The following is a 55,811-nucleotide window of genomic DNA, read 5'->3' on the forward strand; positions in this document are numbered from 1 at the left end:
CAAGGACCCGGAGGCGCCGATCTTCGAGCTGGTCGACTACGGCGTGGTCGGTGACCTGTTCGCCGTGGTGCCGCAGCTGACCGAGGAGGTCACCGGCCGCAAGGGCTGACCCCGGCACACCACCGGCCGGCAGCACACACCCACCGGAGCCCCGTGACGCCCCCTGACGGCACCACGGGGCTCCGGCGCTTCCTGGCTCTCCCCGCGGGTCGTTGACGGTGCGACGGAGGGGGCGTTAGCTTCACTTCAACGATTTGTTGAAGACCGGGAGGGTGCCCGATGGCGCAGAACGAGACGGTCCGCACATCGCTCGGCGACGCGGTCCGGCAGGACGTCGGCGCCTCGCTCGCCGCCGTGGACACCGAACTCGCCCGCCGCTACCCCGGGGACCCGGGCACCCGGCAGCCCGTGCACACCGTCTACGTCCCCGCCGACGCCTTCGCCGCCGACACCGTGCGCAGCTGGGGCGACCGCGCCCTCGCCGCCCTGGACGAGCACGCCCCCGACGCGGTGCGGCTCGCCGGCGTGCTGGGCCTGCCGCCCGCCCTCGCCGGGCCCGTCCACGACCGCGTACGGGCCAAGCTGCGGCGCGAACCGGTCGAGGACCTGCGGATCGACTTCGAGGACGGCTACGGGACCCGGCCCGACGCCGAGGAGGACGCGGCGGCCGCCCGCGCCGCCCGGCTCGTGGCCGCAGCCGTCGCGGACGGGACCGCGCCCCCGTACGTCGGCATCCGCATGAAGTGCATGGAGGCCGCCGTGCGCGACCGCGGCATCCGCACCCTGGACATCTTCCTCACCGGCCTGATGGATTCCGGCGGGCTGCCGGGCGGCCTGGTGCTGACCCTGCCCAAGGTCACCTTCCCCCAGCAGGTCACGGCGATGGTGCGGCTCGCCGAGGAGTTCGAGACGGCACGCGGACTCCCGGCCGGACGTCTCGGGTTCGAGATCCAGATCGAGACCACGCAGTCCATCCTCGGGCCCGACGGCACGGCCACGGTCGCCCGGCTGATCGACGCCGCCGAAGGCCGCGTCACGGGGCTGCACTACGGGACCTTCGACTACAGCGCCGCGTGCGGGGTCAGCGCGGCGTACCAGTCCATGGACCACCCGGTCGCGGACCACGCCAAGGCCGTCATGCAGGTGGCGGCCGCCGGCACGGGCGTACGGCTCTCCGACGGCTCCACCAATGTGCTGCCCGTCGGTCCGGGCCCCCAGGTCCACGAGGCCTGGCGGCTCCACTACGGCCTGGTCCGCCGTTCGCTGGCCCGCGCGTACTACCAGGGGTGGGACATGCACCCCGCGCATCTGCCGACACGGTACGCCGCGGTCTACGCCTTCTACCGCGAAGGCCTGGACGCGGCGGCGGCCCGGCTCGCGGCGTACGTCGCCAAGGCCGGCGGCGACGTCATGGACGAACCCGCCACCGCCCGCGCGCTGAGCGGCTACCTGCTGCGCGGACTCGACTGCGGCGCCGTGGACTTCGCGGAGGTCGCCACCGCCACCGGGCTGACCCGCGCCGACCTCGACGCCCTCGCGGGCCGCGGCGGCCCCGCCGTCTGAGGACCTCCACGCGAAGACGGCCGGGCCGGCCCCAGCGGGGGCCGGCCCGGCCGTCCTGCAGAGGGACGATCAGACGAGGTCGAACCGGTCGAGGTCCATGACCTTCGCCCACGCCGCGACGAAGTCCTCGGTGAACTTCGCCTTCGCGTCGTCGCTCGCGTAGACCTCCGCGAGCGCGCGCAGCTCGGAGTTGGAGCCGAAGACGAGGTCGGCACGGGTGCCGGTCCACTTGACCTCGCCCGTGGCGTTGTCACGGCCCTCGAAGGTGGACTGGTCCTCGGAGGTCGCCTTCCACGACGTGCCCAGGTCGAGCAGGTTGACGAAGAAGTCGTTGGTCAGCGACCCGGGGGTCGCGGTGAAGACGCCGTGCGACGACTGCCCGTGGTTCGCGCCCAGGACGCGCAGACCGCCGACGAGGACCGTCAGCTCGGGGGCGCTGAGGGTCAGCAGGTTCGCCCGGTCGAGCAGCAGGTACTCGGCCGGCAGGCGGTTGCCCTTGCCGAGGTAGTTGCGGAACCCGTCGGCGGCCGGCTCGAGCGCCGCGAAGGACTCCACGTCCGTCTGGTCCTGCGCGGCGTCCACACGACCCGGCGTGAAGGGCACCTCGACGCGGTGACCGCCGTCCGCGGCGGCCTTCTCGACCGCGGCGGAACCGGCCAGCACGATCAGGTCGGCCAGCGAGATCCGCTTGTCGCCGGACTGCGCCGCGTTGAAGGACTCCTGGACGCCCTCCAGGGTGCGCAGCACCACGGCGAGCTCGTCGGGCTCGTTGACCTCCCAGCCGCGCTGCGGCTCCAGGCGCAGACGGGCGCCGTTGGCGCCACCGCGCTTGTCGCTGCCGCGGAAGGACGAGGCCGACGCCCACGCGGTGGACACCAGCTGCGACACGGTGAGGCCCGAGGCGAGGACCTGCTCCTTGAGGCTGGCGACGTCGGCGGCGTCGACGAGCCCGTGCGTCCGCGCGGGCAGCGGGTCCTGCCACAGCAGGGTCTCGGACGGGACCTCGGGACCGAGGTAGCGCACGACCGGGCCCATGTCGCGGTGGGTCAGCTTGAACCACGCGCGGGCGAAGGCGTCCGCGAACTCGTCCGGGTTCTCCAGGAAGCGACGCGAGATCTGCTCGTAGACCGGGTCGAACCGGAGCGAGAGGTCCGTGGTCAGCATCGTCGGGGCGTGGCTTTTGGAGGAGTCGTGCGCGTCGGGGATGGTGCCCGCGCCGGCACCGTCCTTGGCCACCCACTGGTTGGCGCCGGCGGGGCTGGTCGTCAGCTCCCACTCGTAGCGGAAGAGGTTCTCGAAGAAGCCCATGCCCCACTGGGTCGGGGTGCTGGTCCAGGTGACCTCGAGACCGCTGGTGATCGCGTCGGCGCCCTTGCCGGTGCCGTAGCTGTTCCGCCAGCCGAGGCCCTGCTCCTCCATCGAGGCGGCCTCGGGGTCGGGACCGACGTTGTCCGCGGGGCCCGCGCCGTGGGTCTTGCCGAAGGTGTGCCCGCCGGCGATGAGGGCGACGGTCTCCTCGTCGTTCATCGCCATCCGGCGGAAGGTCTCACGGATGTCGCGGGCCGCGGCGATCGGGTCCGGGTTGCCGTTGGGGCCCTCCGGGTTGACGTAGATCAGGCCCATCTGGACGGCGCCGAGCGGGCTCTCCAGCTGGCGGTCGCCGGTGTAGCGCTGGTCGCCGAGCCAGGTGGACTCGGGGCCCCAGTAGACGTCCTCCTCCGGCTCCCAGACGTCCTCGCGGCCGCCGGCGAAGCCGAAGGTCGCGAAGCCCATCGACTCCAGCGCGACGTTGCCGGTGAGGATCATGAGGTCGGCCCACGAGATGCTCTGGCCGTACTTCTTCTTCACCGGCCACAGCAGGCGGCGGGCCTTGTCGAGGTTGCCGTTGTCCGGCCAGCTGTTGAGCGGGGCGAAGCGCTGCTGGCCGGCGCCGGCGCCGCCGCGGCCGTCGCTGATGCGGTAGGTGCCCGCGCTGTGCCAGGCCATGCGGATCATGAACGGGCCGTAGTGGCCGAAGTCCGCCGGCCACCAGTCCTGAGAGGTCGTCAGGACCGCGAGGACGTCCTGCTTCACGGCAGCGAGGTCGAGGGCCTTGAACGCCTCGGCGTAGTCGAAGTCCTCACCGAGCGGGTTGGCCACCGCGGGGTTCTTGGCGAGGATCTTCAGGTTCAGCCGTTCCGGCCACCACTGCCGGTTTCCTCCGCCCTGGGTCGGGTGCGGGGCGCGCCCGTGCGCGACGGGGCAGCCGTTCACACCCTCCGTCTTGGCGTCTGTGACGATTGCTTCGTGGTTCTCAGACATGGGAATCCTTCCGGACCTGGCGGATCACGGTGCTCAGGACTGCGGGCCGTCGGACGCGTTCGGGCGGGGGCCGTCGCGGTGAGCGCACGGGGGCCTCACCGGCGGCATGACAGGGAGAGCGGGTCCCGGACCGGCTGCGGCAGTGCGACGCGGGCGCCCGTAACTCCCAGGCGGCACCGCGCGGCTGCTCGGCGGTGGTCCCGTCACGTCTCTCTCTTCTGCCGTACTGGAGTCTTCCTGTCCCTTGGCTGGCGCCGGAACCGATCCTACGATGGACGCAGTCCAAGTCAAGAAGAGCGTCAATTCCCTAGGCGATCAGAACCCGGACGCGTCCACGGGGTGAATTCCGGACGTCCACCGAGCGGAACGGGTGAGCACACATGAGCGACCTGCTGGAGCGACTGCGCGGGCGCGGCTGGCGCATGACGTCCCAGCGGCGTGTCGTCGCGGAGGTCCTCGACGGCGACCACGTGCACCTCACGGCCGACGAGGTGCACGCCCGCGCGGCGCGGCTGCTGCCCGAGATCTCCCGGGCGACCGTCTACAACACCCTGGGCGAGCTGGTCTCCCTCGGTGAGGTCATAGAGGTCTCCACCGACGGCCGGGCCAAACGCTACGACCCCAACGCGCACCGTCCGCACCAGCACCTGGTGTGCTCCCGGTGCGGCACCGTCCGCGACGTCCACCCCACCGGCGACCCGCTGGCCGACCTCCCGGCCGACGAGCGCTTCGGTTTCACGGTCTCCGCGGCCGAGGTCACCTACCGCGGCCTGTGCCCGTCCTGCGCCTGAGCGTGCCACCTGCGGGAGCGGCGGCTACCGGTCCGTGGCAGGGGCGAGCCCGAGGCCGCGCAGCCACAGCATCTGCTCGTACGGCTGGGAGCCGCGTCCGCCGCCGTGGTCGCCGAACCGCCACACCGTGATGTCCTTGGGTCCCGCGTAGCGGTTGTAGGCGGCGAACACCGTCGACGGCGGGCAGACGGGGTCCATCAGGCCCACGCTGAACAACGCCGGCGCGGTGGCGCGCGGGGCGAAGTGGACACCGTCGAAGTAGTCGAGGGTGCCGAAGAGCCGTTCGGGGTCGATGCGCCGGTGGACGCCGAGGTACTGGGCGAGCTCCGGGTACGGCCCCTCGGTGGCGGTCTCCGCGCTCCGCCGGAAGTGGCAGAGGAACGGCACGTCGACCAGGGCCGCCGCGACCGCGTCCGGGGCCAGTCCGGCCACGGCCAGGGCGAGCCCGCCGCCCTGGCTGCCGCCGGAGACGACGACCCGGCCCGCGTCGACGGCCGGGTGCGCGCGCAGGGCGTCCACGGCGCGTACGCAGTCCGTCATCAGACGGCGGTAGTAGTAGTGCTCCGGGTCCTCCACGCCGCGGGTCATGAACCCGCCGACGTACTGCGGGCCCGGGGCGGGGTCGGGGTCCGGCGTGTCGTGGCCCTGGCCGCGGGAGTCGACGACCAGATGGGCGTAGCCCGCGGCGCTCCACAGCAGGTTCTCGTGGTGCAGCCCGCGCCCGCCGCCGTAGCCGATGTACGTGACGACCCCGGGCAGCGGCCCGGCCGCCCCGCGGGGCAGCAGCAGCCAGGCCGCGACCGGCTGGCCTCCCCAGCCCGGGAAGCGCACGTCGAACACCTCGACCGTGGCCAGCGGCGAGTCGACCGCGCGGTACTCGGCCGGGGCGGTGCCCGCCTCGCGGGCGGCGGTCAGGGTCTTGGCCCAGAAGGCGCCGAAGTCCCCTGGCTCGGCGATCTCCGGGGCGTAGCGGCGCAGTTCGTCCAGCGGCAGGTCGGTGAGCGGCATGGCCGGTATCGAATCGTTTCACGGGGTGGGGTGTCAACGGCCGGCCGGTGCGTGCCGGTTGTCCGTCCGTCGTGGGATGGTGTCGTGGTGGAGGAGATCGGCTGGGAACCGGCGCCCCGCTCGCCGGTGACGCGAGCGCTGCTCAGGGTGGGTGCCGTCACCGTGCTCGCCGCGTTCGCGGCAGGGCCGGGAAGTGCCGTGCCCGTGACGGCGGTTCCCCTGAGCCGCGCCGCGGTGGAGGCGGAACTCGACGCGGCGGCGGACCAGTCCGGCGTACGCAGGTCGCAGAACACCGTGATGGGCTTGACCGTGACCACCGACAAGGAGTCCGACCGGCCCAGCGAGCAGTGCATGCTCGCCTGGGCGGCCGCCGAGGGGGCGGGCCAGCGGGAGTACGCCGCCGTGACGGCGGTCCTGCGCGAGCACGGGTGGACGGAACTGCGCCGGGAGAACAGCCCCGGCGGCGGTACGTACGTCAACCTCGGAAAAGGTGGCTGGACGGTGACGGTCGCGTACGACGGCGGCCCGGGGTCCTTCACCTCGCTGACCTTCACCGCCACGGCACATGCCTGCTGACGGTCGGGGCACGGCGCGCCCGCGCCACGCGCTCGGCCAACTTGCCCCGGCGACGGACGCCGACCCGCTCGTGCCGGTACTCGCCGGAATCGTCGTGGACGTCGTCCACTTCCTCGACACCTGCGCCGACGACGAGGTCGCCGCCGATGTCGCCGTGAGGACGGCGGAGCACGCCGGGTGGGTGCTCCACGACCTGCCACCCCCTCAGCGCGCCCGGTTCCTGCGGGTGCTCGACGACCTGGCGGCGGCCGAGCCGGACCCGGCGCGGCGCCGCGCCCTGGAGTCCTTCGGCTTCACCTGCGGGCTGGTCGAGGAGGAGCCGTCCTGACCGCCCGCCGCGCCGTCACGGCACGGGCGGGAGCTCGCCCGAACCGCGCGGGATCAGGCGGCAGGCGAGCTCGACCCGCTTGGGGGGGCCCGCCGAGCCGTCGAGCCGCTGGAAGAGCAGGCCCGCCGCGGTCCGGCCGAGCTGTCCGGGCTCCTGGGCGACGACGGTGACCGCCGGGCGCAGCAGGTCGGCGAGCTCGAAGTCGTCGAAGCCCACGAGGGCGACCACGCTGGGCCGGTCGGCGAGGACCCGGACCGCGGTCACGGTGATCCGGTTGTTGCCGGCGAACAGGGCGGTGACCGGCTCCGGGCCGCTCAGCATGGACTCCACGGCGGCGCGGACGCGGTCGGGGGCGGTGGGCCCGCAGGAGACCCAGCCCTCGTGCACGGGGAGCCCGGCGGCGGCCATCGCCTCGCGGTAGCCCCGCAGACGCTCGGCCGCGGTGTGGATGCGGGGGAGGTCGCCGATGAAGCCGATGCGCCGGTGCCCGTGGGCGATGAGGTGGGCGACGCCCTCGCGGGTGCCTCCTGCGTTGTCGCTGAGGACCACGTCCGCGTCGATGCCGCCCGCGGGGCGGTCCACGAAGACGGTGGCGACGCCGGCCGCGATCTCCGGTTCGAGGTAGCGGTGGTCCTCGCTGGCGGGCACGATGACCAGCCCGTCGACACGCCGGGCGCAGAAGGCGAGCACCAGTTCCTGCTCGCGGTCCGCGTCCTCGGCACTCGATCCGGTGAACAGCAGCGTCGAGTGCGCCCGTGCCAGGTCCTCGACGGCCCGGCTGAGCGGGGAGTAGAAGGGGTCGGCGAGGTCCTCGAGGACCAGCCCGATGCTGGCCGTACGGCCCTTGCGGAGCAGCCGCGCGCTGTCGTTGCGGCGGAATCCGAGGGCGTCGATGGCCGCCTGGACACGCGAGATCGTGTCCTCGGTGACGCCTGGTTCCTCGTTGACGACACGCGATACCGTCTTCAGGCCGACACCGGCCCTGGCCGCGACATCCTTCATGGTGGGACGGGCGGTACGCGGAATATCGGTCACGGCGTGATCCTATGGGCTGGACAACGTTGTCAACAAAGGGCGACACTACGCCCATGCCGTTCGAGAGCTCTGCCGAGTCCATCGTCCCGCCGTCGGGTGCCGCCGGTGCGGGCCCGCTGATCGCCGCCGTGGACATCGGCGGCACCAAGATCGCGGGCGCCCTGGTGGACGCCCGCGGCGAGTTGCTCGTACGCGTGCAGCGCCCGACGCCCGCGGACCGGGACGCGGCGACGGTGATGGGATCGCTCGCGGAGGTCCTGGCCGGGCTGCGGGAGTCCGCGGGCTGGCCGCGGGTCGTCGCGGTGGGCATCGGCAGCGCCGGGCCGATCGACGCCTCCCGCGGCACGGTGAGCCCGGTCAACATCGCCGGCTGGCGGGACTACCCCGTGGTCGCCCAGGTGGGCGAACGCGTCGGCGGGCTGCCCGTCGTCCTCACCGGCGACGGCATCGCGATCACCGCGGCGGAGCACTGGCAGGGCGCCGCCCGCGGGCACGACAACGCGCTGTGCATGGTGGTGTCGACCGGCGTCGGCGGCGGTCTCGTCCTCGGCGGCAAGCTCCACCCCGGCCCGACGGGCAACGCCGGGCACATCGGCCACATCAGCGTCGACCTCGACGGGGACGTGTGCCCCTGCGGCAGCCGAGGCTGTGTCGAGCGCCTGGCCAGCGGGCCCAACATCGTGCGGCGCGCCCTGGAGTCCGGCTGGCGTCCCGCCCACGGCGAGGAGTCCGACGCCGCCGCCGTCGCCCGGGCCGCCCGTGAGGGCGACGCCCTCGCCCTCGCCTCGTACGACCGTGCGGCGCAGGCGCTGGCCGCGGGCATCGCCGCGACGGCCACCCTGGTGGAGATCGACGTCGCGGTGATCGGCGGCGGTGTCGCGGGCGCCGGCCCGCTGCTCTTCGAGCCCCTCCGCGCGCACATGCGCCGGTACGCCACGTTGTCGTTCGCCTCGGGGGTGAAGGTCGTTCCCGCCGTGCTCGGCACGGACGCGGGCCTGGTCGGCGCGGCCGCCGCCGCGGCGCAGGCGCTGCGGCTGGAGGCCTTCGCGACCGGCGCCTAGTCCGGGTCGTCGCAGTCCCGCCCCTGGCCCACGGCCGGGGGCGAGGTCCGGTGTGCCTCGCGGAGGAGGAGATTCACCCGTTCGCGCGGGGGCGCACAGTCGTGCCCGCGCGTCGTCGCGCGCTGCCCTCGTGGACGTCGCGACGCGCACGTCACGGCCCGGTGGGCGCGGTCGGTCGCGCCTGCTTCTCGGGCTTGTCGATCTCGGGCCCGAGCGTGAAGCCCAGGCGGAGCAGGCGCGCCATGGCGGCGTCGCTGCGGGCGTTCGCCCACCGGGTCGGCGGCGGTGTCTTCGTCCGGAACAGCGCGACGATCCGGTCGTCGCGGTGGACGAGGCAGGCGTGGTGTGCGTGCCGACGCCGTCCAGGAACACGTGGATCTCCACGATCGGCCGGGGCGTGCGGCCGAGCTCGTGGTGGTCGCGGGAGGTGACGACGAGGCCGTCGCGGGCCGGGACCACCATGCTGCTGCGGCGGCAGTTCATCGCCCGACTGACCCCGGGGTCCAAGGAGGGCTGACCACCGGGTTCGCGGGTGCCGAAGCCGCCGGTATGCGCCGATGGCCGGGTCTGCGCGTTTGCCGACGCCGATGATCCGGGCAATTCGTAGGGGGCTACCGGGCTACGGAAGAGGGGGCACCGTGATCGTCTGGCTCAACGGCACGTTCGGCGCGGGGAAGACCACTGCGGCACGCGAACTGCTCGAACTGCTGCCGGGCAGCGTGCTCTACGATCCGGAACTCATCGGCAGCGGACTGCGGCTGATGCTCCCGGAGAAGCGGCTGGGCGAGGTCTCCGACTACCAGGAGCTGCCCGCGTGGCGGAGGCTGGTCGTGGACACCGCCGCCGCGCTGCTCGCCGAGGTGGGCGGGGGACCGCTGGTGGTGCCGATGACCCTGCTGAGGCAGGAGTACCGGGACGAGATCTTCGGCGGGCTCGCGGCCCGCCGGATCACTGTGCGGCATGTGCTGCTGCACGCTGAGGAAACGGTTCTGCGGGAGCGGATCGACCAGCGCGCCGACATCCCGGGCGACGCCGAGGCCAGCGCGGGGGTCCGCGCCTGGTGTCTGGACCACCTGCCCGCCTACCAGGAGGCACTGCCCTGGCTCACGGCGGACGCCCACCTCGTCGACACCGCGGGGCTCACCTCCCGCGCGACGGCCGAGCGGATCGCCGAGGCGATACGGGAGGGCGCGGGCTCCTGCGACATCGTGCAGACCCCGGAGCCCACCGCCGAGACCCTCGCGGCGGGCGTGCTGCTCTTCGACGAGGACGACCGGGTGCTGCTGGTCGACCCGACCTACAAGCCCGGCTGGGAGTTCCCCGGCGGGGTCGTCGAGCCCGGTGAGCCGCCCGCCCGGGCCGGCATGCGGGAGGTCGCCGAGGAACTCGGACTGCGGCTCCCGGCGGTGCCCCGGCTGCTGGTCGTCGACTGGGAACCGCCGCTGCCGCCCGGATACGGCGGTCTGCGGCTGCTCTTCGACGGCGGGCGGCTCCCCGCCGCCGACGCCGAGCGCCTCCTGCTGCCCGGCGCCGAGCTGCGGGGCTGGCGCTTCGCCACGGAGGACGAGGCCGCCTCCATGCTGCCGCCGGTCCGGCACACCCGGCTGCGCTGGGCGCTGCGGGCGCGGGAGCGGGCCACCGTGCTCAACCTGGAGGCGGGCGTGCCGGTGGGCGGCTGAGAGGCGGCGGGCGCGTCCCGGCCGCCCACCGGGGCTCAGACGGCCTTGGCGGCGTACTTCTGGAGGAAGAGCGCCTCGGTGAGCGAGAGCTTCTCCAGTTCCTCGGGGGAGACGCTCTCGTTCACCGCGTGGATCTGCGCCTCCGGCTCGCTCAGGCCGATCAGCAGGATCTCCGACTCGGGGTAGAGCGTCGCCAGGGTGTTGCAGAGCGGGATCGAGCCGCCCATGCCGGCGATCTCCATCTGCGTGCCGTACGCGGTGCGCATCGCCTCCGCCATGGAGGCGTACGCCGGGCTGGAGGTGTCCGCGCGGAACGGCTGGCCGCTGCCGACCTGGGTGACCTCCACGCGGGCCCCCCAGGGGGCGGCCGCCTCCAGGTGGGCGATCAGCAGCTTGGCCGCCTGCTGGGCGTCCACGCCCGGCGGGACCCGGAGGCTGACCTTGGCACCCGCGGTGGCCTGCACGGACGGCGTGGCGCCGACCACGGGAGGGGCGTCGATGCCGATGACGGTGACGGACGGACGTGCCCAGAGGCGGTCGGCGACCGTGCCGGTGCCCATCAGCTCGACGCCGTCGAGCACCTTGGCGTCGGCGCGGAAGTCGCCCTCGTCGTACTGCAGCCCGTCCCAGGCGGCGTCGGCGGTGAGGCCCGCCACGGTGGAGGCACCGGAGTCGTCGTGGAGCGTGTGCAGGATGCGGACCAGGGCGGCCAGCGCGTCCGGTGCGGCACCGCCGAACTGGCCGGAGTGCAGGTTGCCCTCCAGGGTGGTCACCTTGACGTCGACCAGCGCCATGCCGCGCAGGGTCGCCGTGACGGTCGGCAGGCCGACGCGGAAGTTGCCGGAGTCGCCGATGACGATCGCGTCCGCGGCGAGCAGTTCGGGGTGCTCCTCCGCATAGCGCTCCAGACCGCCGGTGCCCTGCTCCTCCGAGCCCTCGGCGATGATCTTCACGCCGACCGGGACCCCGCCGTTCTCGCGCAGCGCGCGCAGGGCGGTGAGGTGCATGATCAGGCCGCCCTTGCAGTCGGCCGCGCCGCGCCCGAACCAGCGGCCGTCGCGCTCGGTGAGCTCGAACGGCGGCGACAGCCAGCCGGCCTCGTCCAGCGGCGGCTGCACGTCGTAGTGCGCGTACAGCAGCACCGTGGGCGCTCCCTCCGGCCCGGGCAGGTAGCCGTAGACCGACTGCGTGCCGTCCGGGGTGTCCAGCAGGGCGACGTCCTCGAAGCCCTCCGCACGCAGCGCGTCGGCGATCCAGGAGGCGGCCCGCTCGCACTCGCTCTTGGGGAACTGCCGCGGATCCGCCACCGAGCGGTACGACACCAGCTCGGCCAGCTCGGTCCTGGCTCGCGGCATCAGTGCGGCGACGGTTGCGGCGAGTGGTGCGGCGGACATGGGCGCTCCTGATGGGTGGGACAGGGTCGAACGCGATGTTCGTGGACCGGTGGTCGTGATCGATGGTGCCACAGGCGGCCTCGCTCACCCCGCGGATTAGTATGCGGCTGAGCAGGGGCGACGGCAGTCGGCAGGTCGAACGGGAGCGGTAGCACACGTGAGCAGCGAGTACCAGGCGCAGGACGGCGGTTCGGCGGAGGACGTCGACGGTACGCCGGTGTGGGACGTCGTCGTGGTGGGTGCCGGACCGGCCGGGGCCTCGGCGGCCTACGCCGCGGCAAGTGCGGGACGCCGTGTGCTCCTGCTGGAGAAGGCCGAACTCCCGCGTTACAAGACCTGCGGCGGCGGCATCATCGGGCCCTCCCGCGACGCGCTGCCGCCGGGCTTCGAGCTCCCGTTGCGCGACCGGGTGCACGCGGTGACCTTCAGCCTCAACGGCCGGCTCAGCCGGACCCGCCGGTCGCGGCAGATGCTCTTCGGGCTGATCAACCGGCCCGAGTTCGACGCCCAGCTGGTGGACGCGGCCGTCGACGCGGGCGCGCAGCTGCGGACCGGGGCCCAGGTCTCCCGGGTCGAACAGCACGGCACCTCCGTCCCGGACCGGCGGACCGTCGCGGTGGTGCTCAACGACGGCGAGACGATCCTCGCCCGCGCGGTGGTCGGCGCCGACGGCTCGGCGAGCCGGATAGGCGCCCACGTCGGCGTCAAGATGGCCCAGGTCGACCTGGGGCTCGAGGCCGAGATCCCGGTGCCCGCGGAGGTCGCCGAGGACTGGGCCGGCCGGGTGCTCATCGACTGGGGCCCGCTGCCCGGCAGTTACGGGTGGGTCTTCCCCAAGGGCGAGACCCTGACCGTCGGCGTCATCTCGGCGCGCGGCGAGGGCGCGGCCACCAAGCGCTACCTGGAGGACTTCATCGGCCGGCTGGGGCTGGCCGGTTTCGAGCCGAGCATCTCCTCCGGCCACCTCACCCGCTGCCGCGCCGACGACTCCCCGCTCTCCCGGGGCCGCGTGCTGGTCTGCGGTGACGCGGCGGGCCTGCTGGAGCCGTGGACCCGCGAGGGCATCTCCTTCGCGCTGCGCTCCGGCCGCCTGGCGGGGGAGTGGGCGGTGCGGATCGCCGAGGCGAGCGACGCGGTGGACGCGCGTCGCCAGGCCCTGAACTACGCGTTCGCCGTCAAGGCCGGCCTCGGGGTCGAGATGGGCGTCGGCCGCCGGATGCTGGGCGTCTTCGAGAAGCGTCCGGGTCTGCTGCACGCGGCTCTCACAACCCTCCCCCCGGCGTGGAACGCCTTCGCTAAGATCACCCGCGGTTCCAGCTCGCTCGCCGAGCTGGTCCGTACGCATCCGCTGGCCCGTCGCGCGCTGGAGTCGTTCGACCGTCGTTGACCTCCTGATGGCACCCTCCTGGGCGTCATAAAGGCGGAGTTGAGGGGCAGAGACGTTATGGGAGGTGTCCTCGTCATGCCCTTGAGGAACGTAGACGGAAGACTGCCGTGGTGGGTGCGTACACTCACCGGGCTCGTCGTGCTCGGCGGACTTCTGTTCCTGGTCGCGCGCGCGGACCTGATACCGGGTCTGCCCAATCCCTTCGCCGAGGAGACCAAGGACCGCAGTGGTCCCGTGGTGCTCAAGGCGATCCAGGACATGAGCCGCTTCGAAGGAGCAAGTGGCCAGTTCCAGGTCGTGGTCGACCTGGAGAAGGACGCCAAGTTCCTTCCCGACGCCGTGCGCGGCAGGCGCACGCTCTACGTGGGGTCCGGCAGTGTCGACGCCTACGTGGACCTCGGTGACGTGGGCCCGAAGGGCGTGACCGTCTCCGAGGACCGGACCTCCGCCGTGATCACCCTGCCCCACGCCCAACTCGAGCGGACCTCGCTCGACCCCGACCATTCCTACGTGGTGGCCCAGGAGCGCGGTTTCTTCGACCGGCTCGGCGACTTCTTCTCCTCCCACCCGGGGGACGAACAGCAGGTCCAGCAACTCGCCGCGAAGAAGATCCAGCAGGCGGCCAAGTCCACCGAACTGGCGAAGCGGGCGGAGACCAACACCCGGGCCATGCTGGAACAGCTGCTGACCTCGCTGGGGTTCGAGAAGGTGGAGGTCCGCTTCAGCTGACGGGCCGGAGCTCGGTGATGCGGAAGACCGGGTGCTTGTGGGCTATGGCGCGCAGTTCCTCGTCGGTGGAGTCCGCCCCCACGCCGCCGAAGAACACGCCCACCTCGGCCTTCCAGCGCTTGAGGTAGGCACGCAGCACCTCGGGCTTGACGTCGTCGCCGACCTCGGTCGCGCTGAACTCCTCGACCTTCTTGCCCAGCAGCAGCTGACCGCCGCCGGCGGCGCGCATGTTGTGCGTCCACTGGACGTGCCCGCGCGGCGCCACGAGGTAGCGCTCCCCGTTCACCACCAGCAGGTTGACCGGGGTGCGCCGCCACTCCCCGCTCTTGCGGCCGCGGACGGCCAGCACGCGGGAGCCCCACACGCTCAGACCGCGGCGGGTCAGCCAGGCCACCGCGCGGTTGAAGACGTTGACCGTGAACCAGCCGGGCTTGATGACGTGCTCGGACATGAGGACTCCTCCGTGACGCGCGGGCCGTGGACCGAGGTGGTCCGTGAGCGGTGCTCTCGCTTGAGAACAGTGTGCACGTCCGGCCGCTCCATGGCAAGAGCACTGCTCTCTTTCTTGGTCGTCGCTCCATTCGTGCGTACACTGATCGCATGAGCGTCATCCGAACGGCCAGGGAACGGGCCCGCGACGAAGTGACCGCGGCCATCAAGGAAGAGGCGCGCCGGCAGCTCGCCGACGAAGGCGCCTCGAGGCTCTCGCTCCGCGCCGTCGCGCGGGAGTTGGGCATGGTCTCCTCCGCGCTCTACCGCTACTTCCCGAGCCGGGACGAGTTGCTCACCGCCCTCATCATCGACGCCTACGACGCGGTGGGCGCCACCGCCGAGGAGGCCCTGGCCCGCGCAGGCGGCGACCCCGTGGAGCGCTGGAGCGAGGTCTGCCGGGCCGTACGCCGCTGGGCCCTCGGCCATCCGCACGAGTACGCCCTCATCTACGGCTCCCCCGTGCCCGGCTACTCCGCGCCGCTCGACACGATCGGACCCGCGTCCCGGGTCGGGCTGGCACTGATCGCCGTGGCCGAGCAGGCCCACACCGCGGGGGCGCTCGCCGCCGCCCCGGCCGACGCCCCGTTGTCGGAGGCCGCCCACGCCGACGCCTGGCGGCTCAGCAAGGACCTCGACCGCGACCTGCCGGCACGGGCGATCCCCTCCCTCGTGGCCGCCTGGGCGCAGTTGTTCGGCCTCGTCAGCTTCGAGGTGTTCGGCCAGTTCAACAACGTGGTCGAGGCGCGGGACGACTTCTTCGACCACGCCGTCGCGGGCCTCGCGCACCAGGCGGGGCTCCGCCGTGAGCGCGTACTCCACGGGGAGTAGACGCGATCACCCCGCCGACCGGACGCCGACCCGCCGCCCCCCGGTCTAGCGTGGCCGCATGACCGACGACGTGACACGGGGCGGCGGCCCGCCCTGGGGGCCCTGGTGGCGCCACACCGGGCCCGGCCACTCCCACGGCGGCGAGCGCCTGCGCCACCCGTGGGTCTCGTCGCTGGTCATCGCCGTCGTCCAGGTGGTCGGCACCACGGCCGCCGCGCACAACGCGCCCGACCGGGTCACCCTCGGCCACTTCGGGTACGCGCTCCTGCTCGCGGGGCCGGTCCTGCTCCTGTGGCGCAACCGCGCGCCCGTCGCGGCCGCCGCCGCCGTCTCGGCCGTCACGCTCGCGTACGTCGCCGCCGGTTACCCGTACGGTCCGGTCTTCCTGAGCATCGTCGCCGCGTACTTCACGGCCGTCGCCGCCGGTCGCCGCAGAGCCGTCCTGATCATCGCGGCCGCCCTGTACACGGCCTACCTGCTCATCACCGTGTGGCTGTACCGCTGGCTGCCGCCCGCTGGGGACGAGGCCGCCTCGTGGGCCCAGGTGTCGGGGGCCGCCGCCTGGCTGCTGGCGATCCTCGCCGTCGCCGAGCTGTGGCGGCTGCGCAGGGAACAGTTCGTCCGCGACCGGCGGGAGCGGGCCGAGGCCGAGCGGCGCCGCGCCGACGAGGAGCGACTGCGCATCGCCCGCGAGCTGCACGACGTGCTCGCGCACAGCATCTCGGTCATCAACGTGCAGGCGGGGGTGGCCCTCGCCCTCATGGACGAACGCCCCGAGCAGGCCCGGCAGGCACTGACCACCATCAAGGCGGCCAGCAAGGAGGCGCTCGGCGAGGTCCGCCAGGTGCTCGGCACCCTGCGCAGCCCCGGGGAGGCACCCCGCTCGCCCGCACCGGGCCTGGACCGGTTGCCCGAACTGCTCGAACAGGCCGCGGGCGCGGGCCTGGCCGTCGACATCACCCGCGACGGCCGCATCGGAGCCCTGCCACCCGGCGTCGACCTGGCGGCGTTCCGCATCGTCCAGGAGGCGCTGACGAACGTCATCCGCCACTCCGGCTCCCGTACCGCCCGCGTCCGCGTCACCCGCCGCCGGGACGCCGTCGAGCTGCGGGTCGACGACGACGGCCCCGCCACCGCGACCGCCGACCACGCCCCCGACTCCGGTGGCGGCAACGGCCTGCTCGGCATGCGCGAGCGGGCGGCGGCGCTCGGTGGCACGGTCGAGGCCGGACCCCGTGCCGACGGCGGCTTCCGGGTCCTGGCCCGTCTGCCGTGCGCCGCCGGCGCCGCGGCGGCACCCGTCCCCGACAAGGAGAACCCATGACCCGGGTCCTGCTCGCCGACGACCAGCTCCTGGTGCGCGCCGGCTTCGCCGCCCTGCTGGACGCCCAGCCCGACATCGAGGTCGTGGGGGAGGCCTCCGACGGCGCCCAGGCGCTGCGCCTGGTCCGCGAACTCACCCCGGACGCGGTGCTGATGGACATCCGCATGCCTGTCATGGACGGACTGGAGGCCACCCGCCTGATCACCGAGGACGCGGCGCTGACCGGGGTCAGGGTCGTCATCCTCACCACGTTCGAGCTCGACGAGTACGTCTTCGAGGCCATCCGGGCGGGCGCCTCGGGCTTCCTGGTCAAGGACACCGAGCCGGAGGAACTGGTGCGTGCCGTACGGGCGGTGGTGGACGGCGACGCGCTGCTGTCGCCCGGCGTGACCCGACGGCTCATCGCCGAGTTCGCCGCCCGGTCCAAGGAGCCCTCGGCCGCGGCGGAACTCGACCGGCTCACCGAGCGGGAGCGCGAGGTGATGGCCCTGGTCGGGATCGGTCTGTCCAACGAGGAGATCGCGCGCCGCCTGGTGGTGAGCCCGCTCACCGCCAAGACGCACGTCAGCCGCACGATGGTGAAGCTCGGCGCCCGGGACCGGGCCCAACTCGTCGTCCTCGCCTACGAATCCGGTCTGGTGCGGCCGGGCTGGCTCGGCTGAACCGCAGGGGCCCGCGCGGACCGTGGTCCGCACGGGCCCCCAGGCGGCGAGCAGGTCAGTCCCGCACCGGGACCTTGCGCTCCTCGCCCACCGGCGTGGCGGTGTCGGAGGAGGCGACCACGAAGCCGTACGACACCCTGCGGCGCAGCCCCGTGAGGGTGATCAGCAGTCCGGCCAGGGCGATAGCACTGACCACGACCAGCCCCGGGCGGTAGCTGTCGAGCACCGCCTGCGGGGAGGCGGGGTGGCCGTCATCGGACCCGGCGGTGATCGCGGCGGTCACCACCGCGAGGAAGATGGCGCCGCCCACCTGGAAGGAGGTGTTCAGCAGGCCGGAGACCATGCCCTGCTCCTCGTCGCGCACGCCGTTGGTGGCCTGGATGTTGAGCGACGGGAAGACCAGCGCGCACGCGGCGCCCAGCAGCAGCATGGACGGCAGGATCACCGCGGCGAAACCGGGGGTGAGGTCGACGCGCAGGAAGAGCACGTAGCCCACGAACAGCAAGGTGAACCCGGTGGCGATCACCCGCGGTGTGCCGAAGCGGTCCACCAGCGGACCGATGCGCGTGGAGGCGAGCGCCACCAGCGCCCCCGCGGGCAGGAAGGCGAGCGCGGTCTGCAGCGCCGACCAGCCCAGCAGCGACTGCATGTACTGGGTGACGAGGAACTGGAAGCCCACGTAGGAGCCGAAGAAGGCGGCGCCGCCCAGGTTGGCGCGGATCTGGTGGGGCGAGCGCAGGACGCCCAGCCGGATGAGCGGGTGGCTGCTGCGGTGCTCGATCACCGCGAAGGACGCCAGCAGGACGGCGACGGCGGCGAAGGAGAGCAGGGTGCGGGCCGAACTCCAGCCCGCTTCGGGGGCCTGGACGACGGTGAAGACCAGCAGCAGCATCGCCCCGGTGCCGGTCAGGGCGCCGGGCAGGTCGTAACCGCGGCCGGTGTGCCGCTCGCGGGGGCTCGACGGGATCAGCCGCATGCCGGCCACGAGGGCCAGGACGGCCACGGGCGCGGGCAGCAGCATCGTCCAGCGCCAGCCCACCTCGGTCAGCAGGCCGGACAGGACCAGACCCATGGAGAAGCCGGTCGCGCCGCAGGTGGTGTAGATGCTGAGGGCGCGGTTGCGGACCGGTCCCTCGGCGAAGGTCGTGGTGATGATGGACAGTCCCGCCGGGGCGGTGAACGCCGCGCTCAGACCCTTGATGAAGCGGCTGGCGATGAGCAGTTCACCGGAGTCGACGAGTCCGCCGAGCAGGGACGCGAGGGCGAACACGGCCAGCGCGACGAGGAAGACCCGGCGCCGGCCGAGCAGGTCGGCGGCACGGCCGCCGAGGAGCAGCAGGCCGCCGTAGCCGAGGATGTAGCCGCTGACGACCCACTGGAGCGACGAGGTGGACAGGTCGAGGTCGTCCGCGATGGACGGGAGGGCCACGCCGACCATCGAGACGTCCAGGGCGTCGAGGAAGAGCGCGGCGCAGAGCACCAGCAGGGTGCCCCACTGCCGGGCGCTCCAGCGCCCGTCGGAACCGGGGACGGCGGTGTGCGGAGAGGTCATGCCGAGGAACATTACATGCATGTGCATCAGATGCAAGCGCATTTAATGTGCGTACATCTAGTGTTGATTTTCTGGTATCCTGCGGCCATGACCGGCGTGAAGAGTGAGCATGTGCTCGTGGAGCGGTGGCGGGAGGTCCTCTCCCTGCACGCGCGCACCGCGTGCGAACTCGACCGTGAGCTGAACCCGCACGGACTCGGGGCGAGCGACTTCGAGGTGCTCGACCTGCTCGCCGAGGGCAACCCCGACGACGGCGGATGCACCTACCGCGTCCAGGAGCTCGCGGACCGCGTGCACCTGAGCCAGAGCGCGCTCTCCCGGCTGGTCGGCCGGCTGGAGAAGGACGGCCTCGTCAGCCGGGGGATCTGCAGCGAGGACCGGCGCGGGGTGCGGGTCGCACTGACCGAGGCGGGCCGGGTGCGCCACGAGGAGGTCAAGCCCGTGCAGCGCGCCGTCCTGGAGCGGATGCTCGGCCAGGCCTGAGGGCGCCCGGCGCCGCAGGCGTCCTTCCGCTCAGCGGGAGTCGCGCTTCCGGCGGACGTACAGCTGCTTGCGGACCCTGGCCACGACCGTCCCGTCGTCCGCGACGACGTCGTTCTCGAACCACACCAGGGCCTTGTCGCCGCCCGCGGTGAGCTCCCTGATCTCCTCGAGCCGGTGCTCGGTCAGCTTGAAGTCGGCGAACACGTCCCCCTTGCCGGGTGAGACGAACTCGATCTCCGCCGCGCGGTCCCACACCAGGTAGTCGCGCCCGAGGCGGTTCATGACCAGCAGCATCCAGAAGGGGTCGCTCATCGAGAAGAGCGATCCGCCGAAGTGGGTGCCCACGTAGTTGCGGTTGAAGCGGTGGAGCCGCAGGCGGACCCGGGCCGAACTCCAGTCGTCGGCGATGTGCAGGACGCGGATGCCGGAGAACAGGTAGGGCGGCCACCAGGTGATCGCGCGGCGCAGGGCGGCGGGCGTGAGGGAACGTCGTGCCATGCGAAGACGCCAGCACGTGAAGTTACCGGCCGGTAACCAGGGTGCCGCCCCTGCGGCGCGCCCGGTGCGTCAGTCGATCGCCGCCGTGCGCCGCCACAGTTCGATCACGGAGCCATCCCCCGTCACCTGCAGCTTCTCGTACGCACCCCGGTTCCAGAGGGTGAGGTAGAGCTCCTCGGCGGTGCCGCTCACCGTGCAGTCCGCCTCGCCCGGCGCGGGCCGTTCGACGGCCAGGGGATCGGCCGACATGCGCGCGAGCCAATCGTCCCGCGCGGCGTCGGTGCCGGTCGTGCGCACCCGGAGCGTCCTGGGCGTCCCGCTGCGGACCCGGCTCCTGGGCCGGGCGTGGAAACCGGCGAGCAACTCGTCGATGCCGTCGGCCGCGAACCCAGGATCCACCGGGGACGGGGTCCGGCCCAGGGCCAGTTCCGCGTCGACCCGGTGGACCGCCGTCTCGTGCGCCTGGCGCCGCGCCCAGAAGGCCCGCGGGGAGGGGGCCTTGAGGAAGTACCAGCACTCCAGGTCGGCGGGTGCGGCATCGAGGGCCGCGACCAGCAGCCCGTGGCCCTCGCGGAACCAGGGGAGGAGCGAGGCGTCGTCCCTGGGTGCCTCGGCCTCGATGGGCTCCGGCTGCCGCCGTCCCTCCGCGACGTAACGCGTCGCCCAGCGGTGCACGACCCCTTGATGGCGGACCAGTTCGCGCACGCGCCAGCCAGGGCAGGACGGCACCTCGGCGTCGAGCCCGGCCGCTTCCGCCGCGTCGGCGAGCAGTCCGCCGTCGCGTCGCAGCACCTCGATGAACTCGGCTGTCTCCATGACGCGATTGTGGCAGCCGGCACCGACAGCCGGGTCCGTGAAAGCTCAGTGCGCGGGTCGACGCCGGCGCCGGGCCCGCGCCCACCAGGCCGGACAGCACCGCGTCGAGGACGGCCGACGCCACGGCCGTTGCCACGGCCGCCGACCAGCCACCCCGGCCGTGGGCGGCGTCGGCCGTCCAGTCCCCGCACGCCGGGGGAACCCGGATGCGACGCGTCAGACTCCGGCCGCCGCGGACGCGTGCCGGGTCGTGTGCGCGACCACGGCGGCCACCGCCGCCAGCGCGGCGACCGTGGTCAGCGCGACCGGCAGCCCGAAGGCGTCGGCGAGGAAGCCGATCGTGGGCGGCCCGAGCAGGAAGCCCGCGTACCCCAGGGTGGAGGCGGTGGCCACACCGCCGGGGCCGCCGAGGGCACCGGCCCGGCCGATGGCCACGGGGAAGACGTTGGCGAGCCCGAGCCCGGTGAGCGCGAAACCGGCCAGGACGAGCCAGACCTCGGGGCCGAACGCCCCCAGCAGCATCCCGGCGCAGGCCGTGAGTCCGCCCAGCACCACCGCCCGGGTCGGGCCGAGCCGCAGCAGGAGGGCGGTGCCGGAGAGGCGTCCGACGGTCATCGCGAGGGCGACGGCGGCGTATCCGGTGGCCGCGAGGGCCGGACCGGTGTGCAGGTCCTCCTGAAGGTGGAGCGGACCCCATTCGGCGAGCGCTCCCTCGCCGTATGCGGTGCACAGCGCGATTAGGCCGAAGACGGCGACCATCCGCCGGGCGCCCGCCTGGCGCGCCGTGTCGTGCGCACCGTCCATGGTGACGGCCGGCGGATCCGCGGGCTCCGCGGTACGGGGGACGGCGTGTCCGAGCAGGAGCCGCCCGAGCAGCACCGTGGCAAGGAGTCCGAACAGCGCGACGCCGACCAGGTGCTGGGCCGGCGTCAGCCGCGCGGCCAGTGGCCCGCCGACACCCGCCCCGACCAGTCCGCCAAGGCTGTACGCCGCGTGGAAACCGGGCATGATGGGGCGCCGCAGCGCGGCCACCAGGTCGACGGCGACGCTGTTCATCGCGACGTTCATGCCGCCGAAGCCCACGCCGAGCAGGAGCAGTACGAGACCGAGGGCGAGGGGGGAGTGGGTGAACGGGGGCAACGCGACGCCCAGTGACAGGACGGCACCGGTGCCGACGGTCACCTGCCGGGCCCCGAAGCGCCGGCACAGCCGCCCGCTGGGGATCATGGTGGCGACCGCCCCCGCCGACACGCCGAGCAGCGCGAGGCCGAGCGCCCCGGCCGAGGCGCCGACCTGCTCCTTGACGGCGGGGATGCGAACGACCCAGCCGGCGAAGACGAATCCGTCCAGGGCGAAGAACGCGGTCAGGGCGACACGCAGGCGCCGCAACGGGGGCGGCGGACTTGCGCGATCTTGCCGGGCGAGTACGCTCCGTATTTTGTTTAGGCTCGGCACAAAGTGAGAATAGGACTGTGACCCAGACTCGGACAAGGTTGGAGCGGGGCCGTGGTGCGCTCGGTCCCGCGCTCGCGCTCGTGCACACCGGGCGTGCCCCCACCCGCGCCGTGCTCACCGCCGAACTCGGCGTGACGCGGGCGACCGCGGGGGCCGTCGCAGCCGAGCTGGAGGCACTGCGCCTGATCCGGGTCGACACCCGGCCGGGCGGACCCGCCGGAGCGCAGGGCCGGCCCTCGCACCGGCTCGCCGTCAACCCCGAGGGGCCCGTCGTCCTCGCCGCGCAGATCCACGCCGACGGATTCCGCGCCGCCCTGGTCGGACTCGGCGGCCACATCCTCGCGTCCGCTCCGGTCACCATGACCGTGCCCGCGGACCCCGCCCGGGTCCTCGGCGCCGTCGTCGAGGCCGGAGCGGAGCTGCTGCGCGCCTCCGGCCGGGCGTGCGCGGGCGCCGGTCTCGCCGTGCCCTCCGCCGTCGCCGAGCCGGAAGGCGCCGCGCTCAACCCCCTGCACCTCGCCTGGCCCGCGGGCGCGCCCGTCCTGGACATCTTCCGCGAGCAGATCGAGCGGTCGGGCATCATCTCCCCCAACGGGGCGCCGCCGCCGTGCTTCGTCGGCAACGACGTCAACGTCGCCGCTCTCGCCGAGCACCGGCACGGCGCCGGACAGGGAGCCGAGCACCTGCTGGTCGTCGCCACCGGCCACCGCGGCGTCGGTGGTGCGCTCGTCCTGCACGGCAAGCTCCACACCGGCAGTGCCGGACTCGCCCTGGAGGTCGGCCACCTCACGGTCAACCCCGAGGGCCGCCCCTGCCATTGCGGCAGCCGTGGCTGCCTCGACGTCGAAGTGGACCCCCTCGCCTTCCTGGAGTCCGCCGGCCGCATCCCCGGCCCCGAGGGCTCGCTGCCCGACCAGTGCCGTGCCCTGCTCCGCGAGGAGTACGACGACCCGGCGGTGCGGCGCGCCGCCGACAGCCTCATCGACCACCTCGGCCAGGGACTCGCGGGACTGGTCAACGTCCTCAACCCCGACCGGATCCTGCTCGGCGGCCTGCACCGCTGGCTGCTCGACGCCGACCCGGGACGGCTGCGTGCCGTCGTCGCCGAACGCAGCCTGTGGGGGCGCAGCGGCGGCATCCCGCTGCTCGCCTGCGCGCTGGACCACAACAGCCTCGTCGGGGCCGCGGAACTGGCCTGGCAGCCCGTGCTGGACGACCCGCTCACGGCGCTCGGCGCCTGAGGTCCGCCCCCCGGAGCCGCCGGCACACCGTCAGAACAGCGGCTCCGGAGGCTCGGTGGCCTGCGGCAGTGCCTTCGTGGGCGGGGCCGGCAGGTCCTCCGCCGACGCCGTGAGCGGCCATCCCGGCACCAGGTGCGTGTCGAGCAGCAGGACACCGCCGGCCGGCCCGGCCGTGCGGAGGTAGACGTCGCCGCCGGCCACCGCCACGACGGTGCCGCCCAGGGCGGTACCCGGGGCGAGCCCGGTCACCGCGGCGGTGGCCTGGGGCGCGTCGGGCTCCAGGCCGAACACCACCGCGTGGTCGACGGGTTGGAACCCGGTGGCGGTCAGCGTGTCCCGCCAGTCGGGGACCGCGGCCGCCGCCTCGTGGAGGGCCCGCAGCCCGGCCACCCGTGCGGGTGCAGGTGGCAGCGCGGCACGGGCGGCACGCTTCGCGGACGTCGCCACCCGGTCCGGGATGCCCAGCGCCGTCCCGAGGACCGACTCGGCGCGGCGCGCGGCCATCAGCGGCCCCCGGCCCAGGAACGTGAAGCAGATCGCGGCCTGTTCGAGCAGCCGCGCGCTGCCCCGCTCGGCCGCCGTGATGCCGACCTTGCCCAGACCCGGGCCGAACCAGGCCAGGTACACCGCGAAGGTCCGGGGGTCGTCCAGCCGCGTGTCCGCCGCCACGGACCGCGAGCGGTCCAGCGCCGCGCACTGCTCGCACTGGTCGCGGCGGGCCCGCGCGGGAAGTTCCGCGGCCCGCGGGCACGGAGTCCAGCGCCCCGAACGCCACACGCCCATGCACTGCCGCACCGCGCCCGGTTCCACGGCGAGCGCCAGCGGGTCGCCGAGGCGCACGGGACTGCGCCGGTCGCCGTGGCGGGGGTGCCACCAGGTCCACGCCGGGCCCCCGGACACCCATCGCAGACCTGTGCATCGCCACATGATCCGCATGTTAGGCGCAGGCACCGACAGCGGCCGTACTCCCCGGGTGGTACCCGCGGTGCCGCTGGCCGTACGACGACCAGCGGCCGCGCGCGGACCAGTCTCGTGGTGCAGGAAACCACGGCATCACCAAGGAGACGATTCGCGATGGACGCCAACGCACTGACCGCGCTCGCCGACCACTGGGACGGGGGCCCCGGCCCCTGGATCCTGTTCTTCCCGCTGATCTGGGCCGCCGTCATCGGAGGCGTCGCATTCGTGCTGCGCCGCGCCGCGTGGCGCAGGGGCCTCGGCCGCGGCCCCTGGCACGCCCGGGCCGCGATCGGCGAGCACTCGCCGATCGCCGTACTGGGCCGCCGCTTCGCCGCGGGCGAGATCGACGAGGACGAGTACTGGCGCCGGCTGTCCGTCCTGGACGAGCAGTTCGGCCGCTTCCCCAAGGGCGGGGAGCGATGACCGCCGCCCGCGTCGTCGACGCAGTCAAGACCTACGGGGCGGGCGACGCCCAGGTGCGCGCCCTGGACGGGGTCACGGTCGGGTTCCCCGGCGGGCGGTTCACCGCGATCATGGGTCCCTCCGGATCCGGGAAGTCCACCCTCATGCACTGTGCCGCCGGCCTGGACACCCTCACCTCCGGGACCGCCTGGATCGGCGACACGGAGCTGGGGGCGCTCGGCGACCGGCAGTTGACGCTGCTGCGCCGGGAGCGGGTCGGCTTCGTCTTCCAGTCCTTCAACCTGCTGCCGACCCTGACCGTGGCGGAGAACATCACCCTGCCCCAGGACCTGGCCGGTGCCGGGACGGACCGCGAGTGGGTGGACGCCCTGATCGACGTCGTGGGCCTGGGCGACCGGCTGCGGCACCGCCCGAGCGAGCTCTCCGGGGGCCAGCAGCAGCGCGTGGCGGTGGCCAGGGCGCTGGCCGGGCGGCCCGAGGTCGTCTTCGCCGACGAGCCCACCGGCAACCTCGACTCGCGGTCCGGCGAGGAGGTGCTGCGCCTGCTGGGACGGGCCGTCCACGAGATGGGCCGCACGGTCGTCATGGTCACCCACGACCCGGTCGCCGCCGCCCACGCCGACGAGGTCGTCTTCCTCGCCGACGGACGCCTGGTGGACACGATGCCCGACCCGAGCGCGGAGAAGGTCCTCGACCGCATGAAGGCCTTCGACACCGCCCGCGACGCGGGACGCGGCACCGCACCGCGGCAGCGGGTGACGTCATGAGCGCGCCGGCCGGGCCGGTCCGCGCGTCCCTGCGGCTGAGCCTGTCCTCCCTGAGGGCCCACAAGCGCCGGTTCGCCGGCACCTTCCTGGCGGTCTTCCTGGGTGTCGCCTTCCTGGCCGGCACCCTGGTGATGGGCGACACCCTGCGCGCCGGCTTCGACATGCTCTTCGGACACGCCAACAGCGGCACCGACGTGGTCGTCCGCAGCGCCGACGTCGTCACCGTCCCCGGGGAGGGACAAGGGACCCGCGAACCCGTCGACAGCGCGCTCGTCGCGCGGCTGCGGGCCGTGCCCGGGGTGGCGGCCGTCGCGCCCGACATCGAGGGCGCGGGCCAACTCGTCGGCCGTGACGGCAAGCCCGTCGGCGGTCAGGGCCCGCCGACCCTCGCCGGGAACTGGATCGACGACGCCGCGCTGAACCCGTACGCCCTCGCCGAGGGCCGCGCCCCCAGGGCCGCCGGCGAGGCCGTGGTGAACCGTGCCGCGGCCGAGCAGGGCGGGGTGGGCATCGGCGACACGACCGTGCTGCGCACCCCCGACCCGCTGCGGGTGACGATCGTCGGACTGGTGACCTTCGGCGGCGAGGACGGCATGGGCCAGTCCACCTTCACCGGCCTCACCCGCGCCGACGCCGAGCGCCAACTGATGCCCGGGCCCGGCCGGGCGTCCTCGATCAAGGTGCGCGCGGCCTCCGGCGTCGGCCAGGAAGAGCTGGCGAGGCGCGTCGCGGGCGTGCTGCCCCACGGTGTCGAGGCGATCACCGGTCGGCAGGCCACGGACGAGAACCTCGACCAGGTCTCGGGCCGGTTCCTGTCGCTGTTCACGACCCTGCTGACGGTCTTCGCCGGGATCGCCCTGCTCGTGGCGACCTTCAGCATCCACAACACCTTCGCGATCGTCGTCGCCCAGCGCACCCGGGAGAACGCCCTGCTGCGGGCGCTCGGCGCGTCCCGGCGCCAGGTGCTCGGCTCGACCCTCACGGAAGCTGTGGCCGTGGCGCTGGCCGCTTCGGCCGCCGGGCTCCTGGGCGGGATCGGCATCGCGGCCGGGCTCCAGGCGCTGTTCCCGGCCGTTGGATTCCCCTTCCCGGACGGGGGACTGGTCGTCGGCGCCACCGCCATGGCCGTACCGCTCGGCGTCGGCCTGCTCGTCTGCACCGGCTCGGCCGTGCTGCCCGCCGTCAGGGCCGGGCGTACGGCGCCGCTCGCCGCGCTGCGCGAGACGGCGGTGGACCACTCCGGTTCCTCGCGCGGACGGGCGGCGCTGGGGGCCGCGCTGGCGGTGGCCGGTGCCGCGACGACCGTGGCGGGCGCGGCGGGCACGCCCGAGGTGTGGCTCGCCTCCGCCGGAGCCGCCGTGGTCGTCGTCGCGTTCGTCGTCCTGGGGCCGGTCGCCGTCTCGTACGCGGTACGCGTCCTGGGAGCCCCGCTCGCCCGGCTGCGCGGTGCCACCGGGGCGCTGGCCCGGCGGAACGCGCTGCGGAGCCCGAAGCGGACGGCGGCCACCGCCACCGCGCTGATGATCGGCGTCGCGGTCGTGTCGCTCTTCACGGTCTTCGGTGCCTCCCTGAAGGCCACCATGGACCGGACCGTCGACCGCTCCTTCGCCGGTGACGTCGCCCTGACCGCCTCGGGGTTCGGTGCGGGTGCCAACGGTCTCAGCCCGGGGCTCGCCCCCGCCGTGGCGAAGCTGCCGGAGGTGGCGACGGCGGTCGGGCTCGGCAAGGGCGTCGCCGAAGTCGACGGCGGCGGGCGGCGGCTGACGGTCACCGACCCCGTCGCCCTGACGCGCGTGCTCGACCTCGGTGCCGTCGACGGCTCCCTGAGCGGCCTCGGCCGGGACGGCATCGCCGTCTCCCGCAAGGAAGCGGACAAGCACCACTGGAAGCCGGGCAGCACCATGATGCTGGCGTTCGCCGACGGCACCCGCCAGACCTTCACCGTGCGCGCCCTCTACCCGGAGGCCGGCCTCGGCGGCGACTACATCGTCACCCGCACTGCCTGGGCACCGCACAAGGTGCAGGACGCCGACGACCTCGTCGCCGTCGCCTTCAAGAAGGGCGTCGCCCTCGACGAGGGCCGCACGGCCGTCCAAGCAATCGCCCGGCAGTACGGCAACCCCGAGGTGCAGACCCGCGAGGAGTACGCGGAATCCGCCGCCTCGGGCGTGGACATCATGCTGACGCTCGTCTACGCACTGCTCGCGCTGGCCGTCCTCATCGCGCTGCTCGGCATCGCCAACACGCTCACCCTCGCGGTGCACGAGCGCACCCGCGAACTCGGGCTGCTGCGCGCGGTCGGGCAGACCAGGAGCCAGCTACGGGCCATGGTCCGCTGGGAGTCCGTCCTGGTCGCCGCCTTCGGCACGGCCGGCGGCCTGGCGCTCGGGGGGTTCCTCGGCTGGGCACTGGTCAAGGCGTCGGACGGCGCGGGCACGAGCGCCTTCGCGGTGCCGCCCGTCCAGCTCGCGGTCGTCGTGCTGGTCGGGCTGGCGGCCGGAGTCCTGGCCGGTTGGCGTCCGGCCCGGCGCGCGGCGCGTCTGGACGTACTGAGGGCCATCGCAGCGGAGTGACTCCGCCGACGACGGCCCGGGGGCCACGGCCGCCGTGCCCCTCCGGGGGTGCGGCGGCCGCGCGTCAGACCAGCACCGGTTCGGCCGCGGCCGGGACCAGCCGATCGAGTACCGGGGCCCAGGCCTCCGGCGTCTCGGGGAGCACCGGCAGCGTCCGCGGGGCGACCTTGCGGACGACTGCCGCCGACACCTGCTCGGTCATCGCCCTGGACGAGACCGTCGCCTCGGCCCGGAGCGTGAACCACACGACCTTGCCACCGTCGTTGACGGTCTCGGTGCCCCAGCTGTCGCTCATCGACACGACCATGGCGAGGCCGCGGCCGCAGGTGGCCAGGGGCTCGAACTCGCGGACCCGCGGCAGGCGCGGATCGTTGTCCGAGACGGCGACGGTGAGCCAGCCGGAGGCGAAACTCAGCTCGACGGAACAGCGCTTGTCCGGCCGGGCGTGCCGGTGGACGTTGCCGAGCAGTTCGGTGATGCCCAGCAGAGTGGGGTCGATCAGGGGGTCCAGCCGCCAGTACCGCAGTTGAGCGGCGACGATGCGGCGTACCTGCTGGATCCGGGACGGCAGTGCCTCAAGTTCCAGGGCACACTGCCGTTTACTGCCTTCTGAGCTGATCACGGCTGCGACTCCCTCCGCGGTGAGGGCGCGCCCCTGTGATCGGGGCATGCCCCGCCCGCATGGTATGGGAACACCTTTGCGGGATTGCTGTGAGTGACTGCTGCAGTGACTCCGTGACGCCACTCAAGGATCACCCCGATGGATGCTTACCGCAACTCCGTGAACGCGGAGAGTGCCGTTCCGTTCGGCTCAGCGGCGCGCGACCCGCTCCCGGGCCGTGCGCAGGGCGTCCAGGAAGCGGCCCGCGGACGCCGCGCCCTGCGTGCGCAGGGTCAGCAGGTAGCCGGTGCCGTTGAGCCGTGTCAGGGTGCGGCGCCGCACCGCGAACCGCGGGGTCAGGGCGTGGACGTCCTCCACCGGGGCGCTGTCGATCTCCCGCCCGCGGCTGGTGAGCAGCACCAGGCGGCCGTCACGGATCAGGACCTGCCCGCCCCGGGTGAGCGACCGCAGCCGCCGTCCGATCCGCACCCCTGTGGCGGTGAACTCCGCTTCGGCCACGGCGCATCCCCTCCTTCGTCCGCTCGAAGTCTGCCCGCTCCGGGGGGCGTGGCACCAGCGCCTGCCTATGATCGGGAGACAGGCGCGAACGGAAGGCGGCGCAGGTGGACAGCAGCGAGAAGGGTGACCGCGAAGACCGTGCGAGGCCGACGGAGGCGATGCCCACCGTCGACGTGGACCGGACCGACCCGGACTACCGGGGGTGGCTGAAAGAGGCCGTGCGCAAGGTCCAGGCGGACGCCAACCGCTCCGCCGACACACACCTGTTGCGCTTCCCGCTCCCCGACGCCTGGGGCATCGACCTCTACCTGAAGGACGAGTCGACCCACCCGACCGGCAGCCTCAAGCACCGCCTCGCCCGTTCGCTGTTCCTCTACGGCCTGTGCAACGGCTGGGTCCGGCCGGGCAAGCCCGTCATCGAGGCCTCCAGCGGCTCGACCGCGGTGTCCGAGGCGTACTTCGCCGCCTTGATCGGCGTACCGTTCATCGCCGTGATCCCGCGCACCACCAGCTGGGAGAAGCAGCGGCTGATCGAGTTCCACGGCGGGCGGTGCCACCTGGTGGACGACCCGCGGACGGTCTACGAGGTCTCCGCCCGCCTCGCGGAGGAGACCGGCGGCCACTACATGGACCAGTTCACCTACGCCGAGCGCGCCACCGACTGGCGCGGCAACAACAACATCGCCGAGTCGATCTACCAGCAGCTGCGCCTGGAACGGAACCCCTGCCCGGCGTGGATCGTGGCCACCGCCGGCACCGGCGGGACCTCGGCCACCATCGCCCGCTACATCCACTACATGCAGTACGAAACCCTGGTGTGCGTCGCGGACCCGGAGAACTCGGTGTTCTTCGACGGCTGGGTGAGCGGCGACGACTCCGTGTGCTGCGACCGCGGTTCACGGATCGAGGGCATCGGCCGCCCGAGGGTGGAGCCGAGTTTCGTGCCCGGTGCCGTCGACCGGATGATGAAGGTGCCGGACGCGGCGTCGGTGGCGGCGGTCCGCGCCCTGGAGGCGGCCATCGGGCGCAAGGCCGGGGGATCGACGGGCACCGGCCTGTGGAGCGCCTTCAAGATCGTCTCGGAGATGCTCGCGGCGGGCCACACGGGCAGTGTCGTCACCTTGCTGTGCGACCCCGGCGACCGGTACCTGGACAAGTACTATTCCGATGCCTGGGTCACCGAACAGGGCCTGGACGTCACGCCGTACGCCGTCACCATCGACACCTTCCTGACGGCGGGGACCTGGCCGGACTGACGCGGTCCGCCCGTTCCGTTCTGTTACGTCGTGGTCACCAGGAGTCCGCCGGAGTACCGCCTTCCCTTCCACGGGCGCTCCTAGCGTCCGGATATGACGATCTCTCACGTCGCGCCTCCGGCGGTCGCGCCGCCGACCCCCGCGCCCGGTGCGGCCGCACCGCCGGTGCGCCGGGCGCCGGTACCGCCCGTCCGGGCGCGGCGCCGGCGCATGCCGCCCCCGGCGCGCCTGGTCGTCCAGGCGACCGCCGCGCTGGTGGCCGTCCTCGCCCTGTGCCTCGCCGTGGTCGTCGGGGCCGTCACCGTACGGTCGGACGCCGAGCAGTTGCGCGACACCTCCGCGCACCGCGCCGCCGTCACGGCGGAACTCCGCTTCGCCCTGGCCGATCTGGACGCCCAGCGCGCCAACCAGCTGGTGCCCGGCCATGCGGTCGACGACCCCGAGGTGTCGGTCGGCAACCGCCTCCTCGCACTCATCACCGCCCAGCAACGCCGGGCCCAGGCCAGCGACCTCCTCCGGCAGCTCGGCGGCGACGAGGCCCATGCCGCGCAGGTGCGCGGCATCCTCGACCTGCTCGGGCGCTACGACGACGCCAGCGGTCGTGCCGCCTACGTCGACGAGCAGCACCACGAGCGGGCCGCGGGCCACCCGCCGGTGGTCGCCGTCGCCTTCTCCGCCGAGGCGGGCGACATCATGCACAGCCACCTGCTGCCCAAGGTCGCGACCCTGGCGAAGGCCTACGACGCGCAGGCCACGGCGGCGTCGCGCACCGCGCAGGACGCCGCCGTGGGCTCGGCCGTGGCCGTGGGGCTGCTGGGCCTGGTCGCCGTCGCCGTACTCCTGTGGTGGCAGCGGGACCTGACCCGCCGTTACCGCCGTGTCCTCAACCCGGCCCTGGCCGCCGCCACGGCCGCGGCGCTCGGGGTCACCCTCGCCGGCGTGTTCTCCTTCACCGGCGCCGCCGCCGACCTCGACGCCGGGACCCGGGACGGACTGCGCCCCTGGTCCCGGCTCGCACAGGCCCGCGCGGTCGCCGCGGAGGCCGCCGCCACGCAGAGCCGCTGGCTCGTCAACGGCGCCGAGCCGCAGCAGCGCGCCGAACTCGACGCGCTCAACCGGCGGCTGGACGGCCTGCTGGCCCCCGACGGCTGGGCCGCGGCGGACGAGCGTACCGCGTACGCCGACGTCAACGAGCGCTACGCGCACTTCCGCGCCGACGACCGCAAGCTCGTCGAACTGATGGCCGGCCGGCGGATCGACGAGGCAGCCGTGGTGCTCACGGACGTCGGGCGCGGTGAGGTGGGGTTCGACTTCTGGGACTTTTCGACCACCCTGGACGTCCTCGCGCAGGACCAGCAGGCCGACTTCACCGTGCGCACGGACGCCGCGCGCTCCGCGCTCGACGGCTGGCCCGCCGTTCCCGCGGGCGTCCTCGGCATCGCCGCGGCCCTCGTCGTGGTCGGTGTGCGGCCGCGGCTCGCGGAGTACCGGTGAGGCGGTGGTCCCGGGGCCGACGGGGCTTGTGGGGAAACTGCGTTCGGTTATGGAAAGGCCTGTCAGTCCGATCTTGTGAAAGAGCCTCCGGTGACCACCACCCCACCGCCCCCCGACGACGTCCCCTCCGTGCCCGACGACGTCTGGGAGCGGTTCGTCCAGGACAGCGAGGCGGAGATCCGCGCGTCGGCGCCCAAGGAACCCTCGGCGCGGGCCCGTATGGTCACCGAGCGACTGCGGCAGCAGGACGCGGAGGCGGCGCGCCGCACCAAGCGCAAAGGACGCGGCAACCCGCCGCCCGCGCAGCCCGAGGGCTGGCGCACCGGCCCGGCGGTCTACGCGGTCGAGGCGCGCGGCCACCGGCGCCGCCGGTGGCTCGGGCTGGTCGGCGTCCTCGTCGCCGTCGGGGTGCTGCTGTTCGCTTTGAACCCGGGCTGGGCGCTGGACGCGATGCGCGGCAGCGCGGCCCCGGACCCCTCGCCGCTCGCCGCGGAGACCGCGCGGCCGACGAGCGCCCCGTCGCAGGAGGCGTTCCCCGGCACGCCCACGCTCGAGGACCCGTTCGCCGGCTCCCCGGCGAAGCAGTACGCCGACGGCGCCGCGGGGATCGTCCCGCCGAAGGCGCGGTCGGCCGGCTGGATGACGTCGGCGCAGGTGAAGGCGGCCCTCAAGAACGTCAAGGCGTACCTGGTCGACACCAACCTGGACCCCGCGACGCTTCGGGGCGAACGGCCCGACGCCGCCCTGGGGATGATCGATCCGAGCCAGCGCGACCTGCGCACCCGGTTCGAGACGGCCTTCCGCAAGCCGACCTGGAAGAACGACCCGCTCCGGCTCGCGGTGCGCTTCAAGCCCTCCGAAGTCGCCCTGGCGGGAGACGTGGTCAAGACCCGCGGCCGGATGACCTTCGCGAAGGGCAAGGACCGCGCCGTCGTCGTCCACGCCGACTACACCTTCGTGTACCCCCTGGTGCAGGCGGGGTCCGGTTCCACCGAGGTCGCCCGGACGATCATCCGCCGCATCCTGGACGTCGAGTTCCCCGACCCGTCCCGCTACCGGGTGACCCCCGGCAAGTTCGCGATCACCCTGTACGTCGACGACGTTGCCAACACGGCCTGCTCCGTCCACGACGGCTGGCTCCACCCGCAGTTCGCCTCCGGCGCCTCGCCGGGTGACGACCCCGGTCGGTCGGGGCCCACCGTGGACCCCTACGACCGCAGCAGGGACCTCGAGGCCGAGCGGACGGGGTCAGAGGGCTGCGGCACCGTCTCCCGTACCTGAGGCCCCGGCCCCGCCGGGAGGCCCGTTCAGGAGGCCAGCCGGCGGTCCAGCGAGCGGACCGCGGAACGGAACGACAGGCCGAGGCCCGGGCGGGACAGGAGCAGGAAGGTGCGCAGGGGCGGGGGGCCGTCGGCGGCGAAGGTCCAGCGCACGTGGGTGCCGCCGCCCGGGGTGGGGGAGAGCGCCCATTCCTCCAGCAGGGCGCGCAGGCCTGGGGCGTTCGTGGCGTCAACACGGTAGGCGAAGCGCCGCGGAGGCTCGTCGGCGAGGACGGTCTCCTCGAAACGCACTCCTCCCCGGAGCCCGATCGCACGGCCCGTGGCGGTCGGCACGGCGGCCGTGACGGCGCCGAACCACGCCGTCCAGCCCTCGATGTCCTTGGCGAGGGCGGCGTGCACGGCGTCGGGCGGTGCCGTGACGTCGGCGGCGAAGACGAGACGCAGCGGCGCCGAGGCGAGGAAGCCCAGGTCCACCTGACGTGTGGGGCGCAGTCGGCGGGTCATGGGCCGTACGGTAGTTGATGCCTCGTCAGTTGTCTGCGGGACTCTCGCGCAGGGCGCCGCCCGGCTCGGCCTCCCCGGGCTCGCCGGCGACGATCAGGTCCGACAGGTGCTCGGCGATCTCCGCCCGGAGCACCTCGGGGATGCCCGCGTCGGTGACGAGGGTGTCCACGTCCTCCAGGGTGGCGAAGGAGCTCAGGCCCACGGTGCCCCACTTGGTGTGGTCGGCGATGACGACCACCCGGCGTGCGGAGCGGACGAAGCGCCGGTTGGTCTCCGCCTCGGCGAGGTTGGGTGTGGACAGGCCGGCCTCGACCGAGATGCCGTGGACGCCGAGGAAGAGCAGGTCGAAGTGGAGCGAGCCGATCGCCCGGTCCGCGACGGGGCCGACGAGGGAGTCCGAGGGGGTGCGCACACCGCCGGTGAGGACGACGGTCGCGGCGCCCTCGCGGCCGCCGCCCGCGCCGCGGGCCGCGGAGTGGAAGACGTCGGCGACGCGGACGGAGTTGGTGACCACGGTGAGGTCGGGCACGTCGAGGAGGTGCTGCGCCAGGGCGTACGTCGTCGTGCCGCCGGTGAGCGCGATGGCGCTGCCGGGGGTGACCAGGCGGGCGGCGGCGCGAGCGATGGCCTCCTTGGCCCCGAGCTCGAGACCCGCCTTCGCCTCGAAGCCCGGCTCGTGGCTGCTGGCGGGGGCGACCGGCACGGCGCCGCCGTGGACCTTCTCGACCACGCCCTGACGGGCGAGCGCGTCGAGGTCGCGGCGGACGGTCATGTCCGACACGTTCAGCTTCCGGGTCAGCTCGTTGACCCGGACCCCGCCGCGGCGCCGGACCTCGTCCAGGATCAGCGCACGCCGCTGTTCCGCGAGCAGGTTCTGGTTGTCGCTCACCCGAGGTCCCGTCCCATCCTCTGATGTGATCCCGATGCTGCCCGGACCGGCAGTCTCGCCATCCTTCCACGACCGCCCCCGCCGGACGGGGGACGAAGGGCGCGGGGTGACCGGTCCCACACGTACCGCGTGTGACACGTTCGGGTGGCATTCGTGAACACCTCTGTCCAGTACTGGTACGTGTGCCCGATTCTGAATACGCGCGATGCCGTACGCGCGTCACGGGGAAAGTACGGGGAGGCGATCGCGATGCGGTCGGATACGGTGAGGACGGAACTGGCGCTGGAGTTGCTGGTCCACGGCGTCGGCGGGACGACGCCGCAGACGATGCTCAACGACCCGCGCATCACGCGCGTCTGCGGTGACGACACCGCCGGGATCTACCGGCGTGCCGACGACGCCGACGCGGAGCGGCGTCCGCAGGAGTACGGCGAGGGCCCGGTGCCCGACGCCTACTCCTGGTGCAATCTGACGTCCGGGGACGGCAGTCGTGCGCTGTGGCTGCTCCTGCTGCCCTTCATGGTGGCCAACCTGGCGCACTGGATGCGGCCGCCGGTCTCCCGGCCGCGCCTGGACCGGGCGTACGACGTGCTGGTGCGGCTGCTGGCGCTGTCGCTGACGGTGCTGCTGGTGGCGGCGGCCTGCGAGGTCGCGATGGACCTGGTGGCCTGGCAGTGCGCGGGCAACGCGGCCTGTGCGGGCGGGAAGAGCTGGCTGTCGTTCCTCGCCGCCGGCGAGCCGGGGCGCCGGATCGCCGCCGGGGCCGCGCTGCCCGTCGGGCTGACCCTGCTGCTGTGGTGGCTCTCCCGGCGCACCTGGTACGCCTACGAGTCCCAGCGGCCCCTGCCGGGCCCGCATCCGGAAGGGCGGGAGGAGCCGGACGTCACGCCGCTGGCCCGGCGGGGCTTCTGGTACGGGCGGCGGCTGGTCGCCAGGCTCCGTGCGGCCCATACGGCGGCGGGGCTGCTCACGGTCGCGGTCGCCCTGGTCGTCCCGCCGCTCGAAAGGGACATGGACGTCGGCGGGATCCGGATACTCGCCGCGGTCGGCTGGCTGCTGACGGGCGCCCTGGCCGGCTTGACCGTCGCGGCGATCGCCGTGACCTGCGGCATGGGACGCAGCGAGCACGCGCCGGACGAGGCCCTGGATCCACGGCTCGCCCCGGCGATGCTGGGCGGGGCGGCCGCCGCGCTGCTGGCCACGGCCGGATACGCCTGCTGGCACCGGCCGGGATGGAACGCCGGCGGGCGGCTGCCCGCAGGGGAGGCCTTCGGCTGGCTCGCCCTGGCACAGGGGTTGTTGCTCGTGGCGCTGGCGTGCGTCGCGCATCTGATGCACCGCTCCGGCGGCGGGCGGGCGGAGCTGCGAGGTCTCGGCGGGCCGGCGGTGGCCCTGCTCGCGTGCTCGCTCGGCGGGGTGCTCACCGGAGGGATCGCCCAGCGGGTCGCGGACTGGCTGGACCGCGGGGCCACGCCGGGCGGCGGGGACGGAGCCGTCGCCGGGCCGCCCGTGCTGCTGTCCTGGCAGGCATCGGCGATCCCGCTGCTGCTGCTGGTGCTGGCCGTGGTGGTCGTCGCGCGCGGCAGGAGGCTGCTGCGCCGGACGCGGGCGCTGGTGCCGAAGGTGGAGTCCGACTATCCGGGGGAGGAGCACGAGCCGGCGCGCAGCCGCCAGATCGCCCTGGCCCGGGCCAGGGCCGAACTCACCGATCAGGCCGCCCTGTTCATAGGGGTCATCGGGACGGTGGCCTTCCTGCTGGGCGCGGGGGCGCTCGCCGGGGCCTGGCTGAGCGGAGCCGTCCCCGGGCGGGCCGGGGCCGACCCGCCCGGATGGGTGCGCACGGTCGCGGAGACCGCCCAGGCCCTGGGCTCCTGGCTGGTCGGCGCCGGGGTGGTGGCCCTGATCGCGCTCGGCCGCAGGGCCTACCGCGACGCCGGGGCACGCCGCACCGTCGGCATCCTCTGGGACGTCGGCACCTTCTGGCCGCGCGCCGCGCACCCCTTCGCCCCGCCCTGCTACGCCGAGCGCGCGGTGCCGGACCTGACCTGGCGCATGACGACCTGGACGCGGGCCAACCACGGCCGGATCATCCTCTCCGGGCACTCCCAGGGGAGCGTCCTGGCCGCGGCGGCGGTCTGGCAGCTGGATCCGGCGACCCGGGCGCGGATCGCGCTGCTCACCTACGGCTCGCCGCTCGGCCGGTTGTACGGGCGCTGGTTCCCCGCCTACTTCGGGCCCCCCGCGCTGACCTCGCTCCACGGCGAGCTGCATGCCTGGCGCAATCTGTGGCGGCGTACGGATCCGATCGGCGGCCCGGTGCACCTCGATGAGCCCGGGCCACCGGTCGACCGGGCGCCGCTGCCCGATCCTGCTGCGTACGGCCGGACGGAGGAACACCCGCTGCCCGCGCCCCTGCTGACCCACTTCGACTACCAGGCCGACCCGGCCTTCGCGGCCGAGCGCGGTGCGCTGCTCCGCTGGCTGTACCGCAACGTGGAGGGAGTGCTGCCCGGGCAGGGTCAGGGCAGCGGGGGGAGGTCCTCCGGGTAGAGCAACTGCAGCTCCTCGTGGCTGGGCTCGCTGATCCGGGCGAGCCGGCCCGCGTGGCGCTCGACCATGGCCTCGAAGGTCTGCCGCGCGGTGCGGCCGTTACCGAAGGCCGGGCCCTTGGGGATCGCGGTGAAGTACTTGTAGAGCGCCTCGCCGGTGTCCTCCGAGAGCTGGTACTCGTGCTCCTCGGCCTGGGCCCGCACGATCCGCAGCAGCTCGACCGGGGTGTAGTCGTCGAAGGTGATGGTCCGCGAGAAGCGGGAGGCGACACCGGGGTTGGCGGACAGGAAGTGCTCCATCTCCGCGGTGTAGCCCGCGACGATCACCACGACGGCCTCGCGGTGGTCCTCCATCAGCTTCACCAGGGTGTCGATCGACTCCCGGCCGAAGTCCCGGCCGGAGTCCTCGGGGGCCAGGGCGTACGCCTCGTCGATGAAGAGCACCCCGCCGCGGGCGCGTTCGAAGGCCTCCTGGGTGCGGATGGCGGTCGAGCCGATGTGCTCGCCCACCAGGTCGACGCGGGCCACCTCCACCAGGTGGCCGCGCTCCAGCACGCCCAGGGTGGCCAGGATCTCGCCGTAGAGCCGGGCGACGGTCGTCTTGCCCGTGCCGGGGGAGCCGGTGAAGACCAGATGGCGGCGCGGGGAGGGGGCCTTGAGGCCGGCCTCGCGGCGTCTGCGGCCCACCGCGATCAGGTCGATCAGGGAGCGCACCTCACGCTTGACGTTCTCCAGGCCCACCAGCGCGTCGAGTTCGGCCAGCACCTCGTCCGAGGGACGGGTGTCCCCGGCCGGGGCCGGCGCGGGCACGGCCGCGGGCCCGGCGGTGCTGGTCGGCGTCACGGGCAGTCCGCCGAGCAGGCCGAACGACGTGGGCGCGGGCTGCCGCTCACCCGCCGGAGCCGGCACACGCGACGACGGCTCCGGCACGGTGCGGCGCTCACCGCTCTGGTCCCCGGTGCAGTCCTCCGTCACCGGGCCCGGCTCCGCGAACTCGTAACCGCCGCGCGCGCACCGCTCCGTGCGGCAGCGGGTGAGCGTGGAGCGGCAGCCGTCGATGATGTGGAAGCCGTAGCCCCGGCTGCCCGTGACCCGGCAGCCCGTGAAGGTCCCGCGGCCGCCCGCGGAGACGTAGAACCCGGCCTCGGCCGGGTTGGTCACGACACACCGTTCCAGCGTGGGATCGGCCCCCTTGGTGACGATGACCCCGGTCGCCGTGTCGTCGATGGTGCAGGCGGACAGCGTGCCGCCGCTGCCGTGGTCGCGGAACCAGGCACCGGTGGAGGCCTCGCGGATGCGGCAGTCGTCGAGCTGCACGGTGGCGCCGTCGCTGACCGAGACCGCGGTGTTGCGGACCTGGGAGATGTCGCTGTCGACCACGTCGGCGCGCGAGCCCCGGTCGAGCACGAACAAGGCGTCGGGCACGTCGTGCAGGCGGCAGGAGTCGAGGACGGCGGCCGCCCCGTCGCTGACCCAGACCGCCGGGTAGTCGCCCTGGCTGTCGTGGATCTCGCACTGGTTGGCGTCCACCCGGGTGCCCGGGTCCCACACCGACAGGCCGTTGCGGCCGAAGCGCCGCACCGTGGTGCGGGTGAGGGTGAGCACCGAACGGGAGCGCAGGTCCACGGCGTTCTCGGGGATGTCGTGGATGTCGCAGTCGGAGAGGGTCAGGACGGCGTCGGTGTCCAAGGTGATGCCGTCGCCGGTGGTGCGGTGCACCTGGCACTCGGTGAGATGGCCGGCCGCGCGTGAGGCGACCTGTACGCCGGTGCCCTTGACCTCGTACACCTCGCAGCCGACCGCCTCGGCCACGGTGCCCTCACCGGTGAGGGCGAGTCCCGCCCCGGACGCGTTGCGGACCCGGCAGCGTTCCAGCCGCGGGGAGGCTCCGCCGCGTACGGAGATGCCGGTCTGGCCCGCGGCCACGACCTCGCAGTCCTCGAACAGCCCGCCCGCGGCCTCCAGGATGCTGATCCCGAGCCCGGCCGGGTTGTCGACGGTGCAGCGGCGCACGGTCGGCCGCGCCCCGTCGCGGACTTCTATGCCCACCGCGGACCGCGTGCTGACCCGCAGTCCGGTGAGTTCGGGTGCGGCGCCCTCGACCAGGAGGGCGGCGGCGGAGGTGTCCTGCCCCTCGACGGAGAGGTCCTGGACCGTCGCCGCGGCCCGTACGGTCAGCGCGACACCGGCCGGCGGGGCGATGCGGACGGAGCCCGGCCCCTCGGCCGCGCGGAGCGTTATGGCCTTCTCCACGACGAGGTTCTCCCGGTAGGTCCCGGGGTTGACCGAGAGCACGTCGCCCTCGGCGGCCGCATCCAGGGCCGCGGCGAGGCTCTCGTACTCTCCCGTGCGGCGGCGCCACCGCGAGCTGCTGGTGTGCGTCACCTGAACCACGCCCTGTGCCATGGAGATGCTCTGCCCCGTCCTCTTGCACTGCGCCGACCTGGGGGCCTCAACGGTAGCGCGCGCCGGGCGCGCGCCAGCACCCGATGCCGATGGATCACCTGATGGAACCGGGCGGATGAGGCCGATTGCGGATGATCCGTGGCACCGGCGTACGTATCCGGCGTGGTCAGCCGCCCGCCCCGGCGCGGCCCCAGCTCTGCCCGGCCGCGGCCCACTCGCGCTCCCACTCCGCGAGCCTGCGGCGCATCAACTGCCACATGAGCACCTGGCGCCCCATCAACCCCAGCACGCTCGCGGCGAGGAAGGTGCCGATCCCGGCGAGCATCGCATGCGTGGTGGCGGACCGGGTGTCCAGGGGCGGGGGCACGGGCACGGCACCGGACTTGTCGGTCCACATCGTGAGGTGGTCGCCCTTGTCGTGGGTGGCGGCCACGCGCACCTGGGCGGTGTGGACCTGCCCGTCCGGAGCGGTCCAGCGGACCACGGCGTCGCGGCGTTCCTCGCGGACGTGGCCGGACTCGGGGTCGGGGTCGGCGGCCTCGCGCGGCCCGGCCTTGAGCACCAGGGCGCCGACCTCGATGCGGGTGGCGTGCTCGACGCCGACGGTGTGCTGGAGGGAGTGGTCCACGGCCAGCCCGGCGACCAGCCCCGCGGCCGGCGCCCCCAGGACGATGGCGCAGCCCGCCGCGACCCCCGCGCAGGCCTCGAACACGTCGGAACGGCGGCGCAGGCTGTTCTTCCGCCAACGCCACCACCGCACGTGCGTGGCCGCCATCGGGCCGCACCCCCTTCACCGTCCAAGTACCGCACATGGCACGGCACATGCGCGGCATGGACCGAGCGGGAGGGGGCCATCTCACGCCGGCACCCGTCCGGTGCCCGGACCGTGCCGCGGTCTCGGGACGCGTTCACTCCACCATCAACAACGCGTCTCCCACCCGGAGTGTTCCGGGTCGTACGGGCACGAGATTCTGTCCGAAAACCAGTCTGCCCCCGAATCTGCGGTGGCGCGCGAGGGTGCGCAGGGGTTCCCGGCCACGGGCCGCGGTGCGCTGGTCCGTCGTCGTCACCACGCAACGCCCACAGGGCTTCACGACGCGGAATTCGACTTCCCCGATGCGGATCCGGGTCCAGGTGTCCTCGGCCCAGGGACCGGTCCCCGCGATGACGGCGTTGGGACGGAAGCGGTCCATCGGAAGGGGGCCTTCGCCGGGGTGGTCGCCCGCGGCGATCAGCGCGTTGAGGGCGGTCAGCGAGGCCTCGGTCGTCACGAGCAGGGGGAAGCCGTCGGCGAAGCTGACGGTCTCACCGGGGCGCGCGTAGTCCGGGTCGATCGGGCGGCGGCGGGCCGGGTCGTCGAGGTGGACGAGGGTGACCTCCGTGCCCAGGTACGTGCTGAACCAGGCGGCGGCCGCGTCTCCCGCGGGCACGGCCTCCACCTTGTCGCCCCATATGTGCACCGGGACCGTCGTGGACGGTCCCGGTGCGTCGATATCCAGCAACGGCATCCCCGGGGCGGTGAGCAGCAGCCCACCACCGGGGGACGACTCCGCGCGTGCCAGGGCCAGCCGGGGCTGCTCCCGCTGCGTGACGCATCGTCCCGCAGCGTCGGCGAGCATCCACCGGCGGTCTCCGGCGAGCCCCCACGGCTCCACCAGCGCCTCGGACAACCGCTGTCCACCGAGCGACTTGACGGGGTGGACGTGCAGTGAGCTGAGGCGCGGTGTCGGCGTCGGAGTCGTCATTCCGCCATCGTGCCAGGCGGCGCCGTCACCCGTCGGCGGGGACCGGGCCGCCCGCCGGCGTCAGCCGGAGTAGTAGCCCTGGCCGAGGTTGCGCCGCTGGTACGGCTGCTCGTCGTAGCCGCTGGGCGCCACGGGGCGCGGCGGCGCCGGACGCGGCGCGGCGGCGGGGCGCACCTGCTCGTAGCCGGCCGGGCCCTGGTACTGCTGCGGGGCCTGCTGCGCCTGGTACCCGCCGTTGAAGGCGGCGGGCCGGGGCGCGGTGGCCTGCTGCGGGATGTAGGGCGCCGGCGCCTGCTGCAGCTGGGGCTGCTGGTAGCCGGGCGCCGAGTAGCCGGAGTACGACGGCGTGCTCGGCGCGGAGGAGTACTGCGAGGGGCCGGGCGGCAGCGCGGGGAGCGCGGCCGGCAGGGCCGGGAGATTGCTGCCGGTGTCGTACGCGGACGGTACGCGGATCGGCGCGATCTGAGGGGTGCCCCGCTCTGCGACCAGGCTGTCGTAGATGGGGGTGTCGGGGAAGAACGGCGACGTGTAGTAGCCACCGCCGTAAGAACCGCGGGGGGAGGTCATAGCCCATAAGTTAAGCCCACGATGTGCTGGTTGGGGAGACCGATTAGCAGGTCATTTCATGTGCAGCGAGTGACGGCTGACCCCTATTGCGAGCGAATCGGAGGAAATCGGTCCGTGGCCGCCGTTCGGATCGCGTAAAGGCGCTGGGCCTGGGGCATTACCGCTCGTCACGCAGGAACACGGGCGCGGGGAAGCACCCGGCCGGGTGGTGCCGGAGGGTGACGGGACCGGCACTCTCGCGCACCAACAGGTCACCCGCACGAAGGAGGAACGCGGCGTTTCCGTGACTCCGGCGAACTTCGTCCCGGGAGGCCCCCGATATGCCACAGTGGGCCATGCGCGTCGCCATGCTTTTCGGGCAGAACCGGCCGGCGCGGCCGGAGGAATGGCACAAGGCCGCTGCGACCGTCGCCGACGTGGTCGACGTGGTGGCCGTCCGCGAGTTGACCCTGCCCGCCGTCCGCGGGGTCCCCTACGCCGGCCGCGACCCCGAGCGGCCGCACCACTACCAGGTCGCCGTCCCCCACGGCGGCGCCGTGGCGCGCCGGATCACCGCGGGCCGCGTCGAGGGCGTGCTGCGCCACGAAGCGGCCGAGTGCGGCCGGTTCGACCTCATCCACGGCCATGTGCCCGGCGCCGGGGGACTGCTGCCCCGGCTCGCACGGACCGCGGGGCTGCCCTACGTGCTGAGCGAGGACGACCCGTCACTGTTGGGCCACCCCACGCGCCCGCTCCCCGGTCTTCCCGCGCGGCGGTCCCGCGCGCGGATCTACCGCGAGGCCGCCGCCGTCCTCGCGGTCAGCGACGCACTGCTGCTGCGGCTCGGGGAACTCCGCCTCCCGGGCCGGCACCGCCTCGTGCCGCACCCGGTCGGCCCCGAGGCACTGCCGCCGGTGCCCGCCCGCACCCGGATCAGCCAGGACCCGGTGCGGGTGGCGGCCGCCGGGCGCTTCGAGGCGCACGAGGGCTGGGAGGTGCTGGTGCGCGCCTTCGCCGGCGCCCGGGTCAAGGACCCGCGGCTGCGGCTGGACGTCATCGCCGAGGGGTCCGCCGAACTCCCCGGCGACGTGCGCGAGCTGATACGCAAGTGCGGAGTGGCCCACTTCGTCACGGTGCGCCGGGCCCGCGGCCGCGCCGAGGCGCTGCACACCGTCGCGCACGCCGACCTCTTCCTCGTCGCGAGTCATGTGGAGAGCTTCTGCGTGCGCGCCCTGGACGCGCTCTGCTGCGGCACCCCCGTCGTCGGCACCCGCACCGGCGCGCTCCCCGAACTCGTCGGGCACGACGGCGGGGTGCTCGCCCCACCCGGTGACGCCCCCGCACTCGGCCGGGCGCTGGTGGAGGCCGCCGCCCGGTTGTCGGCACGCCGTCCCGCGGCCCTCGCCGACCGCACCCGGCGCCGCTACGGCACGGCAGCCGTCGGCGCCCGGCTCGCCGTCGTCTACGCCGAGGCGTCGTCGGGCCGCGGCCGCGTATAGGTGCGGCCCTTCCACGCGGCCCCACGGCCCCGGCCGTGCTGCACCGCCGAGTCGACCGTCATCAGCAGGTAGAGGACGGCCGTGAACGGCAGCAGCAACGCCGGCCACGGCGGCAGCCGGTAGTAGCGGAGCATCGGTAGGTAGGTGCCGCACATCAGGGCCCACGCCGCCGCGCCCGCCGCGCACAGCGAGCGGTCACCGGTGACCGCCCCGCCGATCGTGGCGAGCGGCGGGAGCACGTACACCAGCAGCAGGCCGAGCACCGTGCCGGCGAGGAGGACCGCGCTGTGCCGCAGCTGCGCGTACGCGCTGCGCGAGACCATCCGCCACAGCTCGGCGAGGCCCGGGTAGGGGCGGACGCTGTCGACCTCATCGGCCAGGCCCAGCCAGATCCGCCCGCCGGACCGTTTGACGGCGCGGGCCAGCGCCACGTCGTCGATCACCGCGTGCCGGATCGTGTCGGGCACGCCCGCCCGCTCCACCGCCGTGCGGCGGATCAGCACGCATCCGCCGGCGGCCGCGGCGGTCCTGGCACGCGGCCGGTTCACCCGGCGGAACGGGTACAGCTGCGCGAAGAAGTAGACGAAGGCGGGGACGATCAGCCGCTCCCAGGCCGTGGCGACCCGCAGCCGGGCCATCTGCGACACCATGTCCAGGTCGCCTGCCTGCGCCGCGGCCACCAGGTGGCGCAGCGATTCGGGGCCGTGCGCGATGTCGGCGTCCGTCAGCAGCAGGAACTCCGGGCCGCCGGACGCGGTGGCCACCTCGATGCCGTGGCGCACCGCCCACAGCTTCCCCGTCCAGCCCTCCGGCACGGACCCCGGCGTCACCACGCGCAGCGGCAGCCCGTCCACCCGGACCGCCAGCGCACGGGCCAGTTCCCCGGTGCCGTCGCTGCTGCCGTCGTCCACCAGGACCACCTCGGCGCGTCCCGGGTAGCGCTGCGCCAGGACGCTCGGCAGGCTCCGCGGCAGCACCTCCGCCTCGTCCCGCGCCGGGACGACCACCGCCACGTCCGGCCACTCCCGGGGCTCCGCCGCGACGGCAGGCAGCCGCACGTCCGTGCGCCAGAACGCCCCCTGCGCCAGCAGCAGCCACACCCACGACAGCAACGACACCATGGTCACCCACGTCAGCCACGTCACCCCCGCAGTCTGCCGCCGTCGCCCTCCCGCGTGCGTCATTTCCCCCGGTACGGCCGCAGAGCGGGCCGACAATCGCATCGCGTAGGGTTGTCCCCCGTGAAGATCGCGCTGATGGACTCCGGTATCGGCCTGCTCGCTGCGGCCGCGGCCATCCGCCGGCTGCGGCCGGACGCGGACCTGGTGCTCTCCAGCGACCCCGACGGCATGCCCTGGGGTCCGCGCACCCCCGAGGACGTCACCGCGCACGCCCTGGCCTGCGCCCTCGCCGCCGCCGAGCACCGGCCGGAAGCGCTGATCGTGGCCTGCAACACCGCCTCGGTGCACGCCCTGCCCGCGCTGCGCGCGGCGCTCGAACCCGGCATCCCGGTCGTCGGCACCGTCCCGGCGATCAAGCCCGCCGCGGCCGGGGCCCGCAAGGTCGCGATCTGGGCGACCCCGGCGACCACCGGGAGCCCCTACCAGCGCGGGCTGATCGAGGAATTCGGCAACGGCGCCGAGATCACCGAGGTGCCGTGTCCCGGCCTCGCCGACGCCGTCGACCGGGCCGACGAGGCCGCGACCGCCACCGCCATCGCCGCCGCGGCCGCGCTCACCCCCTCCGACGTGGAGGCGGTCGTCCTCGGCTGCACCCACTACGAGCTGGTCGCCGACCGCATCCTGTCCGCCCTGGCCGGTCCCGCCCGGCTGTACGGCTCGGCGGACGCCGTCGCCGCCCAGACCCTGCGGCGGATCGGCGCCGAGCCGCGCCCGGACGCGGCGTCCACCGGGAGCCTCGCGGTGATCCTCAGCGGACAGGCGGGCGCCGTCACGCCCGAGGCGCTGGCCTACGCCGAGGGCCGCTCCCTCGACGCCGGAGTGACCCCCGCCACGGCCGAGGCGCGCTGACACCGCCCGGACGCGCCCCCGGGCGGCGTCCCCCCCATTTCCCCTCCGTGGAACGGTGCCAACTCGTCGTGGGATGAGTAGGCTGCGGACTATGACGGACGCGCAGCGTGACGACGCGCGTACATCCCAGGTGTGGACCGGCCACGCGAGCAACCGCTTCCAGTGGCTGCTGGCGGCCGCGGGAGCGGCCTGCATGGCGCTCGGCATCGAGCTCGCCGTGGCCTCGCCCTACACCTCGGGCACGGTGCCGCTGGTCATGTCGGTCGTGGGCTGCATCGCAGCGGGGCTGCTGGTGCTGTTCGGAACGGTCGCGTTCACGCACGTCCGCGTGAACGTGGACCGCGAGGGGCTCCAGGTGCTCTGCGGCCACATCGGCGTGCCCCGCCGGCGATTCCGGTGGGAGGAGATCAACGACGCGCACCTCGCCCCCGTCGTCAGCCCCCGCCACTGGGGCGGCTGGGGCTACCGCTGGCGGCCGGAACAGGGCACCGCGGTCGTGGTCCGCCGCGGGCCCGGTGTCGTCATCGACCTCGGCAACGGCCGGCACTTCACCGTCACCGTGGACGACGCCGAGGGCGCCGTCCGGGCCATCCGCAGCCGGCTGAGCCTGCGCCCGTAGCCGCCGGGCGGAGGCCGCGCCCGTAGCCACCGAGGGCTTCGGGCGCGGCCCCTCACGGCCGACGTGGCTACGACCAGCGCGCCGTCACCCGTCCGGTTCCCGCGGCGCACGTCAGGAGCACGCCCAGCCCGGTGCGCTCGGCCGACGTGGCGCCCTCGGCCCCGTCCGTGTCGTCCGCGCCGACGAGCAGGACGTTCCACGGCGTGGCCGGCGGGCGCTCGCCCCGGGCCTCGACCGTGACCGTGTCACCCGTACGGCTTACCCGGAAGACGGCGGCCGCCGTGCCGTCCGGTGCGGGCACGGTGGCGATCGTCTCGCCGCCGTCGGCCGGGGCGTGCACCCGCAGGGTGACGCCGTCGGCCCAGTCGTACTCCGGGCCCTCCTCAAAGGCGCCGAACGGCACGACCGAGCCGGGCCTCGCCAGCAGCGGGAGCGTGTCGAAACCGTGCGTCTCGCGCCGCCAGCCCGGTCCCTCGACGCGCTCGCCGGTCAGCAGGTGCGTCCACGTGCCGGCCGGGACGTAGTACTCGACCCCGCCGTCCGCGCTGAGGACCGGAGCGACCAGCACGTCGTCGCCGAGCATGTACTGCCGGTCGAGGTGGTGGCAGGCGGGGTCGTCGGGGAACTCGAGCACCATCGCCCGCATCATCGGAGTGCCCTGGTCACGGGCCTGCAGTGCGGCCCGGTACAGGTACGGCATGAGGCGGTTCTTCAGGCGGGTGAAGTCGCGGGTGACGGCGACGGCCTCGTCGCCGAACTCCCAGGGCACGCGGTAGGACCTGCTGCCGTGCAGCCGGCTGTGCGAGGACAGCAGGCCGAACTGCACCCAGCGCTTGAACAGCGCCGGGTCCGGCGTCCCCTCGAAGCCGCCGATGTCGTGGCTCCAGAAGCCGAAGCCCGACAGGCCGAGCGACAGACCACCGCGCAGGCTGTCCGCCATCGCCGTGAACGTCGACTCGCAGTCACCGCCCCAGTGCACCGGGAACTGCTGCCCGCCCGCGGTGGCCGAGCGGGCGAAGAGCACCGCCTCGCCCTCGCCGCGCTCCTCGCGCAGCAGGTCGAAGACGACCTGGTTGTACAGTTGCGCGTAGTAGTTGTGCATGCGCTCCGGGTCGGAGCCGTCGTGCCACACCACGTCGACCGGGATGCGCTCGCCGAAGTCGGTCTTGAAGACGTCGACGCCCTGCCGCAGCAGCGCGCGCAGCTTCCCCGCGTACCAGGCGCGGGCCGCGGGGTTGGTGAAGTCGACCAGCGCCATCCCTGGCTGCCACAGGTCCCACTGCCACACGTCGCCGTTCGGCCGCATGACGAGGTAGCCCTCGCGCATGCCCTCCGCGAAGAGCGCGGACTTCTGCGCGATGTAGGGGTTGATCCAGGCGGAGACGCGCAGCCCGCGCTCCTTGAGACGGGCGAGCATGCCCTCGGGGTCGGGGAAGACCTCCGCGTCCCAGGTGAAGTCGCTCCACTGGTACTCGCGCATCCAGAAGCAGTCGAAGTGGAAGACGCTCAGCGGGATCCCGCGGTCCGCCATCCCCTGCACGAAGTGGCTGACGGTCGCCTCGTCGTAGGAGGTGGTGAAGGAGGTCGACAGCCACAGGCCGAACGACCAGGCCGGCGGCAGCGCGGGGCGGCCGGTGAGGGCCGTGTAGCGGGCCAGGATTTCCTTCGGGGTGGATCCGTGGACGACGAAGTACTCCAGCGACTGGTCCTCGACGCTGAACTGCACCTGGTCGACCACCTCGGAGCCGACCTCGTACGAGACCTTGCCGGGGTGGTTGACGAAGACGCCGTAGCCGCGGTTGGTGAGGTGGAACGGGACGTTCTTGTAGGCCTGCTCGCTGATCGTGCCGCCGTCCGCCTGCCAGATGTCCACGGTCTGGCCGTTCTTCACGAACGGGGTGAAGCGTTCGCCCAGGCCGTACACCAGCTCACCGACCCCGAGCGACAGCTGGGCCACCATGAAGTGCCGGTCGTCGGCGTCGGTGACGAAGCCCGCGCCGCGGGCGCCGGCCGAGGTGAGGACACGGCCGCCCGCGGTGAAGTCCAGCCGCCACGGGGCGGAGGTGTCGACGCGCAGCGTCAGTTCGCCCGAGGTCAGCTCGAGCACCGAGCCGTCGCGGGCGGTCTTCCCCGTGCCGCCGTCGCCGGCGCCGGCCAGGCCGAACTCCGGGCCGCGGCGGGCCTTCCCGGCGTGGTGGGTGGTGCGCACGCCGATCACGCCCTCGGCGGGGGACCAGCACTCGACCGTCAGCAGCGGGCTGTTGAGCGTGTCGCCGCGCTGCCGCACCGGCTTCACCGGCGCGTGGAGGACGATCCGGTCGTCCGCGACCGAGGCGTCGGCGACGGAGGCCGCGTACTTCGCCGTGACGCCCGGGCGCATCATCCAGAAGCCGTCGGTGAACTTCACGACCGCTCCTGCCGTCCCGCCCGGTGGGCGCCGATCAGGTCCCGGTACCAGCCGTAACTGGCCTTGGGCGTGCGCTTGGCGCCGTTGTCGTAGTCGACGTGCACGATGCCGAAGCGCTGGCCGTAGCCCCGGGCCCACTCGAAGTTGTCCAGCAGCGACCAGACGTAGTAGCCGCGCACGTCCACACCCGCGTCCATCGCGGCGAGGAGCGCGTGGAGGTGGTCGCGGAGGTAGGCCACGCGGTCGGCGTCGTCGACGCGGCCGTCGGGGGAGAGGACGTCGGCCTCGGCCGAGCCGTTCTCCGTGATGAAGGCGGGCGGCAGCGACGGGTAACGCTCCTTGAGCTCCAGCAGCAGCGCCGTGAAGGACTCGGGCACGACGGGCCAGCCCATGGTGGTGTGCCGCGTCCCGTAGGGGTCGGTCTCCCGCACACCGATGTCGACGGCGGTACGGCGGGCCGGGTCGGCCTCGCGGTGCGGGGCGTCGGTGACGGTGAGGGGGCGGTAGAAGTTGAGGCCCACGAAGTCCAGCGGGGCCCCGATGACCTCGAGGTCGCCCTCGCGGCGGTACGAGCCGTCGGCGAGCGCGCCCCAGGTCTCGGCCTCGCCGGTGGGGTAGCGGCCCGAGAACAGTGGCTCGGTCCACGTGTCGTTGTGCAGCGTCACGGCCCGGCGCAGCGCGGCCTGGTCCGCGGCGGAGTCGCTCGCCGCCTCGATGCGGTCGAGGTTGAGGGTGATGCCGACCTCGCGGGCGCCCGCCTCGCGCAGGGCGCGCACGGCCAGGCCGTGGGCGAGCAGCAGGTGGTGGGCGGCGGCCAGCGCGCCGGTGCTTTCCTGCGCGCCGGGGGCGTGCCGGCCCTCGGCGTAGCCGACGAAGGCCGAGCAGTAGGGCTCGTTGAGGGTGATCCAGCGCTCGACGCGGTCCCCGAGCCGCTCGGCGACTGCGGCCGTGTACGCGGCGAAGGCCTCGGCCGTCGCGCGGTTGCGCCAGCCGCCCTCGTCCTCCAGGGCCTGGGGGAGGTCCCAGTGGTAGAGGGTCACGGCGGGGGAGATGCCGGCGGCGAGCAGGTCGTCGGTGAGGCGGTCGTAGAAGTCCAGGCCCTTGCCGTTGACCGCGCCGCGGCCCTGCGGGACGACGCGCGGCCAGGCGACGGAGAAGCGGTAGGAGTCGACGCCCAGGTCGGAGAGGAGGCGTACGTCCTCGGCGTGCCGGTGGTAGTGGTCGCAGGCCACGTCACCGGTGGCGCCCTCGGCGGTGCGGCCCGGGGTGTGGCTGAAGGTGTCCCAGATGGACGGCCCGCGGCCGTCCTCGTCGTGGGCACCCTCGATCTGGTACGCGGCGGTGGCGGCGCCGAAACGGAAACCGGGCGGGAAGACCGGGAAATCGGTGGGCATGGGGGAGTGCTCCCTGGCTGGGTGAGTGGCGGGTACGTGGAACGGGACGGTGGGAACGGAGGGCGCCGGGTCTTCCGGGGCCGGGTTCAGGCGCCGGCCGTGCGCGGGCGGGGCGGGGCGATCAGCGGGCCCGGCACGAGCGCCGGGGGGATCAGCCGGTGCCCCGGCGGCGTGGGTGGCGTGCCCTGCGCGTGGGCGGCGATGGCCTCCACGGCGAGCCGTGTCACCTCGGCGGACATCTCGGGGACGGGCAGTTCGATGCGCGGCAGGTCCTGACCGCCCACGTCGTCGGGGAGGTTGCCGACCGCCACGACCGCCAGGTCCTCGGGCACCCGCAGCCCCTCCGCCGCCACGGCGGCGAGGACGTGCGGGAGCGCCGCCACGTGCTGCACCACCAGGGCGGTCGGCGGGCGCTCGCCGTGCAGCAGGGTGCCGATGCGCCGCGCGAGCCGCGCCATGTCCCCGGTCGACTGGTGCACGCGCACGTCGGCCCCGGTCTCCGGCGCCGCGCGGCGGGCTCCGGCCACGCCCCGGATCGCGTAGCCGCGCCGCGCCTGGATCTCGCGCTCGGTGGTGGCCAGGTACGCGATGTCCCGGTGGCCGGCGGCGGCGACCTCGTGGACGGCGAGGGCGGCGGCCGCCTCCCAGTCCAGATCGGTCCACGGCAGCGCGGTGTCGTCGGCGGACCGCCCCAGCAGCGCCGTGGGGAAGCCGAGTTCGAGCATGGCCGCGATGCGCGGATCCTCCATCTCGACGGCCATCAGGATCGCGGCGTCCGCCTGGCCGCCGCGCGCGATGCGGCGCAGCCCCGGCACGCCTTCCCGCGCGGTCATGAGCAGGACGTCGTAACCGTGGGCGCGGGCCGCGTCGCTGATGTAGATGGCGAATTGCCCGTCGACCGCCCGGTAGCCGCCCGCCACGCGGGGGAACGCCAGTGCCAGCACGTTGGTGCGCGCGCTGCGCAGCGTGCGGGCGCTCGCGCGCGGGTGGTAGCCGAGCTCGTCGATCGCCTGCTGCACGGTGCGGCGGGTGTCCTCGGAGATCTTGCGCGAGCCGCTCAGAACGTACGACACGGTGCTCGGCGCGACCCCGGCGCGCTCGGCGACGTCCTTGATCGTGGTCATGCGGCTCCTTCGCGACCCGTGTGCCGGGTTGTCGAATCGATTCGTCGAATCGATTCACCACTACGGAGCACGATGCTATGTCGGCCCCCCGGGGTGAGGCAATGGCCCCCGCCCCGTCGTGCCGGTGTGTGACCCAGGCCGCGAGCCGGGGAGGGCCGGTGCGGGCGGCAGCGACGGGACGCCGGGAGGGCGTCCCGTGTGGACGAGGCAACAGCGGCACCGCTGGGCGCCGCGATCGGCGCGTTCGGTTCGGTGGGCACCGGCGGCTTCGCCCGGGCGGCGATGCGGGGGCGGTGACGTGAGCGGGGGTTCACGTGCCGCGCCGCCGCGGGGTGCTTGCGCGGATGACGCAGGGCCTCCCGCGCTCTGGATTGCACGCAGTGGAGGCGGTCGTGGGACGCCCCCTTCCGACGCTGCGCCGACGTCGCGCGCGGACATGGCGAGGCGGCAGGGTGGGCCGGAGGCTCATGTGCCGCCGGGGCCCGGGGGGCCGCCGAGGGGGCGGGAGGTGGCGAGGCCGGCGAGGAGGCCGGCGGCGGCGGTGACGGCGGGGTAGCTGAGGACGTGGTCGACGGCGGACTGCATGGCGAGGCCGGTCAGGGCGGCCGCGGTGGTCAGGACGACGGGGGTCGGGCGCGGGGAGCGCTGGAGGGCCCAGAGCAGCCAGACGTAGGAGGCGCCGAGGAGGGCGACGCCGGGCAGTCCCTGCTCGGCGGCCAGTTGCAGGGGCGCCGACTGCGGCGTGCCCCCGCCGGGTGCCGAAGGAGCCGGTGCAGTGCCCGCCTCGGCGAAGCGGCCCGGGCCGATCCCGCGTACGGGATGGTCCCGGGCGGTCTCCAGGGCGTCGTGCCACAGCCGGACCCGGGCCGGGGTGAGCTGCCCGGACAGTGAGGCCGACAGCCCCGGCGGCAGGGCGTCGACGGCGACCGCGCAGGTGCCGCCGACCGCCACGACGAGGCCCAGGGCCAGGCCCGCGAGGCCGACCGCGCGGCGCGTGCGGTCGGCGGCCAGCGAGCACAGGACCACCCCGAGGCACGCCGCGAACCCCGCGGCGGAGCCGACGGCCAGCGCGAACCCGGCCGCCGTGGCGCCGAGCAGGCGCAGGCCCAGCCGGAGCGGTCGGGTCCGCGCGGCCCAGGCTGCGCAGCAGGCGGCGCCGGTGGCGAGCACCATCAGCGCGGCGTCGGCGTTCGCGTACCCGAGCGGCGGGGTGTCCGGGCCGCCGGACAGGCGACCGGGGAGGGCGACCACCAGGACGACCGCGGTCAGGGCCGCCACGGCGGGGACGGCCACCGGACGCAGGGCGCCGCCAACGCGGCCTGCCGCGTATCCGGCGGTGACCGCCAGGACGGCCAGGAGCACGCCCTCGGGACGGGCCGGGCGGCCCGCCGCGGCGACCAGCGACCACACCGCGCAGCCGGCGAGGACCAGCGCGCCGACCGCGTCCGTCCATCCGGAGCGCGGGCGTTCCGCCGGGCCGTCGCCGGCGCCCCCGACGCCTGACCGCGTGCCACCGGTTCGCGTGTCCATCAGCGCACCCCCTGACCCCCGGGGAACCCCCCGGCCCCGGGGGTCACCGTAACCGCTGGGGGCTCGGGATGTGGAGATCCCGTGCGCGAACGGCAAGTGCCGCGCTCACGGACCTGATCCACGGGAGGGTCCGGCCGAGGACGTAGGCTCGGCGGCGTGCCGATTCCCGAATTCCTCCGCGAGCTGCGGGCCCTCGTCGGCCACCGGCAGCTGCTCCTGCCCGGTGTCACGGCGGTCGTCCTCGACGACGACGACCGCGTCCTGCTGAACCGGCGGGCGGACAACGGACGCTGGTCCCTCATCGGCGGCATCGCCGAACCCGGCGAGCAACCCGCCGAGACCGCCGTCCGCGAGGTGCTGGAGGAGACCGGCGTGCGCGCGGTCGTGGAGCGCGTCGTCCTGGTCCAGACGATCGACCCGGTCCTCTACCCCAACGGGGACCGCTGCCAGTACGTGGACATCACCTTCCTCTGCCGGGCCGTCGGCGGGCGGGCCCGGGTCGCGGACGACGAGTCGCTGGAGGTCGGCTGGTTCGACGTGGACGGTCTGCCCGACCTCGGCAACCACGGGCGGCTGCGCCTCAAGCACGCGCTGTCCGACGGCCCGACCTGGTTCGAGCCCGCGGGGCCGCCGCAGGAGTGAGTGTGCGCCACCCCCATTGGCGGTGCCACGAGTGTGGGCGGCGCACACATCGGTCGGGGCCCACGCGCTGCCTAGCCTGCAGTGCATGACGCCCACGCCCCCCGCGCCCCGTCCCGCAGCAGGCCCCGTCCCGCCGTCCGGGCCGCCGGACCTGGACGGACGCACCGCGCTCGTCACCGGCGCCGCCGGCGGCATCGGCCGCGCGTGCGTCCTGCGCCTGGCCGCGGCCGGTGCCAAGGTGCGGGCCGCCGACCGGGACGCCGAAGGCCTGGCCGAGCTCGCGGAACAGGCCGCGGCGGGCGGCCGCCCCGGCGCCGTCGAGACCGTGACGCTGGACCTGACCGACCTCGACGCCGCCGAGCAGGCCGCCGCGGGCACCGACATCCTGGTCAACAACGCCGGGCTGCAGCTCGTCCGCCCCATCGAGGACTTCCCGCCCGACGTCTTCGCCACGGTGCTGCGGGTGATGCTGGAGGCGCCCTTCCGGCTGATCCGGGGGGCGCTGCCGCACATGTACGGGCAGGGCTGGGGCCGGATCGTGAACATCTCCTCCGTCCACGGACTGCGGGCCTCGGCCTACAAGAGCGCCTACGTCTCGGCCAAGCACGGGCTTGAGGGGCTGTCCAAGACCGCCGCCCTGGAGGGTGCCGCCCGCGGCGTCACCTCGAACTGCATCAGCCCCGCCTATGTGCGCACCCCGCTCGTCGAGCGGCAGATCGCCGACCAGGCGGCCGCGCACGGCATCGATCCCGAGCGGGTCGTCACCGAGATCATGCTCGCCGACTCCGCCGTGAAGCGGCTGGTGGAGCCGGAGGAGGTCGCCGAACTGACCGCCTACCTCTGCTCGCCGCAGGCGTCCTTCATCACCGGTGCCTCGCTCACCATGGACGGTGGATGGACGGCGCACTGATCTGCCGGTATCCCTGACAGCGTGCCCCGCGACCCACTCCACGCCCCCGACGACGACGGCGGAACCATGGCTCCCCACAGCCCTTCCGACGCACCCTTCCTGCGGCTGCTCGCCCGCGGGGCACCGGCCGAGGAGTACGAGCGGCCGGTCCTCGCGGCCAGGGCCGAGGGCGCGCCCCCCGCCGTGCTCGCGGAGATGGAGCAGGCCAAGCTGCTGGCCCTGCGCGTGCGGGCGGAACTGGAGGGCCGGCGGCGGCGCGAGGCCGAACTGTCGGCGCTGTTCGAGACGGCGGGCGACCTCGCGGGCCTGCGCGACCTGGACTCGGTGCTGCAGGCCATCGTGCAGCGGGCCAGGTCCCTGCTCGGCACGGACGTCGCCTACCTCAGCCTGATCGACCGGAAGGCCGGCGACACCTACATGCGGGTCACCGAGGGGTCGGTCTCCGCCGAGTTCCAGCGGGTACGGCTCGGGATGGGGGAGGGGCTCGGCGGTCTGGTGGCGCAGACCGCGCTGCCCTACGTCACCGAGTCCTACTTCGACGACGAGCGCTTCCGGCACACCCACCCGATCGACTCGGCCGTGCACGACGAGGGCCTGGTGGCGATCCTCGGCGTGCCCCTCGTGCTGGGCACCGGCGTCATCGGGGTGCTGTACGCCGCGGACCGCCGGGCCCGGGTGTTCGAACGCGGCCAGATCGCCCTGCTGGCCTCCCTCGCCTCGCTCGCCGCCGTCGCCATCGACACGGCGAACCTGCTGGAGGAGACCCGGTCCGCGCTCGCCGACCTGGGCACCGCCAACGACACCATCCGCAGCCACAGCGCCGTGCTGGAACGCGCCTCCGAGGTGCACGACCGGCTCACCGAACTCGTCCTGCGCGGCGGCGGCGTGGACGACGTCGCGGACGCCGTCGCCGAGGTGCTCTCCGGGACGGTGCGGGTCGTCGGCACCGACCGCGACCCCGTCCCCGACGTGCTCGCCGACGCCGTGGCCCGCTCCCGGAAGGACGGCCACGCCGTACGGCAGGGCCAGACCTGGACGGCCGCCGTCACCGCGGGCGGCGAACTGCTGGGCGCGCTCGTGCTGCACGGCCACCCCGAACTCGACCCCGTCGACCAGCGCACGCTGGAGCGGGCCGCCATGGTCACCTCCCTGCTGCTGCTCGCCCGGCGCACCGCCGCCGAGGCCGAGCAGCGCTTCCGGGGCGAACTCCTGGACGACCTGCTCGACGCCCCGCAGCGTGACCCCGCACTGTTGCGCGAACGCGCGGGCCGGCTCCGCGCGGACCTCGACGCCCCGCACGTCGTCCTCGCCGCCCGCGTCGGCGAGGAGCACGCCGGGGCCGCAGCCGACCGGCAGCGGCTGTGGTCGGCCGCCTCCCACCTCGCCGCCACCCGGCGGGGTCTGGCCGCAGCGCGCGACGGGGGCACCGTGCTGCTGCTCCCGCTGGAGCCGGGCTCCGACGCCTCCGCCACCGCCCGCCGGATCGCCCAGCAGCTGGGCACGGCGGTGCAGGCGGCCGTCACGGTGGGGGCGTCCGGCCCCGTCCACGCGCCGGCCGGGCGGCCCGGCGCCGTCGCCCTGGCCTACGCGGAGGCGCAGCGCTGCGGCGACACGCTGCGCGCCCTCGGCCGGGTCGGGGAGGGCGCCGCGGGCGACGACTTCGGCTTCCTCGGGCTCCTGCTGACCGAGTCGCGCGACGTCGACGGCTTCGTGCACCGCACGATCGGCGCCGTCGCCGACTACGACAGCCGCCGGGGCACCGACCTCGTGCGCACCCTGGACGCCTACTTCGCCAGCGGGATGAGCCCCGTGCGCACCAAGGACGCCCTCCACGTGCACGTCAACACCGTCGCGCAGCGCCTGGAGCGCATCTCCCACCTGCTCGGCGCCGACTGGCAGGCCCCGGACCGTGCGCTGGAGATCCAGCTCGCGCTGCGCCTG

The 55,811-nt window shown here is 74.1% G+C and carries 50 protein-coding genes and 1 pseudogene (1 of these 51 running past the window's edge); 28 read left to right on the forward strand and 23 right to left on the reverse strand.

Annotated features, from left to right (window positions below; all coding sequences use genetic code 11):
- Positions 1-109, forward strand: a pseudogene (locus ACFYYN_RS27350) (electron transfer flavoprotein subunit alpha/FixB family protein); the annotation flags it as partial.
- Positions 110-279: 170 nt separating this feature from the next.
- Entirely contained in the window at positions 280-1,563 is a 1,284-nt protein-coding gene (locus ACFYYN_RS27355; protein ID WP_500547879.1) for a DUF6986 family protein, read from the forward strand.
- Positions 1,564-1,632: 69 nt separating this feature from the next.
- Here the strand turns inward: ACFYYN_RS27355 and katG are convergent, their stop codons facing one another.
- A complete protein-coding gene (katG, locus tag ACFYYN_RS27360; RefSeq protein ID WP_500547880.1) occupies positions 1,633-3,864 on the reverse strand; it encodes a catalase/peroxidase HPI in 2,232 nt (743 codons plus the stop codon).
- A 380-nt stretch (positions 3,865-4,244) separates the two neighbouring features.
- Here katG and ACFYYN_RS27365 point away from each other — a divergent pair, with 380 nt between their 5' ends.
- The gene (locus tag ACFYYN_RS27365) at positions 4,245-4,655 is read left to right on the forward strand and encodes a Fur family transcriptional regulator (protein WP_500324366.1); all 411 of its coding nucleotides are present in this window, start codon (positions 4,245-4,247) and stop codon (positions 4,653-4,655) included.
- 24 nt (positions 4,656-4,679) lie between these two features.
- Here the strand turns inward: ACFYYN_RS27365 and ACFYYN_RS27370 are convergent, their stop codons facing one another.
- On the reverse strand, positions 4,680-5,663 hold the full coding sequence (locus tag ACFYYN_RS27370) for an acetylxylan esterase (RefSeq protein ID WP_500547881.1): 984 nt from the start codon (positions 5,661-5,663) through the stop codon (positions 4,680-4,682).
- An 84-nt stretch (positions 5,664-5,747) separates the two neighbouring features.
- On the opposite strand from ACFYYN_RS27370, the gene ACFYYN_RS27375 reads away from it, so the two are divergent.
- Together ACFYYN_RS27375 and ACFYYN_RS27380 are read left to right on the forward strand one after the other, a co-directional pair.
- Entirely contained in the window at positions 5,748-6,239 is a 492-nt protein-coding gene (locus tag ACFYYN_RS27375; RefSeq protein ID WP_500547882.1) for a hypothetical protein, read from the forward strand.
- The gene (locus ACFYYN_RS27380) at positions 6,229-6,567 is read left to right on the forward strand and encodes a hypothetical protein (protein WP_500547883.1); all 339 of its coding nucleotides are present in this window, start codon (positions 6,229-6,231) and stop codon (positions 6,565-6,567) included. The genes ACFYYN_RS27375 and ACFYYN_RS27380 overlap by 11 nt, the downstream gene beginning before the upstream one ends.
- Positions 6,568-6,582: 15 nt before the next feature.
- Here the strand turns inward: ACFYYN_RS27380 and ACFYYN_RS27385 are convergent, their stop codons facing one another.
- On the reverse strand, positions 6,583-7,569 hold the full coding sequence (locus ACFYYN_RS27385; RefSeq protein WP_500324494.1) for a LacI family DNA-binding transcriptional regulator: 987 nt from the start codon (positions 7,567-7,569) through the stop codon (positions 6,583-6,585).
- An 86-nt stretch (positions 7,570-7,655) separates the two neighbouring features.
- On the opposite strand from ACFYYN_RS27385, the gene ACFYYN_RS27390 reads away from it, so the two are divergent.
- The 3 genes from ACFYYN_RS27390 to ACFYYN_RS27400 all read left to right on the forward strand — a co-directional run bounded on the left by ACFYYN_RS27390 (position 7,656) and on the right by ACFYYN_RS27400 (position 10,342).
- Positions 7,656-8,663 (forward strand): ROK family protein, encoded by a 1,008-nt coding sequence (locus ACFYYN_RS27390; protein ID WP_500547884.1) that lies wholly within the window; start codon positions 7,656-7,658, stop codon positions 8,661-8,663.
- Positions 8,664-8,793: 130 nt separating this feature from the next.
- Complete coding sequence (locus ACFYYN_RS27395) at positions 8,794-9,180, forward strand: hypothetical protein (protein WP_500547885.1); 387 nt, start codon at positions 8,794-8,796, stop codon at positions 9,178-9,180.
- Positions 9,181-9,301: 121 nt separating this feature from the next.
- A complete protein-coding gene (locus ACFYYN_RS27400; protein WP_500547886.1) occupies positions 9,302-10,342 on the forward strand; it encodes an NUDIX hydrolase in 1,041 nt (346 codons plus the stop codon).
- A gap of 35 nt (positions 10,343-10,377) precedes the next feature.
- On the opposite strand, the gene ACFYYN_RS27405 is transcribed toward ACFYYN_RS27400, so the two are convergent.
- Entirely contained in the window at positions 10,378-11,736 is a 1,359-nt protein-coding gene (locus ACFYYN_RS27405) for a dipeptidase (protein ID WP_500547887.1), read from the reverse strand.
- A gap of 157 nt (positions 11,737-11,893) precedes the next feature.
- Between ACFYYN_RS27405 and ACFYYN_RS27410 the strand changes: the two genes are divergently transcribed.
- Together ACFYYN_RS27410 and ACFYYN_RS27415 are read left to right on the forward strand one after the other, a co-directional pair.
- Positions 11,894-13,123 carry a geranylgeranyl reductase family protein gene (locus ACFYYN_RS27410; RefSeq protein ID WP_500547888.1) on the forward strand — a complete coding sequence of 410 codons (1,230 nt, stop codon included), beginning with the start codon at positions 11,894-11,896 and terminating at the stop codon, positions 13,121-13,123.
- Positions 13,124-13,180: 57 nt separating this feature from the next.
- Complete coding sequence (locus tag ACFYYN_RS27415) at positions 13,181-13,852, forward strand: DUF4230 domain-containing protein (RefSeq protein WP_499510708.1); 672 nt, start codon at positions 13,181-13,183, stop codon at positions 13,850-13,852.
- On the opposite strand, the gene ACFYYN_RS27420 is transcribed toward ACFYYN_RS27415, so the two are convergent.
- On the reverse strand, positions 13,845-14,303 hold the full coding sequence (locus ACFYYN_RS27420; RefSeq protein WP_500324356.1) for a nitroreductase/quinone reductase family protein: 459 nt from the start codon (positions 14,301-14,303) through the stop codon (positions 13,845-13,847). The two genes, ACFYYN_RS27415 and ACFYYN_RS27420, sit on opposite strands and share 8 nt — an antisense overlap.
- Before the next feature lie 149 nt (positions 14,304-14,452).
- Between ACFYYN_RS27420 and ACFYYN_RS27425 the strand changes: the two genes are divergently transcribed.
- Genes ACFYYN_RS27425 through ACFYYN_RS27435 form a run of 3 tightly spaced genes read left to right on the forward strand, consistent with a single transcriptional unit; the run spans position 14,453 to position 17,158 of the window.
- Complete coding sequence (locus ACFYYN_RS27425) at positions 14,453-15,172, forward strand: TetR/AcrR family transcriptional regulator (RefSeq protein WP_500547889.1); 720 nt, start codon at positions 14,453-14,455, stop codon at positions 15,170-15,172.
- A 58-nt stretch (positions 15,173-15,230) separates the two neighbouring features.
- A complete protein-coding gene (locus tag ACFYYN_RS27430) occupies positions 15,231-16,496 on the forward strand; it encodes a sensor histidine kinase (RefSeq protein ID WP_500547890.1) in 1,266 nt (421 codons plus the stop codon).
- Entirely contained in the window at positions 16,493-17,158 is a 666-nt protein-coding gene (locus tag ACFYYN_RS27435) for a transcriptional regulator (RefSeq protein WP_499510704.1), read from the forward strand. The genes ACFYYN_RS27430 and ACFYYN_RS27435 overlap by 4 nt, the downstream gene beginning before the upstream one ends.
- 55 nt (positions 17,159-17,213) lie before the next feature.
- Here ACFYYN_RS27435 and ACFYYN_RS27440 read toward each other — a convergent pair whose 3' ends face one another.
- Positions 17,214-18,710, reverse strand: coding sequence for an MFS transporter (locus tag ACFYYN_RS27440; RefSeq protein ID WP_500547891.1), 1,497 nt, complete (start codon positions 18,708-18,710; stop codon positions 17,214-17,216).
- A gap of 87 nt (positions 18,711-18,797) precedes the next feature.
- Here ACFYYN_RS27440 and ACFYYN_RS27445 point away from each other — a divergent pair, with 87 nt between their 5' ends.
- Positions 18,798-19,193 (forward strand): MarR family winged helix-turn-helix transcriptional regulator, encoded by a 396-nt coding sequence (locus ACFYYN_RS27445; RefSeq protein ID WP_500324352.1) that lies wholly within the window; start codon positions 18,798-18,800, stop codon positions 19,191-19,193.
- A 30-nt stretch (positions 19,194-19,223) separates the two neighbouring features.
- Here the strand turns inward: ACFYYN_RS27445 and ACFYYN_RS27450 are convergent, their stop codons facing one another.
- The 3 genes from ACFYYN_RS27450 to ACFYYN_RS27460 form a co-directional block, all read right to left on the reverse strand.
- Positions 19,224-19,691, reverse strand: coding sequence for a DUF4442 domain-containing protein (locus ACFYYN_RS27450; protein ID WP_500335628.1), 468 nt, complete (start codon positions 19,689-19,691; stop codon positions 19,224-19,226).
- Between the two features lie 69 nt (positions 19,692-19,760).
- A complete protein-coding gene (locus tag ACFYYN_RS27455) occupies positions 19,761-20,507 on the reverse strand; it encodes a maleylpyruvate isomerase family mycothiol-dependent enzyme (protein ID WP_500547892.1) in 747 nt (248 codons plus the stop codon).
- 216 nt (positions 20,508-20,723) lie between these two features.
- Entirely contained in the window at positions 20,724-21,962 is a 1,239-nt protein-coding gene (locus ACFYYN_RS27460) for an MFS transporter (protein WP_500547893.1), read from the reverse strand.
- Positions 21,963-21,979: 17 nt separating this feature from the next.
- Here ACFYYN_RS27460 and ACFYYN_RS27465 point away from each other — a divergent pair, with 17 nt between their 5' ends.
- Positions 21,980-23,203, forward strand: a complete 1,224-nt coding sequence (locus tag ACFYYN_RS27465; RefSeq protein ID WP_500324348.1) for an ROK family protein — start codon at positions 21,980-21,982, stop codon at positions 23,201-23,203.
- 30 nt (positions 23,204-23,233) lie between these two features.
- Here ACFYYN_RS27465 and ACFYYN_RS27470 read toward each other — a convergent pair whose 3' ends face one another.
- Positions 23,234-24,130 carry a DUF2797 domain-containing protein gene (locus tag ACFYYN_RS27470; protein ID WP_500547894.1) on the reverse strand — a complete coding sequence of 299 codons (897 nt, stop codon included), beginning with the start codon at positions 24,128-24,130 and terminating at the stop codon, positions 23,234-23,236.
- 147 nt (positions 24,131-24,277) lie between these two features.
- Here ACFYYN_RS27470 and ACFYYN_RS27475 point away from each other — a divergent pair, with 147 nt between their 5' ends.
- From ACFYYN_RS27475 to ACFYYN_RS27485, 3 genes are read left to right on the forward strand one after another with little or no spacing between them, the layout of a single operon-like run.
- Entirely contained in the window at positions 24,278-24,586 is a 309-nt protein-coding gene (locus tag ACFYYN_RS27475) for an SHOCT domain-containing protein (RefSeq protein WP_500547895.1), read from the forward strand.
- Positions 24,583-25,353 carry an ABC transporter ATP-binding protein gene (locus ACFYYN_RS27480; protein ID WP_500547896.1) on the forward strand — a complete coding sequence of 257 codons (771 nt, stop codon included), beginning with the start codon at positions 24,583-24,585 and terminating at the stop codon, positions 25,351-25,353. Before ACFYYN_RS27475 ends, ACFYYN_RS27480 begins: the two co-directional genes overlap by 4 nt.
- The gene (locus ACFYYN_RS27485) at positions 25,350-27,926 is read left to right on the forward strand and encodes an ABC transporter permease (protein WP_500547897.1); all 2,577 of its coding nucleotides are present in this window, start codon (positions 25,350-25,352) and stop codon (positions 27,924-27,926) included. Before ACFYYN_RS27480 ends, ACFYYN_RS27485 begins: the two co-directional genes overlap by 4 nt.
- A 64-nt stretch (positions 27,927-27,990) precedes the next feature.
- Here ACFYYN_RS27485 and ACFYYN_RS27490 read toward each other — a convergent pair whose 3' ends face one another.
- A complete protein-coding gene (locus ACFYYN_RS27490) occupies positions 27,991-28,548 on the reverse strand; it encodes an ATP-binding protein (RefSeq protein WP_500370644.1) in 558 nt (185 codons plus the stop codon).
- Positions 28,549-28,737: 189 nt separating this feature from the next.
- The gene (locus ACFYYN_RS27495; RefSeq protein ID WP_500324342.1) at positions 28,738-29,046 is read right to left on the reverse strand and encodes a hypothetical protein; all 309 of its coding nucleotides are present in this window, start codon (positions 29,044-29,046) and stop codon (positions 28,738-28,740) included.
- 158 nt (positions 29,047-29,204) lie between these two features.
- Here ACFYYN_RS27495 and ACFYYN_RS27500 point away from each other — a divergent pair, with 158 nt between their 5' ends.
- The 3 genes from ACFYYN_RS27500 (at position 29,205) to ACFYYN_RS27510 (ending at position 33,077) form a co-directional block, all read left to right on the forward strand.
- The gene (locus tag ACFYYN_RS27500) at positions 29,205-30,302 is read left to right on the forward strand and encodes a PLP-dependent cysteine synthase family protein (protein WP_500547898.1); all 1,098 of its coding nucleotides are present in this window, start codon (positions 29,205-29,207) and stop codon (positions 30,300-30,302) included.
- 93 nt (positions 30,303-30,395) lie between these two features.
- Complete coding sequence (locus tag ACFYYN_RS27505) at positions 30,396-31,796, forward strand: GlnX family signal transduction membrane protein (RefSeq protein WP_500547899.1); 1,401 nt, start codon at positions 30,396-30,398, stop codon at positions 31,794-31,796.
- Between the two features lie 90 nt (positions 31,797-31,886).
- Positions 31,887-33,077 (forward strand): hypothetical protein, encoded by a 1,191-nt coding sequence (locus tag ACFYYN_RS27510; RefSeq protein ID WP_500547900.1) that lies wholly within the window; start codon positions 31,887-31,889, stop codon positions 33,075-33,077.
- Positions 33,078-33,103: 26 nt separating this feature from the next.
- On the opposite strand, the gene ACFYYN_RS27515 is transcribed toward ACFYYN_RS27510, so the two are convergent.
- Both ACFYYN_RS27515 and ACFYYN_RS27520 read right to left on the reverse strand, forming a co-directional pair.
- Entirely contained in the window at positions 33,104-33,580 is a 477-nt protein-coding gene (locus tag ACFYYN_RS27515) for an SRPBCC family protein (protein WP_500547901.1), read from the reverse strand.
- 25 nt (positions 33,581-33,605) lie between these two features.
- On the reverse strand, positions 33,606-34,469 hold the full coding sequence (locus tag ACFYYN_RS27520) for a DeoR/GlpR family DNA-binding transcription regulator (RefSeq protein ID WP_500324338.1): 864 nt from the start codon (positions 34,467-34,469) through the stop codon (positions 33,606-33,608).
- Between the two features lie 249 nt (positions 34,470-34,718).
- Here ACFYYN_RS27520 and ACFYYN_RS27525 point away from each other — a divergent pair, with 249 nt between their 5' ends.
- Entirely contained in the window at positions 34,719-37,019 is a 2,301-nt protein-coding gene (locus ACFYYN_RS27525) for a hypothetical protein (protein WP_500547902.1), read from the forward strand.
- On the opposite strand, the gene ACFYYN_RS27530 is transcribed toward ACFYYN_RS27525, so the two are convergent.
- The 4 genes from ACFYYN_RS27530 to ACFYYN_RS27545 all read right to left on the reverse strand — a co-directional run bounded on the left by ACFYYN_RS27530 (position 36,989) and on the right by ACFYYN_RS27545 (position 41,736).
- Positions 36,989-39,424: a right-handed parallel beta-helix repeat-containing protein gene (locus ACFYYN_RS27530; protein WP_500547903.1), complete on the reverse strand. Its 2,436-nt coding sequence runs from the start codon at positions 39,422-39,424 to the stop codon at positions 36,989-36,991. The two genes, ACFYYN_RS27525 and ACFYYN_RS27530, sit on opposite strands and share 31 nt — an antisense overlap.
- 166 nt (positions 39,425-39,590) lie before the next feature.
- Positions 39,591-40,199: an Rv1733c family protein gene (locus ACFYYN_RS27535; protein ID WP_500357480.1), complete on the reverse strand. Its 609-nt coding sequence runs from the start codon at positions 40,197-40,199 to the stop codon at positions 39,591-39,593.
- 133 nt (positions 40,200-40,332) lie between these two features.
- Complete coding sequence (locus tag ACFYYN_RS27540) at positions 40,333-41,169, reverse strand: MOSC domain-containing protein (protein ID WP_500547904.1); 837 nt, start codon at positions 41,167-41,169, stop codon at positions 40,333-40,335.
- 60 nt (positions 41,170-41,229) lie between these two features.
- A complete protein-coding gene (locus ACFYYN_RS27545) occupies positions 41,230-41,736 on the reverse strand; it encodes a DUF6643 family protein (protein WP_500357479.1) in 507 nt (168 codons plus the stop codon).
- A gap of 320 nt (positions 41,737-42,056) precedes the next feature.
- Here ACFYYN_RS27545 and ACFYYN_RS27550 point away from each other — a divergent pair, with 320 nt between their 5' ends.
- On the forward strand, positions 42,057-43,214 hold the full coding sequence (locus ACFYYN_RS27550) for a glycosyltransferase (protein WP_500547905.1): 1,158 nt from the start codon (positions 42,057-42,059) through the stop codon (positions 43,212-43,214).
- Here the strand turns inward: ACFYYN_RS27550 and ACFYYN_RS27555 are convergent.
- Entirely contained in the window at positions 43,178-44,335 is a 1,158-nt protein-coding gene (locus ACFYYN_RS27555; protein WP_500547992.1) for a glycosyltransferase, read from the reverse strand. The two genes, ACFYYN_RS27550 and ACFYYN_RS27555, sit on opposite strands and share 37 nt — an antisense overlap.
- Before the next feature lie 120 nt (positions 44,336-44,455).
- Here ACFYYN_RS27555 and ACFYYN_RS27560 point away from each other — a divergent pair, with 120 nt between their 5' ends.
- Both ACFYYN_RS27560 and ACFYYN_RS27565 read left to right on the forward strand, forming a co-directional pair.
- A complete protein-coding gene (locus ACFYYN_RS27560) occupies positions 44,456-45,244 on the forward strand; it encodes a glutamate racemase (RefSeq protein ID WP_500547906.1) in 789 nt (262 codons plus the stop codon).
- A gap of 91 nt (positions 45,245-45,335) precedes the next feature.
- Positions 45,336-45,863 (forward strand): hypothetical protein, encoded by a 528-nt coding sequence (locus ACFYYN_RS27565; protein WP_499510680.1) that lies wholly within the window; start codon positions 45,336-45,338, stop codon positions 45,861-45,863.
- A gap of 67 nt (positions 45,864-45,930) precedes the next feature.
- Here ACFYYN_RS27565 and yicI read toward each other — a convergent pair whose 3' ends face one another.
- From yicI to ACFYYN_RS27585, 4 genes are all read right to left on the reverse strand, one after another.
- Entirely contained in the window at positions 45,931-48,270 is a 2,340-nt protein-coding gene (gene yicI / locus ACFYYN_RS27570; RefSeq protein WP_500547907.1) for an alpha-xylosidase, read from the reverse strand.
- Positions 48,267-49,664 carry a GH1 family beta-glucosidase gene (locus tag ACFYYN_RS27575; RefSeq protein WP_500547908.1) on the reverse strand — a complete coding sequence of 466 codons (1,398 nt, stop codon included), beginning with the start codon at positions 49,662-49,664 and terminating at the stop codon, positions 48,267-48,269. Before ACFYYN_RS27575 ends, yicI begins: the two co-directional genes overlap by 4 nt.
- Before the next feature lie 86 nt (positions 49,665-49,750).
- Positions 49,751-50,788 carry a LacI family DNA-binding transcriptional regulator gene (locus ACFYYN_RS27580; RefSeq protein ID WP_500547909.1) on the reverse strand — a complete coding sequence of 346 codons (1,038 nt, stop codon included), beginning with the start codon at positions 50,786-50,788 and terminating at the stop codon, positions 49,751-49,753.
- Positions 50,789-51,253: 465 nt separating this feature from the next.
- Positions 51,254-52,318: an O-antigen ligase family protein gene (locus tag ACFYYN_RS27585; protein WP_500547910.1), complete on the reverse strand. Its 1,065-nt coding sequence runs from the start codon at positions 52,316-52,318 to the stop codon at positions 51,254-51,256.
- Positions 52,319-52,474: 156 nt separating this feature from the next.
- On the opposite strand from ACFYYN_RS27585, the gene ACFYYN_RS27590 reads away from it, so the two are divergent.
- The 3 genes from ACFYYN_RS27590 to ACFYYN_RS27600 all read left to right on the forward strand — a co-directional run.
- The gene (locus ACFYYN_RS27590) at positions 52,475-52,960 is read left to right on the forward strand and encodes an NUDIX hydrolase (RefSeq protein WP_500338424.1); all 486 of its coding nucleotides are present in this window, start codon (positions 52,475-52,477) and stop codon (positions 52,958-52,960) included.
- An 85-nt stretch (positions 52,961-53,045) separates the two neighbouring features.
- Positions 53,046-53,870, forward strand: coding sequence for a 3-hydroxybutyrate dehydrogenase (locus tag ACFYYN_RS27595; RefSeq protein WP_500324325.1), 825 nt, complete (start codon positions 53,046-53,048; stop codon positions 53,868-53,870).
- 66 nt (positions 53,871-53,936) lie between these two features.
- Positions 53,937-55,811, forward strand: the 5' portion of a protein-coding gene (locus ACFYYN_RS27600; RefSeq protein WP_500547993.1) for a helix-turn-helix domain-containing protein. The gene runs 54 nt beyond the window's last position; 1,875 of the gene's 1,929 nt are visible here — the first part of the coding sequence; the start codon lies at positions 53,937-53,939; the stop codon falls past the right edge of the window.

This window comes from Streptomyces sp. NPDC001902, from assembly GCF_042891295.1.
In the GTDB taxonomy this organism is placed as follows: domain Bacteria; phylum Actinomycetota; class Actinomycetes; order Streptomycetales; family Streptomycetaceae; genus Actinacidiphila.

Coding starts and splice junctions, on each gene's coding strand:
- ACFYYN_RS27355 (WP_500547879.1), top strand. CDS start 280: ATGGCGCAGAACGAGACGGTCCGCACATCGCTCGGCGACGCGGTCCGG.
- katG (WP_500547880.1), bottom strand. CDS start 3,864: ATGTCTGAGAACCACGAAGCAATCGTCACAGACGCCAAGACGGAGGGT.
- ACFYYN_RS27365 (WP_500324366.1), top strand. CDS start 4,245: ATGAGCGACCTGCTGGAGCGACTGCGCGGGCGCGGCTGGCGCATGACG.
- ACFYYN_RS27370 (WP_500547881.1), bottom strand. CDS start 5,663: ATGCCGCTCACCGACCTGCCGCTGGACGAACTGCGCCGCTACGCCCCG.
- ACFYYN_RS27380 (WP_500547883.1), top strand. CDS start 6,229: ATGCCTGCTGACGGTCGGGGCACGGCGCGCCCGCGCCACGCGCTCGGC.
- ACFYYN_RS27385 (WP_500324494.1), bottom strand. CDS start 7,569: ATGAAGGATGTCGCGGCCAGGGCCGGTGTCGGCCTGAAGACGGTATCG.
- ACFYYN_RS27390 (WP_500547884.1), top strand. CDS start 7,656: ATGCCGTTCGAGAGCTCTGCCGAGTCCATCGTCCCGCCGTCGGGTGCC.
- ACFYYN_RS27405 (WP_500547887.1), bottom strand. CDS start 11,736: ATGTCCGCCGCACCACTCGCCGCAACCGTCGCCGCACTGATGCCGCGA.
- ACFYYN_RS27415 (WP_499510708.1), top strand. CDS start 13,181: ATGGGAGGTGTCCTCGTCATGCCCTTGAGGAACGTAGACGGAAGACTG.
- ACFYYN_RS27420 (WP_500324356.1), bottom strand. CDS start 14,303: ATGTCCGAGCACGTCATCAAGCCCGGCTGGTTCACGGTCAACGTCTTC.
- ACFYYN_RS27425 (WP_500547889.1), top strand. CDS start 14,453: ATGAGCGTCATCCGAACGGCCAGGGAACGGGCCCGCGACGAAGTGACC.
- ACFYYN_RS27430 (WP_500547890.1), top strand. CDS start 15,231: ATGACCGACGACGTGACACGGGGCGGCGGCCCGCCCTGGGGGCCCTGG.
- ACFYYN_RS27435 (WP_499510704.1), top strand. CDS start 16,493: ATGACCCGGGTCCTGCTCGCCGACGACCAGCTCCTGGTGCGCGCCGGC.
- ACFYYN_RS27440 (WP_500547891.1), bottom strand. CDS start 18,710: ATGACCTCTCCGCACACCGCCGTCCCCGGTTCCGACGGGCGCTGGAGC.
- ACFYYN_RS27445 (WP_500324352.1), top strand. CDS start 18,798: ATGACCGGCGTGAAGAGTGAGCATGTGCTCGTGGAGCGGTGGCGGGAG.
- ACFYYN_RS27450 (WP_500335628.1), bottom strand. CDS start 19,691: ATGGCACGACGTTCCCTCACGCCCGCCGCCCTGCGCCGCGCGATCACC.
- ACFYYN_RS27455 (WP_500547892.1), bottom strand. CDS start 20,507: ATGGAGACAGCCGAGTTCATCGAGGTGCTGCGACGCGACGGCGGACTG.
- ACFYYN_RS27470 (WP_500547894.1), bottom strand. CDS start 24,130: ATGTGGCGATGCACAGGTCTGCGATGGGTGTCCGGGGGCCCGGCGTGG.
- ACFYYN_RS27475 (WP_500547895.1), top strand. CDS start 24,278: ATGGACGCCAACGCACTGACCGCGCTCGCCGACCACTGGGACGGGGGC.
- ACFYYN_RS27480 (WP_500547896.1), top strand. CDS start 24,583: ATGACCGCCGCCCGCGTCGTCGACGCAGTCAAGACCTACGGGGCGGGC.
- ACFYYN_RS27485 (WP_500547897.1), top strand. CDS start 25,350: ATGAGCGCGCCGGCCGGGCCGGTCCGCGCGTCCCTGCGGCTGAGCCTG.
- ACFYYN_RS27500 (WP_500547898.1), top strand. CDS start 29,205: ATGCCCACCGTCGACGTGGACCGGACCGACCCGGACTACCGGGGGTGG.
- ACFYYN_RS27505 (WP_500547899.1), top strand. CDS start 30,396: ATGACGATCTCTCACGTCGCGCCTCCGGCGGTCGCGCCGCCGACCCCC.
- ACFYYN_RS27515 (WP_500547901.1), bottom strand. CDS start 33,580: ATGACCCGCCGACTGCGCCCCACACGTCAGGTGGACCTGGGCTTCCTC.
- ACFYYN_RS27525 (WP_500547902.1), top strand. CDS start 34,719: ATGCGGTCGGATACGGTGAGGACGGAACTGGCGCTGGAGTTGCTGGTC.
- ACFYYN_RS27530 (WP_500547903.1), bottom strand. CDS start 39,424: ATGGCACAGGGCGTGGTTCAGGTGACGCACACCAGCAGCTCGCGGTGG.
- ACFYYN_RS27535 (WP_500357480.1), bottom strand. CDS start 40,199: ATGGCGGCCACGCACGTGCGGTGGTGGCGTTGGCGGAAGAACAGCCTG.
- ACFYYN_RS27540 (WP_500547904.1), bottom strand. CDS start 41,169: ATGACGACTCCGACGCCGACACCGCGCCTCAGCTCACTGCACGTCCAC.
- ACFYYN_RS27545 (WP_500357479.1), bottom strand. CDS start 41,736: ATGACCTCCCCCCGCGGTTCTTACGGCGGTGGCTACTACACGTCGCCG.
- ACFYYN_RS27550 (WP_500547905.1), top strand. CDS start 42,057: ATGCCACAGTGGGCCATGCGCGTCGCCATGCTTTTCGGGCAGAACCGG.
- ACFYYN_RS27555 (WP_500547992.1), bottom strand. CDS start 44,335: ATGGTGTCGTTGCTGTCGTGGGTGTGGCTGCTGCTGGCGCAGGGGGCG.
- ACFYYN_RS27565 (WP_499510680.1), top strand. CDS start 45,336: ATGACGGACGCGCAGCGTGACGACGCGCGTACATCCCAGGTGTGGACC.
- ACFYYN_RS27575 (WP_500547908.1), bottom strand. CDS start 49,664: ATGCCCACCGATTTCCCGGTCTTCCCGCCCGGTTTCCGTTTCGGCGCC.
- ACFYYN_RS27580 (WP_500547909.1), bottom strand. CDS start 50,788: ATGACCACGATCAAGGACGTCGCCGAGCGCGCCGGGGTCGCGCCGAGC.
- ACFYYN_RS27585 (WP_500547910.1), bottom strand. CDS start 52,318: ATGGACACGCGAACCGGTGGCACGCGGTCAGGCGTCGGGGGCGCCGGC.
- ACFYYN_RS27595 (WP_500324325.1), top strand. CDS start 53,046: ATGACGCCCACGCCCCCCGCGCCCCGTCCCGCAGCAGGCCCCGTCCCG.